This window comes from Desulfosporosinus cupriresistens (assembly GCF_001707885.1).
In the GTDB taxonomy this organism is placed as follows: Bacteria; Bacillota; Desulfitobacteriia; order Desulfitobacteriales; family Desulfitobacteriaceae; genus Desulfosporosinus.
This window is the reverse complement of record NZ_MASS01000001.1, coordinates 1-57671: the sequence shown is the minus strand read 5'-3', so window position 1 is coordinate 57671 and position 57671 is coordinate 1. Positions and strand designations below refer to the sequence as shown.

Below are 57671 nucleotides of genomic sequence, written 5' to 3'. Positions count from 1 at the left end.
TCTTCATAAAAGCCACTTGAAGCGGACAATATAGCGATAAGTACGAACAAGCCGATAATAAATTTTCCGTAACGAAGCAAGATAATTCCTCCTAGACTAAATATTTAACCTATATCCAAATAATTTTTATATTCTGCCTACGGAAAGGATATACCTTCATTCATTTTTGGTTTATAGGTTATAGTTAAAAACTACGATATTAAGAGGCCACTTTATTATTCAAAACACATTGACCTCTTTTTAATTCCTTAACTTTCTCTTATCCGGAAGCTTCGGCCATCTCAGCAATGGCCTTAATCGGTTATAGACCCAACGTGATTCCTTCGTCAAAAGCGGCCCTAGTATGGCGAGAATGAGAACATACAAGGCGGCAAACGGTTGCAATGAAGTCATTAATCCGCCTGCTTTCGCAAGAGTGGCTAAAATAATAGAAAATTCACCCCGCGAAATAATAGTTAGACCAATATTAAGTGAGGCTCTGTAGGAGAGGCTTGCTTTCCTCCCGGCCCAAACACCCGACACAATATTGCCTAAAAGAGTTAAAAGGACAGCAGCTAGGGCAGGCCAAACTGCCCCACCCAAGCCAAAAGGATCAATGCTTAGACCAAAACTAAAGAAGAAAAGGGCACCAAAGAAATCTCTAAAGGAAACAATTAGATGCTCTATGCGTTCGGAATGTTCTGTTTCTGCCAGTACCAGACCAATTAGTAAAGCTCCGATGGCTTCAGCAATGTGCAGAGTTTCGGAAAAACCCGCTACCAAAACTAAAATAGCAAAGATTACAAGCATAAAAGTTTCGTCGGAAGGAATATCCAACCAACGGTCTAGTTTTGGAACTAACTTATGCCCTAAAAATAGAAAACCACCGATAAATGAAAGGGCTATTAGTGCGCTTAATATTATCTCTGAAATGGAAGTGGAACCGGCAAGAACTAGGCCGGAAACCACAGAAAAATAAATAGCCACGAAGACATCTTGAAACATCATCAAACCCAAAATGATCTCCGTTTCATCATTCGCCGCCCTTTTTAAATCAACAATTACTTTCGCCACGATTGCACTGGAAGAAATAGTCATAATACCTGCCACAACAAGTATTTCTTTAATCGGCCAACCCAGCAGTAAAGGGAATAGAATAGCTATCGCCAAGTTAATAACCATATAAATTGTCCCGGTTCTAATTATGGATGGCCCTGCAGTCAGAAGACGTCTAATAGAAAACTCCAACCCTAGGGAAAACAGGAGAAACAGCACACCTAAACGTCCCATGAAGTCAATTAACGGGGCGCTTTGAATAAATCTAAAGTCAAAGACGCCGATGTGAGGTGCCTGTGGGCCAACTATCATGCCGGTCAGAATTAGAATTGGTACAATAGAAATTCTGAGTTTACCTGCCAGAATTCCTGCACCTGCAATTAAAGCTAGTGCAAGTCCTATTTCCAGTATCAAGTGCTCCATTACTAAATACTCCCATGAGATAATAGATGCTTACACGCTTTAACCTGGTTCTTTTCGCCAAGAATTACAACCGTAGCGCCATTTCGAAAAGCCGCCTGGGGACCGGGATTGACTGTTTTACTCTGATCATGGTCTACTATCGCAATAACTGTCCCACCGGTAGCCTTGCGAATACACATATTCCCGATGGTTTTTCCAATAGCATACGCTTCAGGCTCAAGTTTGTACCATTCTATAAGCATATCGCCAAAGGCAACGTCCACGGTCTCTAATGTTTTAGGTCGATATGTCATCCCTCCGATTATAGCAGCTATTACCCGCGATTCTTCGTCATCCAAGGTTACCATTGAGATAGAAGTATCTGGGTCCTCATGGTAATAATGATAAATCTCCCTTCGTCCATCATCATGTACCACGACCACGATCTTATCTCCGCTGCGTGTTAGAAGTTGAAATTTCTTGCCAATACCCGGTAAATCTATTTCTTTAATTAATTTCATGTTATTAACCTCCATTAGTTACTCTAACAAAAAAGGAAGCAGTAATTTATTAAAAGTATGTAGTTTCTAGGTCCGCGCTTGTTGAAGATCAAGGTTATATTATATAGTATTAATTTTATTCATTACTGCTCTCATTAGCCTATACAATTCTGATTTCCCTGTCAACAATTATTGGTATCATAGTTTGCCCAACAAACTTGGGTAAAACCCATATGGATTGCTTAGGTAGAAATGTTACTTTCCTAGAGGGTAGAGGAGGATATTCTGGAGAGTCAAAAGGGGTGTTATGTTCTGTAATCAACCGACTACCATCCATGATGTTCACGAGGGATTGAAGTTAAATTAAAGAAGCGTGCAATTCATTAGAGTGTGATATAATGAAAAATAATTTTAGTCCATATGTAAGCAATCCCTTCGTGTCTTGACAAGCGGGGGCATTTACAATGAGTTTGGAGGTATTTTATGAAATCTAATGAAATTTTAAGTAATATCCTTTTTTTCAATTTAATAGTATTAGTTACTATTATAGGAGATTTCTTTAAGAATTTCTTACCCCTCTCTTTTATAATTATTTTAATAGCATATTTTTTTCTAAGTTTAGGTCTTTTGACTTATGAGATAATACAAAAACAAATTAAATTACTTTTCCCAAAAATTATTTTATTAAGCACTATCGTAGTTATGGGGTATGCTGATTTCTATTTTAAACTATCAAGAAGTTATTCCTACATATTTAAAGACAATATGATTCTATCAGCGATTGATAGCATATATTTCAGTATTACAACCTTTACAACTACAGGTTTTGGGGATATATATCCAATATCACACAGTGCGAAAATGTTCGTTGCAAGTGAAACGATTTTTGGATATATTTTAAGCACGTTCATTATGGCTATCCTAGTAATAAAGTTTATGGATGAAAAGTGAACCAACCAAGAAGCGGCGTCGACTAAGTTATATATGGATAAATAAAGCGGCGACAGAATTATGTCCGTGTGTTTTTCTTAAAAGCTATGTTGCTAAATCTAAAGACCCTAATATTCACACTGTTTTACAACGGGCACTTTATGTCTTAAGAACGGGTAGAAACCATGGGCATTTTTAAAATGACTTTGACAAAGTCTACCACAGCAAAAAAAAAGCACCCAATCCAACAGCTCTCATTGCTGACAGCAGGTCTGCCCAGTGTATTATTTCAGGGTTTCCCAACTCACCACGAATTCTTGAAGAAGCTGTACGGGCTAAGGTTTCCATAGTGTACATTAATAGACAAGAGATAAACTCGTACATCTCAAACCTGAGAGATGAATTGAGTCGTCTTTCTTCCCTAAAACCTAAAATTGTAGATAACTTTGATGAGCTTCAAGTTGAGCTTGATGAAACAGAGAAGCAAATCGATTTAATATCTAACAAAGTTAATGAAGCTAGAAGAAAGCTAAACATGGAAGATGCAAGTATAAAAAGCCTTAGAGAGAGTTTAGATACTATCAAGATTGACATAGCTAATAATAAAGACGCCGCAAGGCTAAAGAACCTTGGAGCAGACATCGGGTCTGAAATAATAAAGGGTATTTGCCCTGTTTGCAATCAGGCAATTGCTGATACACTTTTACCTTTGGCCAATGAATTTCATATAATGAGCATTGATGAAAATATAAAGCATCTAGTTGCTCAGAAAGAAATGTTTGAATTTGCACTGAACGGCCATTCCAAAGCTAAAGAGGAATTAAAGAATTCAATTTCTTATTTTGAGGGGAGTTTGTTTACCCTCAGAAGATTAGCTCTTTCTTTAAGAAGCGATCTTTATGCGGTAGACGAGGAATTATCCGAATCTATTGTCTATAAAACTTGAGTTAGCTAACGAGATACAATAATTAGAGAAATTCCAAAATACTGTTAATGATTCTCTTGAAAAACTTACGGAGCTTTCAGAACGTTGGAGAAAATACTTAGACGAGAAGGCGCAACTTCCTAAAGAAAAATTTACATTAGAAGACAAGGGAAAGTTAAGTTCATTTGAGAGTAATTTTAAGAATGATCTTAGAATATATGGATATAAAAGTGTCTCGAATATAGATGATATATCTATTTCACGAGATACTTATTTGCCTGTAATCAATAATTTCGATATGAAATTTGATTCATCAGCTAGTGATAATATTCGAGCTATTTGGGCCTTTACGATGGCTTTGCTTCAAACATCAAATACCCATCTTGGAAATCATCCAGGCATCTTGATATTTGATGAGCCTGATCAGCACAGTATCGTGATATCGAATATGAAGGCATTCTTCAAAGGAATAATTGACGTTGAAGGTTGGAAGCAGGTCATTATCGGTATAACAATAAAGGATACGGATACGAGAATTGCGATCGAAAGCTTGGATGTCAAAAGTTACAACATGATAAAAATAATCGAAAAGGCATTTACCCCGATAATCAAAGTTCCCCCTTCAAATGACGCTGATGATCAATCGTAGCTATTGTTTTTATAATTGAGAGTAATGCTTAGGAAACAAAAATGGGAATTATATATTGTTGACCAATAGAAAAACTATTGAAAGAGACAGATTGTGAAATTCTACAGAAGACCGATGTTAGTATACAGTTGCAGATAGAATCAAGAAACTAAACCGCCGATTGAGGTGCTGGGTAGCAACTAAGTCGGCGATTTTTTTTCATCAGTGACGATATTTTGTTCATAGAAATAAAGGTGTTTTAAATTACAATGTAAAGTAGAGCTTATAAAAGATAGAATGTAATGAATTTTGACGACTAATTTGACATCTTTATTACCCATATTATTCGTGTTAAAATTTTAATGACGAAGATGGAGGTGTTTTTATGAATCTGACAGAGCAACAACAAAATGCTATTAAGTTGCACATTCAAGAAAAAGAGGTTATCGAAAAGCTCTTTGATTACTTGTCTCGACATGAAATAGTAGGCGAAGAAATATTTCCTTATTTAGGTGAAAAATTCTCGGATTTGAGTGATCGCTATACCTACCGTCCTGTGTCGAAAGATACGTTCATTAGGAGACTGCCTTTTTATTGTTATAAACCTGATTTAAATGAGGGCTGTATAGGAAACCTTTCACAATATGTGAATGGAATCATAAGCAAGCACATGACAGGTCAATCTGAACATGATTTTGATAATTGGCTCGAAAAAATGTATTGTACGCTTGAAACAATGCTATATGACTTGAATCTTGATGTTAAGACTATTTTTGAATATCCTATTGAACAAACAGGATATTGTTCGAGAACAGATATTTTATTTGAATGGGCGCATTATTTAGAATTGACAAAGAAGTTTGATATTCAAAAAAAAACTCCTGAACATCTGATTGTGGATTATAATTTATTACTTGAACGCGCAAATCTTCTACCGATTATTTATGAGCTAACAGAACAGTTTATTGGAGAATATATAAGTAGATCGGGAAACATTTTTAGAATGGAAGGTACTTTTCCATGTGATAGAAATGGACAGCCTATATTACGATGGATTGGTGTAACTATCAAGAATGCGAAAAAAATTTGGGCAGTTGTTGACAAAAAACTTAAGGGCACTCTTTTTGTTGAGGCAACGCCAAAAACAGCAATTTGGGGATTAAATTGTTGGGGTACAAATGATGATGGAACTGATGCTTGGTATGATCTTTATATTGCTCCACTACTTATGGAGTTTGACTTCATAGCATTGAAAGATATTAGGAAGCGCGAAAAACTTACTCAGCAACAAGTTGCTGATGCAATCGGCGCTGCGGTAAGAACATATCAAAAATGGGAAAGTGGCGATACGACACCAGACTGTCATTATCTACTGAGATTGATGAATGTACTTGATATTCGGGAAATAAATGAACTTACAAAATTGATTGAGCGATAAAAAACCTTCAAAAATCATCATGGGATAATTAATTGAAGGTCATCTGTTTTTTTATGTAAGAGTTGACACAGGCTAATGATAGAGTTACAGAAGACATAAATAGAATAGCTTAAATTTTTAGATGTTTTTATAAAGAAGCCTCTGTATTTGGGATTTATATTTCAGTATAATCTTGAAAAATGAATTTAACATGCTATGATGATTATATAATGATCTAGGAGTATGTTTATGTTTAATCATTCAGGAAATTACGAATTTCAGATATCCAGAAAATACGATTCAAGGAGTTATTATACTTTTACTCCTAAACCACTTTGCAGCTTGACAGATAACGTGCTGCCGATGGACGAGCAAATGATGATGCTGATATCGCAAGCACATAGGCTTCTGGGTATCCTTGAAGGCATTTCAAGGTATATACCAGATATTGACACATATATAAACTTGCTCATGAAAAAAGAGGCCCATTTATCATGCCAAATTGATGGGATAACTACACCTTTTTATGATATCCTTGATTCTAACAGCGAGAAAACTAAAAATGCGATGGCTATAATAAACTGCGTCACGGCTATACAGTACGCTCAGAGGAAAACGGTATCAAATCAACTAATATGTGAAATTCAAGGCATTGCATTGAAGGATAGTGGCTGCAAGAATATTGGAAAGTTTAGAGAAACGCAAATTTTTCTAAAGCCCTATGTTTCCTCAAATATACAAGAGTACAATCCCACTGCTCCGGAAGATCTGGAATCAGCTTTAGATGACTTTGAAAAATTTATGACAGCCGACGACAACATTGATGTACTCATAAAGTCTGCACTTGTTCATTACCAATTTGAAATAATCCACCCGTTTGAAAAAGGAAACGGCAGAGTTGGGAGAATACTTGCCATGTTGATGCTATTGCAAAATAAAGTGTTATCAAAACCGGTTATCTCACTGTCATATGATCTCTTCCATGATAAGGCTGAATATTTTGATAGGCTTTCAAGCACACAGCTCAACGGAAATTATGCACAGTGGGTAAAATTTTTTATCAAAGCTATAATCGTAGCGGCAGACAACTCTATAAAACAGATAGAAAGCTTTATTGCTATAAGAAATAAGAATATAGAAAAAATAATGGTACTCGGTAAGGCATCAAAGAATGCTATGCTTGTGTATAAGAAAATTGAAAAAAATCCCATAATAAAGATACCATCCGTCGCCGATGAATTAAACTCTTCTTTTAATACGGTGGCCAAAGTAGTAGAAGCAATGGTTGGCTGTGGAATATTGAAACAGGCAAACAACCAATCAAGGCACCGGCATTTTATATATGAGGATTACGTAAAGATATTTGATAGGGTATAGAAATGAGTTTAAATGGCGGTGAATGCATGGTAAGAACAATACATATTCTCTGCGCATCACTCACAGGAACCATAACCCTTGGACGAGGAATATGCGATGACAACATGTTAAACAATATAGCAGGGTGAAAATAGTGAGTTTTCTGTCATAAAAAATTGATACTCTTATGAAAGATAATAGAGGGGGTGCAGAAGTATGCCAAACTTAAATGCCAAAGAATATGCAAGTTTTGAGAGTATAAAACATATTTCAGAAGATGGGTCCGAGTTTTGGTATGCTCGAGAACTTGCTGCCGTGCTTGAATATACACAATGGAGGAATTTTGCAAAAGTAATAGACAAAGCAAGAATTGCTTGCAAAAACAGTGGATATGACATTGAAGACCATTTTGCTGAGGTCAGCAAAATGGTCGAAGCTGGTGTAGCTTCAAAACATGTTTTAGATTTTAAACTTACTCGATATGCCTGTTATCTTATTGTACAAAACGGTGATCCTCGAAAAGAAGTAATAGCACTTGGGCAGACTTATTTTGCAATTCAAACTAGGCGGCAAGAGGTTGCGGACTATTTCAATCAGCTTGATGAAGATAATAAACGGCTTGTTGTGCGCGGAGATGTAAAGCAATGGAATCAAATGCTTGCAGAGGCGGCCCATAATGCAGGAGTTATAACCAACGAGGAATATGCGACATTTCAAAATGCAGGATATATGGGGCTTTATGGTGGATTAACTGTTGCGGGAATTCATGCAAAAAAAGATCTTAAAGAGAATGAAAAAATTCTTGATTTTATGAGTAGCACAGAACTGATAGCCAACCTATTCAGAATATCTCAAACAGAAGAAAAACTTAAAAAAGATGGGATTTCCACTGCTGATGCGGCAAATGAAGTTCACTTCATTGTGGGAAGTGAGGTGCGGGGAACAATCAAACGAGTCGGAGGCACATTGCCGGAAGATATGCCCGCACCAACCCGTAGTATCACAGAAGTTGAGAGGGAACAGATAAAGAAACTGAAAAAGTCAAAAAATAAATTGATGCTGGATGAATAGCAATGTTATAAAAACACCATAAAGGAGACATTAAAAATCTGTTAGCATTGCCTCTTGTTCCAACTTCACACGGTGATTTATCATATATTCGATACACGAAACGCAATCGCTGAGTTCAGAATACTGCTTGAGCGAAGCAAGCTTAATACCGTACTCCGGTCGAAATGAGACAGCGAATTCTGCATATTGTACTAATTCCTTTTCCCCCATACGATATGGATATACCTTCGACGTAATTTCCCTTCTCAATCTGGCGAGCATGGAAAATCCTCCATAATCGATATCTCCCCAATGGCAAAACTCACAATTATCGGGAATTGCATTTGCAACTGCCTTTAAAAAAATACGTTTGGCCGGGCTGAATTGTCCTCCGTGGAATAGCACTAATTCGGCAGTGTTTTTATGCTTATAAATGTACTCAATATAATTTGCACGGTTTTCAATTGATAATACCCGGCCTATATGAGGTGCTATGTGCAGCTGACCACACCGTATATCGTCAGTATTTACAGTTCCGCCAAATTGCATTGGGGTAAAATCAACGAAACCGTTTTGAAAAGAGATTGTCACCGGTCCACAGAATTCAAACTGTTCAGGATATCTTGTAATGCCGATTTGTTTGAGCAGATCTTCTTCCGTACACTTGTCATCGAAATCTAAATACTTTTTAAGAATTCGAACCAATCGGGCGCGAATTGTTTTTTCAAACCGCTTTGAATCACCAAAACAACGTAGAGAAAAAACGCGTTCAAGCATTTCATCATCTTTATTTTGCTCAATGAACGCAATGGCACGAACAAGATCTGCGCGTTCATCTTTATCGCTTGGAAGGCTGTTGCCAATCGAGCGCTTTCGTGAAATCGCCGAAATTGTGTCATCAAGATACTTTTTGGCCCATTCATCGTGGGCACAGTCGTGCGTTTCAATTAATTGGAGAAGCACTTCATCTATTATGTCCCCCTTAGGCTGACGACCAAGAAAGCGATAAGCTGACTGAAGATGTTCGTAGTCGAGCCATACCTTCGCGATGATGTGATTGACTTCACCTTTCATCCATCGGCATTGTACCAGTCTTTCTTGTTCAAGGAACAAAACTGATCGATTGATGAGTTGCCTTTTTTCGTAATTCTCAATATCATATTCGGGAAAATCGGTTTGTCCGCCATCATATAATCGCAGTAAAATACGTCTGGTAGGCTGTTGGTCATGGGTGTAGAAGCTGCTGCACTCGTACTTGTCTAAAAGAGCAGTCAGTAATATTTTTTTATAGTCCTTACTCATTTATAAGTTCCTCCAACTGCCTTGGGTCAAAGGAGCGTACACATGCCTTTTTGCCGTCCCTCAAAACGCAAAGATTGCGGTCTACAAGTGTGGCAATGTCACCGATTTTATCCGGTGGTGCCGATAAGACAACTTGAAAATTAAACTGCCGCAGCAATTCTACGCTGCGTACAATGCGTTCCCCATCCATTTTTGAAAAAGCTTCGTCAAACAGAATGATTCGAGAAGTGCTGGCTGTCCTATCCCGACCTATGCGATATAGTTGTGTAAATGAAGCCAATACAGCAATATAAAATGGAGTCTGTGTTTCTCCTCCGGACTTTTTGCCCAGCGTTTTTGATAGCCTTTGGGATTCGCCGTCCTTGTTGATTACTTCTAAATCGAAGGTCAGATATGTGCGGTAATCGGTGAATGCCTGAACGCGCTTTTCGTAATCATCGTGTGCTTGCGCCTTGGCATTTTCACCTTCGTTGGTAATAATAGAAAACAACTCGGCAATTTCTTCTTTATATTTTGCGTTGTATTGCTCTGTCAGAAGGTTATATCCTCCTTCCAGCAGCATAGGGTCAATAATCATATCATAATATCGCTTATATTCAGGCTTTGCTACTATTCTGAAACGATAGGTATCCTCACCAAAAGAGCTACCACTCAAAGCACTATTAAGCCCATCAATTTGCCGTTTGGCGTCATTGATATTGTTCTGTAACCGACTCAGAAAGTCTTCTTGGAATTGCTCAAACGCCTTGCTTCTGGCATCCTCTATTTTGCTTAAATAATCGGGGAGTTTGATGTCGCTGAGTTCCAACCATGCATTATCATAAACTTCGTTATCCACGGCATTTACATCATGTCCCATTTTATATGAATCATTATATTTTCGGCGCGAGTTACGCAGCTCATCCCACATCGCATCTTTTGCGTTTACAGAGCGGCTGAGTTCTCTTGGGAAAGCCCGTTCTATATTGGCAGCGTCCCCTCTGGTGGATAGTTCGCGAATATATCGTGGAGCGCCAGTTTCTTCGACCCATTCCGATGGGAAGGTTTCTCCTAATTGCACACGCATAGCGGTTAGTTCTTTTGTCAGTTTAGGAATGGTTTCCTCGGAGCACACGCGCAATTGTTCTTCTAATGCACCGCTGTCTTTAATTTGTTGTTCAATATTTTTCCCGAGTTCCGACAGTGTTTCACCGAGCTGTGCAATGCGTTTTTGGAGCGCATCAACAGCACTCCGATCAACGGTTTCCATTTCACGATTCAGTCGTTGAATTTCTTGCTCAATTTCCGGAATTTGGCCAAAATTTGTAGCGGATGTGATGATTTGTTCCGCATCAGATTGGCTTAAAAACACAATTCCGCTTCCATGCCCAAAGGCGGATTTAATAGAAGAATACATTAAAATCTTCTCAGTTAAATCCATGATTTCTCGCTTAACAGCTTCTAAACGCTGCCTGATGGCACCCTGCCCGATGGCTGGCTTTTCCCATCGGTTGGGATTCATAGCTCTGACGACGAAATTTTGATAAAGCATACCGTCATCAGTAACTGCAGTCCTATGGCGGCGCAATTCGCCCACATGTTCACATTTTTTTACGCGACCAAGAGTAAAGTCCAAAAACAGGCGAACATTAGGGTCATCGGTGTCAATCTCTTCGGCTAGACTCCCAGGGTCCCGTGTTGGGGTCAAGCGTTTTAGCTTTTCCACATCGACAATACCTGTGTTATAAATACCTTTTTGCCGTTTAATATGATCATATACTTGTATTGCTGTACTAAAATGCTCCGGTGCGACGATCAGATAGTATTTCTGTGTGTTCAGATAGCCTTCAATCACATTGCGCCAACGGTCATTTTTAATCTCAGCCACTTCTGCAACAATAGCAACCTTTACAGCCAAACCGCTTTTTAAGTGCAAATGGCTGTAGATTGCCTCCTTTAAATCAATTACATCTTGCGGAAACTGATAAATTCCACTCTCCAACGACTGTTGTTCTTTCTGCAAAGCTGTGCGGTTGATTGCTACAACTTTCTGCTCTTCATCAAAACGCCTGACCAACCCATCCGATTGGCTTTTGATTGAATCGGCTGCTGCCGCATGGTGCAACAATCCGTCCTTGCCAACGTTTAGAATAGCGGAGACTTCAGGTGAACGCAGCGAAGAAATGTCGCCTAAAAGTTGCTCGCTTTCTCCAATTAAAGCATCAATTCTGCTAACCAATATTGGATTGATAATAGAATAGTCCACGCCCTTGATTTTTTGAAGCAGCGCGTCGGCACTCGCGAACCAAGATGTTACATTCCTAACCAACAGTGCCGTATACCTCTGAAGCTCGTTGTTCAGCAAACGAATTTGCTGTTCTTTTTCCGAAATTTGCGTTTGCATTTGCTCCAATACTTGAGCCTGCTTGTTATTATGGAGATTGACCTGCATGATATCACGTTCATTTTGCAATCTTGATTGCTCTGTCTTTAATTGCTCCAACTCACTTTTTAAAGAGGTCAGCTTATCACGGTAAATGTCAGAACGTTGTCGGGCATCTGACAATTCATTTTCTTTTATGGACAGCCGCGCCCTATCAATAAGATATGAATAGAGTATTTCATTCTGACGGTATGTAGCAAAGGCTTGATGCGTATCAATAATCTGTGAAAGCAATTCAATGCGTTCCTTTAGAACTGAGGTCTCGCGCTCAAGATTTTTATAACTTCGAATATTCTCTTGCATACGGCTTACATCAACGGTCTGTTGGGGGTCGCACACAAATTCTGAAATAAATTGCTGGATATCAACATTTGGATTGAAAGAAACGGCTTTTTTCAGAAGCTGTCCGAAGCGATCACGAAGCCCACCCAACTTCCCGTATAAATCCTGCTTAAAATCTCTGTTAACATCGGTTGTATAGCTATGACCTGCCGTATAGCGTTCTTTGATATACAATCTCAAAGCGGTTATATCCATTGGGACCTTGTCCACTATAAATTCATGATCAGGCATTGCGTTGTCAAAACGAAAAAACAACTTTTGCATATCGTTTTCCGCATAAGTATCGAAACAGCAGCCGACGGTAAAGAATTTATCCTTCTCTTCATCATAAAATTCCAAAGCAATGTAACTGGTAAACCTGCCTTCACGCAAATATCGAAAACCGGATTCTTCATCATCACCAAGCTCTCCGCGCAAATATCCGCTGAGTGTACGATTTCCACGTCCGCTGGCAGCTTTGTTAAAAAAAGTACCGCTTGTATCACAGAGCAGCACAAGCTGTAGTGCGTCAACAATGGTCGACTTGCCGGAAGCGTTTTTTCCAGTCAAGAAGTTGATTTTATCAAAAAATATCGTCTCGTGGGTAAAGTAGTGCCAATGAATGAGCAAAAGTCTTTTCATAACCTTCATCGTGCATCCTCCTCATTCCGCTCACTGCTACTCAGATCTTCGGTACGCATCTCTTCAAGTTCCGCCATCATGTCATTGATTCCTCGGTTGGACACAATAGATAAGATGGAAGGAAGTATCAGAATCTGATTTCCCTCGCTGTTCCAAGCGGAAGATTCCATCTTTTGAATGATATTATAATGGGCAAGTGTTCTTTGCGCGTCAATACGTTCTTTTTGCGTGGTTTTACCTTTTTCAAGAAGCCCGAGCATGCGCATTTTTTCGACAATTGTCTGTGTATCGGTGCGAACAGTATGAAAGCTGTTTGCTTGCTCGCGTTCCTCCTCATATACGAGACGGCAAGTATATAGAAACAGTGTCGTGAATCTATCGATCCGCAGGCGATTATGGTCATATAAATTAAAGAGAAACATGATGCCGTAGTTATCGTCCTTCTCAAGCTGCCATCCCGTTACAGAAAAATATTCTTGTAACAATGGGAAAATACGCGAAGCCATTTGATAATCACTGTTTGGCAGTGTCATCTGCGCAGAAGGCTGGTATTCATATCGAACCATGTAGGTATGAGATAACAGATAATTGCTAATTCTACGAAACTCTCCTTTTTCATAGCTGGTAAGTGTCTCATATCGTTCACTCCACATGATACATCCCGCCTTTTTTGTGCGTAAATTCCATATTCGGGATCTTGTAACCATTGGTAATTTGAGTGCCTTCATCCGTTTGGACTCGATAATTCATACCACGTTCACCTGCTCGTATTACCGCCAACATCAAAAGAATAAAATCATTGTCATTTCCGATTGTAATGTCTTCAGAATGGATGATATCCATATCCTTGAAGAGATTGAGAACATAACTGCGTATTCTGGAAAGGGAGTAGCCATTACTAATTTGGTCAAGCATTTTTGCCATAGCCCCATCCGAAAAACCATCTTCATTGGACACTGCCAATGGAGTGGATGTAACTCGTCGGCTTCTGACATTTTTGTGATACAAAGATTTCCCATCAATAAATTCTTGACGATTGACACGGATCTTTTCCTCCAGCAAACGCCCAACGCGTTCTTTTTCTATGACGGTTGCTGAAGTGGTATAGGCTTTTAGTAGTTCGACCAATTTACCTTTAATGCTTTGGTCTGCTGTCATCAGATATTGAATCTTTTCTATTGAACTCTTTGTATAGGTGCTATGCTTTTTATCGATTTCATTCACAATTCCGCCGATAGACTGGTATATATCCAAAATATAATCAATTGCCGATATGATTTCCCGATCGGCATCTTCCTCATGCTCATATTTCCGAACGGAAACTGCTCGTTTTCTCATACCGAACATTAACTCTTCGTCCCCAAGAATATCCGATAGTATTTCCTGGATGGGAGCCATATAGCGATGGATAGAATCCATTGTCTTGATCGGGTGGTAAATTCGGTCTGCCATTTGCTTGTATTCTTCGAAGTGATTTTGGAGAAGCAAGTTCACATCACTTTGCTCCTGTATCTGACGAAGATGCCCGCGAATGCCATGGTAAAGACTTTTCATTTCAAATATCAATTGCTCCGTGTTCGCTTTTGCAGTCAACACTGCTTCATACATTTGCCCACGGTGTTCGCTTTTTGCTTGCTTAAGACTGGAATAGGTAGAAAAAACAAGGGAGTTATATTCTTGCACCCTATTATCACCCAGTTCACTTAGAAGCTTCATCACTTGTATCGCATAATTTCTGGGGGTAATAATCTCCGTAAAAGAGCCATCCATAAATTCTTTGTCAACCCAACCGGTTTTGATAAAACGATTTAAAATCAAACGGGCTTTAGCGTTGGCAGTAAGACCGCCTACAACAACGTCATCATCTTCTTCGAGGACAAAGGATCGATCCTCGATCAGAGCGATCAGAGACGAAAGATAGTCACTGACCTCAATATTTAATTCATAACGAAACAGTTGATGTAACAGCATAAGCGCATCAACGTAAATTTCCTTATTTCTGGAAGCCAACACTGAGAAGAAATTACTCGGAATCGTGTTAAAAAGGTTCATCACACAACACCCTTCGTGTTAAGCGTATCAAGGTTCAATAACCAAATCCGCCATAATTCCAATTGACCGGTTTCTTCGGTAATCTACAACTGAGTCATTGGTTGCCTATTCATCGGTAATTTCCATAATATCGCCTATATCACAACCCAGTGCCTTACATATCTTAACGAGAACGTCAGTTGTGACATTTTCATTTTTACCCAATTTTGCAATAGATGCATGGCTTATGCCTGCATGTTCACGAAGATCCTTTTTTTTCATATCTTTGTCAATTAATAACTTCCATAGTTTTTTATAACTAACAGCCACTATTGTCACCTCGCCAATATTCCAATATATTATAGTAACCTTATCGGGTATAGGAAGCGATTACAATAGTAAATTCTGCGTTCGCAGAGTTAATTTGATATTTAAGGTTGTCTGAGGGGTTGCCTTTACCAAAGGGATAGCGTTATTAGAATTTATATAGAATTACGCTAGCCACTTGTTAATTGATAAGGCAATATGTTGTAATTACTCTGACGGTTTTGGTCGAAATCATCTTGTATTTATTTGGAATCGCGCATATAATGTGTTTTGCAGAATATTCCAACGTGCTGAGGTGCATACATTGAATATATAGCCGCTAAAGAAGCTGCAATTAAATGGGGTATTTCTGAACGCAGGGTGCAAGTACTTTGCTAGCAAGATCGTATTGAAGGTGTTCAGCGACTTGGCAAGGCATGGGCGATCCCGAAAGATGCACAAAAGCCACTTGACGCTCAAGTAACTAAACATAAGTGACAAATAAAATCGCAAGAGATTTTTTGTCATTATTAATGCGAATTGGCAGCTAACGATGGAGATGTTATCATGCATATTTATAAAATCGAAATTAAAAATTTCAGGAATTTTGAGTGTTTTTCATGGAAACCAAACCCCGAAGTTAACATTCTTTTCGGCCACAATGGTTGTGGAAAAACCAATTTAGCAGAAGCACTTTCTCTTGTGTTTTCAACGAGCAACTTCGAAACTCATTTTGAACTATCTGATTATTATTTGGGCGATGATAAAAAGCAAATCCATATTCAGGTTTGGTTTGATGATGTTTCTTCATTATCAACAGCAATATCTGAGCATTTGCAACACATTAATGAAAACGATCAATTTATAATGGACGATACGCAAGGAAATGGCAAGGCTATAATTATCTATCAATTGGAAAGCGGTCTTGATCACACAATGGAGTGGAGTTTTTATCAACAGATACAACAGTCATTTTGTAAAATTAAGGATAGAAGAGCTATTGATTTCATCCATATTGATGCTAATAGGCAGCCACTTAAAGAAGTTGGACTGCAAACCAGAAGTGCGTTTTATAAAATGGCACAAGATACAATAGGTGCGGAAATCGAGAAAATCTCACAAGAATTAATTGGAATTGCTAATGATAAACTCTCTACTTCTTCCGTCATAAATAACTACCTTGAAACATTGAGATCATTAGGCAGCATAGATATTATTGAAAAATACCAATTGCTTCTCAAAAATCCAGAATCCACATGGAATTCATCTGGTTATGAGTTGGGAACCTCAATTGGTAATGCAAAACTGAGTTTTGAAAGACAGTCAAAAGGTATTCAAAACTTATTTTTGCTCCTTTTGATGAAAAAGCGGCTTGAAGGTTCAGGCATAGTATTTATTGAAGAACTTGAACAGAATTTGGAACCGAAATACCAAAGATATATTACTGATAAGTACAGGCAATTGAAAGTTGGTCAGTTATTTATTACGAGCCATTCACCAGATATTATTAGTCATTTTGATTATGAGAGTATTTGTGTCGTTTCGTCAAGAACTGCCACACAATTGCTATCAAGGCTTGGTACGGCCGAACTAAAAGAAATACACCGAATGAATAAGCACGAGTTTATATCGGCCCTAATGTCTTCCTGTGTGCTTCTTGTTGAAGGGGATTCTGAATATGAATCATTTCCTGTCTATTCGTATAATTTTGAATCTGCATTAAGCAAATATGATATTGATCTTGTTAAAATAGGCGGCAAAGGCAAAATCGAACAATATGTAAAGGCTTTTAAGCATTTTGATAAGAAGGTTTATGTGCTACTCGACAATGATCCCGATGCTACTGCACAGATCAACATGGCGAGTGCGAATGCTGATGCAGTGTTTCTATCATTAAACTCTTATGAAGACTTGATTCTATCTAATATCCACCCTGTTGCAGAAAAATTAAATGAATTGGTTGATTTTTCGATAATTAAAAGCAAACTTATAGATATTGGTTCATATGATCCTGAATTACATAAAAACAAAGATGTAAAAAAGATGGCTGTTAAGGAGCATATTGTAAAAGACGGAATAAATGTTAGCGCAGTAGAGTCATATACGGATTTATGTAAGTTTGGCTCTCTGCTTTCATATGTATTGCATGACAGCTTTGCTTCTGCCTATTTTGCTCGTTCGATTGCATATTTCATTATTGAATCGCCAGACCAGCCTATATTTTTCAAACGGCTGATGGAACATATGTCGCCTATGGGACAAAAACTTGAAAATCTTGATGGATATACTAACGTATACAAGCTGAATGGATGATAAATAATGATTGAAGGAAAGCAAAAAGAATTACTGGACATGCTTGCAAGTGGAGAACCATATGTATTAGTGGAGGCGCCAGCTGGTACAGGAAAAACATTTTGTTGCATTCAAGCTGCTAAATGTTTGTGCGATAACAATATGTTATTGCCTTTTCAAAAAGCGTTAGTGCTTACATTTTCAAGAAATGCACGAGCACAATTAATAAAAGAATTATCCAAAATACCTGCTGAATCCCCTATTCACAAGCAGATTAACATTAACAACTATCATTCTTTTTTCAAAAAGTACTTAGATGCATATAGGGATATTATTGGCATTAAAAAACCTCTTTCTATAATAGACAACGACGATTTCATTGAGTTGCTATATGACTATGCAAATAATGAAAGCATCGCTTTACGCGAGGGGCTTGAAGCAGAAATACTAGATGATTACTTAAATGATGGTGGAACGTTGACCCTATTAAATCAGGAAAGCAAAAATAAAAGGATTGGCAACGATGCCATTGCAAAATTTCTCGATACTGCATCACAATTCACGCAAGTATCGGGCTATATATGTTTTGCACAATTTGGTAATTTGGTATGCCAAATGCTTAATACATCAACTCAAATGGCTAAAGCAATAAGCCATGATTATCCCTTGTTAATCCTCGATGAATATCAAGATACGAATTATTATCAGGAACAATTCGTAAAACAAGTCCTAAAATCGTCAAAAGGGATATTTTTCGCTGATGAATGGCAAATGATTTATGGGTTTCGTGGGTCCACAGCGGACAGACTTAATGAACTTCCTGTAATCTATACTTCGATTAAAAAGCTTGTTTTTACTGATTATTATCGATATAAGGACAAGCCAGATTTGATAGCTATCTTAAAAGCTATTCGTGCTAATTCCAAACTTGATTATTCAGAATTAGCAAATGGCTCTTTGATTCCTTGCCGTGTTGCCTGTGATGATAACTGGCAAAATATTAAAGGGAAATCGCATACGGCACAGTGCACATTGTTTTGTAGCGGTGTGTTTTATTCGACGATAAAAATAGTAATATCATTACTTAAACAAAATAAATCAGTTGCGATCCTATGTAGACGTAATAATGTAGCAAATCGATTAACAGAAGTCTTTTTTGAAAATAATATGCATCCAAGAACTGTTTCCGATACGCCAGAAATGAGCCGCATTAGTAAGCAGATAAAGCGATGCTTGGAACCTGTTGAACTTCAACAAAAAATCCCCGCATTATTATCTATCGCTGCATTATGTACAATGAATCGAAAAATTGACGGTGAAGATGTGTCTATGCTTTCGATGTACGATTCAAGAACTCTTTCTCGAAAGAGAAAACCTATATTAAGTCAAATATGGTTGGTTATTAAGCCATATCTCACTTCAACTAATATTGCTGATTGCTGGGTATTGCTAACACAAATAATTACTATATTGGTTTCTCAGGAAAGCGTGACTATCAATTATGCACGAAAAAGATATGTGGAGCATTGTACCAGGTCCAAAGAGCTTACCCCCAATTTGATAGACAATATAATGATGCAGCGCCAATATATAGACTCATTTACAAATATTAATCCGGGGTTGTACATAACAACAATTCATCAGTCAAAGGGTAAAGAATTTGACTGTGTGTTCGTCGTGGATATAGATGATGTAATAAAAGATGCTAATCTCTTATATGTTTCCCATTCACGAATGAAGGAACGTCTATATCCTATTAAGGCACAGTATAAAGGGGTTTCATATCGTTAAGTTTCAGGACAAACAGTATAATCTACCAATTTTTGTTTAATTATTAGGATAAGTACGTGCTAATGTACATGAAGCTGGCGAAGGAGAATGTAAATGCTCAATTACCACAATCTCAATGATGTTGAATTTGAAGACCTTTGTAAAGACATTATGGAGAAAATCTTAAATACAAAGTTGCGGGTTTTTGCTAAGGGACGGGACGGAGGTATTGATATAACAGATAATACAACAACTCACAACATAGTCGTGCAGGTTAAGCATTATATAAACAGCACATTTTCTGACTTGCGGACGAGTTTGAGAAAAGAAATACCTAAAGTAACCGAGTTGTCGCCGAACGAATTTTATGTATGCTGTGGTAAAACTTTAACCAGTAACAATATTGAAGAAATATATACCATGTTTTCGGATTATATGGAATCAGATAAAAATATTCTAACTTTAAAAGAAATTGATGATTTTTTGAGCTTGCCTCAAAATGCAGATATTTTTCGAAAGCATTATAAACTTTGGTTATATTCTTCAAATATCTTGTCGGATATTTTCAACCAAGATATTTTTATTGATTGTGAGTCGCTGCTATATGGCATTGAAAACGAATCCAAATTTTTTGTACAAACTTCTTCTTATGATATTTGTTTAAAATGTTTAGAATCGAATCGAATAGTAATGTTATTAGGCAATCCGGGGGTTGGTAAAACAATGACCTCAAAAATGTTAGCTTTATTCTGGGCTAGTCAGGGATATCGCGTCAGATACAACACAAACGGGGATATTTCGGATATTAAACGCTCTTTATCAGGCAATCGTGAGTGCAAAGAAATCATTTTTCTTGATGATTGCTTAGGACAGCATTATTTTAACATGAAGAGCACTCAAGAAAATGAATTAATATCGTTAATAAAATACATTAAGACAACTCCAAACAAAATGTTAATTCTTAACTCACGGATTACAATTTATAATGAAGCACAAGAGCGCTCTGAAGAATTCAAGATTTTTATTTTAGGCGATACCACGAAAATTCACACAATCAATATGGATAGAATATCAAGCCTCGAAAAGGCAAGGATATTCTACAACCATCTTGTGTTTAGGGACATTCCTCAAGAATATTATAAAGATATTAGAAAAAACCGTCGGTACTTAGAAATTGTAAACCACCCTAATTACACACCCAGAATCATTGATTATATAACTCAAAAAAGATTATATTTATCTGTTGCAACCGATGCATATACGAAATTCATTCTTGCAACTTTATCGCAACCGAATGACATATGGAAAAACGAATTTGATTATCGATTAAAAGATGTGGATAGAGCATTTATGAGTACGCTTTATTCTCTTACGGATACTACAGTAGATTGTAATATCTTAAAGGAATGTTATCACAAAAGACTTTCCAACTTAAGCAGAATTGATCCAACTGTTGATACTTTCGATCTGGTTCTTAAGCGTCTTAGCAATTCACTTGTGAAAATAGTTGATAACCGAGGGACAATGCAGATTGGTGTAATAAACCCATCAGTTAATGATTACTTAAAGTTGGTATTTTCAAATAACATTTTGGAATTAACCGAAGTAAGAAAATCTATTCAACATTTCGCACAATATGAGCGATGCTACGCAAAGGAACAACAAGAAAATGCGTTTCGCCAAATGCTTATAGAAGGAAATCTAAAGACGACAACTTTTAGAAGCAACGAGGAAAAGCTTCATGTCATCTCTTCGAAAATATGTCAATACGAGATAGCTAACAAAGCGTATACAGATATTGTTTTGGATTTTTTAATGACCCCTTATGAAGGTGTGCCAACGCTCACGGACATATTATTGGCTAAGAAAAATGGGAAACAAATAATACTAGGCTTATGCACGAAATTCACAATCTTGAGATTTTTACTTGAGGAGCCTTTTTATTCTTGCTATGAATTGTTTGGCTTTTTACAAAATAAAGCAAACGTCATAAATATTTTGGAAAGTGTTGAACTGAAAGAATTGGTAGAAATCACTTCTCTCATATATTGCACTTTGCAAAATACCCGTGTTCAGCACAATATGCTCGAATGGATGGTCAAAGAATCAAGCAAAATAATTCAAAATGCGATAGATAAGTATGCCAATTATGTTGACACCTCCGCGTATGTTGAAGACTATGATATTAGCGATCTAGTCAAAAACCACCATCATCAATATTATATAGGCGACGGAGACTATGATATGGACTTTGATATGAGTGGTGCTACGGAAGAACTTGAAACATGGGTGGTTAAGGATGTAAAAGATGATTTGCGTGATATTATTTCTATTTTACCCGATTGCCTAAAAAGCAAATTCGATATAGAAGAAATTTACATTAACACAGATTCTTCGGAGATTAAAGGCATTATAGAATCTTATTTGGAACCATCGATTGATGACGATAATGACTTTGGTCATAGTAGCAGTCCTACGGATAGTAGCGATGTTATTGATTTTATTTTTGATAGAGATATTTAAAATTAGCTGGACTTATATATTGAATAACGACAGTATATTGTTTGCCCAATTGTTTACCCCAGCTCGAAAATGCATCCAATAAAATCTTATACGGTGGAAAAATCAAAATATAAGAAAAAAACTGATTTACAGGGCTTTCGGCAGTGACAATATAAAAACCCATAATGGACGTATTTCCACGATGAATTCCCCTCGGAGACGGTTTACCCCACCCTTGGCAGGGGGAGCGTTGAGTTGGATGCCTTATAGTGTCCGACTCCTATTATTTTTTATGTAAGACTTGACACAGGCTAACGAAGGTGTTACGGGAGGCATAAATCAAATAAAGTGATTGAAGCTGACTATATGTAAATGATAATGTAAAAGTGTACCACCCCAAGGCATTTTGACAATGAATTAGTTTACCACCTAACATAAGAATCCCGTAAAATATTAGATGATATTTTACAGGGAGGAATGAAAGGTGTGATCATTGAAATGGACTTATACTCTGCTATCCGTACTCGATATACAGATGGTGAATCCATTCGTTCAATTGCCAAAGGCTTGGGTATTTCCAGGCAATCCGTTAAAAAGTATTGTGAGGGTTCAACCCATCCTGAAGTACGGAAAGCCTACCAACGAGAACCAGACGTAGTAAATGATGATATCAAGTCTTTCATTCTTGGTTGCTTCAAAGAAGATGAAGCTGAACATCTCAAAAAGCAAAAGCACACCGCCAAAAGAATTTATGACCGATTGGTTGCTGAGAAGGACTTTAGGGGGTCTTACTCCTCCATACGAACAGCTGTTAGACTTCTAAAGTCCGAAAGAACTGTTCCCCCGCAAAGTAGCGTCCCCCTTTCTTATGCGCCTGGTGAAGCAGTACAAATCGACTGGGGAGAAGCGACTATATATCTAGATGGGCAGAAAACGAAAGCATATACCTTTTGTGGCCGATTATGCTACAGTTGTGACATATTTGTTCAGGTCTATAAATCGAGCAATGAAGAAACCTTCTTAGAGGCTCAACAGCTTATGTTTGATTTCTTTGGCGGAGTTCCGAGACGATCAATATTTGATAATGCTAAGGTGGCAGTCAAAGAAGGTTTTGGGATTTACGCGAAGCCACAGGATAAATATCTTTCCTTTGGCGCCCACTATGCCTTTTCTTTGGATTTTTGTAATCCCGCAAGTGGAAATGAAAAAAGTCTAGTTGAGAATCTGGTGGGATATTCTAGAAGAAACTTCCTCGTCCCTGTTCCAAGAGTGGCCGATATTGAGGAACTGAATCATCTGCTTCGGAATGCTTGTCTCAACTACAGGGAGAGCCATAAGGTAGAACACCGTAGTCACCCAGTAAAAATAATGTACCAGGAAGAAGCAAGGTTCTTAAATCCGATACCCCAATTTAGATTTGATACTAGCAAAACCGCGATAGCTAAAGTCGATGATTTCTCCACGGTACGCTATGAGAAAAACAATTACTCTGTTCCCACAAAGTATCTTAGAAAGAATGTTACGGTTAAGGGATATGCCAATACCGTCCATATCCTTTATGAAGGAACAGAGATAGCTAACTTCCCTCGTCAGTATGGCTCAGGCCACACAAAATATTGCTTAGAGCATTACATCGATCTTCTGGAAAGGAAACCCCGTTCTGTGAAAAATGCGAAGCCGGTTAAGGAGACGCTGACTCAAGAACTTCTGGCTTGGGGAAGTCAATTGCCAGGTGGGAATAAAGAGATGGTCAAGCTATTGAGGCTATGTATAGATTATGGAGAAGATCGAATACTGGCCATTAAAAAACGTATCCCTGGCCAAATCATTCCTACCGTAGATATTGTAAGAACCTATTTAAGCAAACCCGCTGAATCTTCCGTCGTATATCTTAAAAATGAGATCAGTATTACCGAGACTGACTTGAGAAAATATGATGAGAAATACGGGGTAGCTAACCAATGAACAATATCCAAGCCCAGACCATTGAACTTTATGCTAAGCAATTAAGACTACCAACCTTCAATCATTATGAGAACGTCATTCGCCAACTGGGAAGTGACAAAACCTATGAAGAATTTCTTCTCATCCTTATGAAAATGGAACTGGATTCCCGCACGGAAAGCAGCCAACGTCGAAAAATTAAAACAGCCAATTTCCCGTACATAAAAACCATTGATGAGCTGGACTGCAGCTACTTTGAGCATCTTACTGAAGCCTTTATTCATGAACTGGGAAGCTGTGATTTTATTAGTAAACGGCAGAACATCGTGATGATTGGGAACCCAGGGACCGGGAAGTCGCATCTGAGTATAGCTCTCGGTGTCAAAGCCTGTATGCAAGGGATGAATGTGAAGTTTTACACTGCAGCTAACCTTTCTAACGAACTGATAGAAGCTCAGGAATACAAGAAACTCCTTAAGATTGAGAAACAGCTTGCGAAAACTGACCTGTTAATTATTGATGAATTGAGTTATCTGACCTTTAATCGGCATCAATCGGAATTATTGTTCAAAGTTATTGCTGACAGAGCTGAACGTCGGAGCGTAATTGTTTCAACAAACCTAAAATTCTCAGATTGGGTCACAATGTTTGAAAACACCACGATGGTTACCGCTCTTATTGACCGGTTGACGTTCAGATCCCATGTATTGAACATGAATTCTGATCAGCCCTATAGGGCTGAGTATTCCAACAAGAGTAACTAGCATCAAGGGAAATACTTGCCAGGTGTTTCCCTATCTTTAGGGGCTATGTGGTAAACTTTTTCACTGTCAAAAGGTTAGAAATGGCAAACAATTTCGTTGTCATTGCTGGTAAACTAATTCGTTGTCACGTGGTAAAAAAATTCGTTGACATTCACACTATATATAAATAAGTCACATTTTTGAAATATATAGTTCAATAAACGCTTTCAAAATGAAATACATATGTTATTATTAAAATAGCATATTTTCAAAGGAGAGCGTTTATGTTTAGCAATTCTGGAAGCTATGAACCTCAAATATCTAAAGAGCATAGAGTTTATTATACGTTTACTCCAAAACTGTTTAGTAATTTGACTGACAATGCTATAAGCATTGACGATGAACTTACATCACTTTTATCAAAAGCACATAGATTTTTGGGAATTTTAGAGGGTATGTCACAATATATACCAGATATTGACACATCTATTAACATGATAATGAAAAGAGAGGTGCATTTATCCTGCCAAATTGATGGGATTAATGCATCTTTTTATAGTATATTTGACTTTAAAAATGAGAAAAACGAAGATGTCAAGAAGGTGTTAAACTGTACAACTGCTATGAACTATGCTATTGAAAAAGCCGTTTCAAATAAGCTATTATGTGAAATTCATGGTTTTTTGATGAAAGACAGCAATAACGAAAACATTGGGAAATTCAGAACAACGCAGACCTTTTTAAATCCCCATGTTCATTCGAATATGATGGAATATAATCCCACCGCACCGGAAGATATGGAACTGGTTTTAAATGACCTTGAAAAGTTTATAAAAGCTAAAAATCATGTTGATATACTCATAAAATCCGCACTCATTCATTATCAGTTCGAGACAATACACCCCTTTGAAAGCGGTAACGGCAGGGTTGGACGAATACTTGCGATGCTGGTTTTATTGCAAAACAAAATATTATCGAAACCAGTAATATCTTTATCGTATTACCTTTTTCACAATAAGGTAGAATATTTTGACAGGCTTTCAAGCGTACAAAGGATTGGCAATTATACACAGTGGGTAAAGTTTTTTATTCGAGCAATCATTGTAGCGGCAGACAATTCAATAAGACAGATTGAAAGCCTTATTGCTTTAAGGAAGAAGAATAGAGAAAAAACTAAGACACTCGGCAAGGCGTCAAGAAACACAATGCTTATGTATGAATATATCGAAAGAAATCCTGTAATAGGGATAAGACTTATTGCCGATGAATTGGGTCTTTCTTTTAATACAGCGGCAAAAGCTGTTGAAGCAATGGTTGACTTTGGGATATTAAAACAGGTGAACAACCAATCAAGGCATCGGTGTTTTATATATGAGGATTATGTAAAGATATTTGATATGGTATAGAAATTAGTTTAAATGGCAGTGAAAGCAGGTATTCTTGGTGCAGCAGGCTCGGATACGAGGACCATAAATGGTGTTCATGTGACTGTCTGGAAGTCGCTCGATGAAATTATGGTCATAAAAAATTTGATTTCGGCAATACTTAACATTTGTTCCAATTTAGAACTATTATTCATATTATATAATTGACAGAAACAAAAAAGTTCTATATAGTAGATATAGATAGGAGTGATGGACATTGTTTAATGCCATAGGTGATAAAATTTCATCAATCAGAAAAGACTTGGGAATGACACAGCAAGAGATGGCAGAGAGAATTGGTATGAGTAGGCCTTCATTGGTTAAAATAGAAAATTCTCAAAGAGCCATTTCTCTGGATGAAGGGAATGCCATAAGCAAAGTGCTTGGAATCAGCTTGGAAACTTTATTGGCAGAAGAAAAAGAAGATGCTGTTACTCAAAGTTTTGTGAAAGCTTTTAAATCTAAAGGAATGACACCAAATAACATTAACGAAATTGCTAAATACGAATTGCTATTTGATGCCTTTATTACTCAAGAGCAAATCTACAGAGGTGAGTAATATGAATGGTATAGAAAAAATCATACAAGATAAGGCAAATATGCTGCGACTGCAATATAATTTAGGAAATTATTGTGGCCGCAGCATATTTGATATCATTGAAAAATTAGAGATAGAAAACAACAATCCTTTGCTTTTTAGGCTCCCTTTTAAAAATGATGAATTAGCAGGATTTGTAGGATACAAGAATAACATATTCACCATTTATACTAATACAAATAAGACATTGGGATACGAAATCTTTACGGCAGCTCATGAAATCTATCACATTATTGAAAATGGGCTGGTTGTAAAAGAACAGGTTATTATACAGGAAAGTTTTTCTAAAGAACAGGAAGAAAAAACTGAGAGCAGTGAAATATTAGCCGACATTTTTGCTGCTGAATTATTGATGCCGGAAAAGGATATTAAAAAAGAATATCATCGGCTGATAAATAAGTATGGATTATCCTCTGCTGATGAATCTATCATTGTTATGCTGCAGCAAATATATTTCGTTGAATACAAAGCAGTGACCAAAAGACTCCGAGAGATTGGTGCAGAAAATTATGATGAAGGAACTGAATACAAGCTCAATCAGATATTACTGCAAAAGAACGGCTTAGTTCAACATACTAAAAGATTGGGATATTCAAACGATTTAAACGAGCCGAGCAAAACGAAGGTATATTTACCTAGAGTGATTTTGACGATGATAGAGGAAAATTATAAGAGCTCACTTACTAGCTATGATGACTTAACAGTGTTATTTAATTATGCAGGTTCAGATCCTGAAGATTTTGGATATGAGGAAAATGAAGAATTAACAGACGTAGCGAAGGAATTAGAAGCGAAGTTAGGAAGTGATCGCTTTGGCAAGAAATAAGGCGATCTTTGATGCAGATATCCTCATCAATGTAGTGAAAACAAAAAGTGTTGAGTACTTAATATCGGTTTTTGAACAGATTTATGTGAGTGATTATGTTTGGAATTGCGAAATCAAAGAGGACACTCAGGAATATCCTGTTCTAAAAAGTATGCTAAATAGGGGCTTCATAAAAATATTGGAATTTAGCAAACTTACAGTTGTTCAACAAGGAATTTACAAAAACGCATATCAAATACTTAAAACACAAACATTGCCTGAATTCGTAAATGAGGGAGAAAAAATAACGGCGGCCTATGCAAAAGCACATAATGTAGCCTATTATATGTCGGATGACAATAAGGCGGCACCACATATTAGAAGTGTTGCAAATATAGAAGTCATAAATTACTGTGATCTTCTATACATAGCTTACATGGGAAATGAAGATGATTATAAAAAGTTGGAAGACTTTTATTCTACTTATTTAGGGACTTTTACAAATGGACAAGTCCCTAAGAGTGTGAAATCAAGAAATGGAACAGTACTGTCTTTTGATGAGATTCTTGTAAAAGTCTGTAACAAATTTGAAAAGAGCAAGCAGTTAAGTGCTCTTGTGGATTTATTCAAATCGAAACCTTAAAAAATGATAGTGAATTTTTTAAGTACATCTGGATTGTAGCCCCAAGGCAGTGCGACTGCAGTAGGGAGGAAATGAGTAAAGCTCTTGCTGTACTGGAAAAACGGCATTATATGGCAAGTAATATGTCAAATGCCCTTGAAATTAATCTCGAAGCCGCCCAGAAAGTTAAGCGGGAGGTTGAAAAGAAAGAATATTATTGCAGGGTGTCATGAGAGTTTGAAAAAACTAATCCGAAAATAATTATTAATTGTAAACAGATGGGATTAACACATCAGGGTATTTTGCTTATTAATAACATGCTAAAATTTATTAAAGCACAAGTAGAAAAATTATAACCGTGTATTGACACTAATTTGAACGTAGGATATACTAGTCTCGTGCACGTGTATTGACACTACTTTCAGAAAGGGGTAGAAAAAACTGAATGAAACAATAACTACATTAGCATTTATGCAGGAAGTATTAAAATCTTATAAAAAAACCGCTTCTTTGCAGAAGACAGCTGATGAACTGAAAATTTCATATGCAAAGGTTAGAAAGATTCTTATTACATTAGGGGAATATAAAACGGATTTTAGCTTGGAGGTTCGAAAAAGAAGAAGCATGGGTAAGAGTATTCCAGAAATTGCTACTGAATTGAATACTTCAACAAACAGAGTTACTGCATTCTTGCCATATGAAAAAAATCTTTATTCTGGTCCGGAACTAACAACAGATGCTAAAAAGAGTAAAGTATATAGAAAAAGAATTAAAATTGCCCGTGAAAAATTTGTAAACAGGGCAATAAATAAAGATGAGAAAAGAAATTTGTCAGCAAGAAAGGAAAAGTTCATGACAAACGATAGTTATAACAATACAAATGCGTTTAAAGCAGTATATCTTCATTTGGAATTAAAAGATGACCATTTGGATGATGCAGAGAAAACGATTCTGCGCAAATATGGAGAATCATCAACAGGAGACTCAATCAGCAGAGATATTTTAATTCCATCAGATATGCCCCTTCATAATTTGCACTATGCCATACAGAGATTATTTGGATGGCAGAATTCTCATTTACGCAGATTTGTTCTGCCTGAGGAAATCTATAACAGGTTAACAGATAGAACTGTAAAAGGCTGGACTGATTTAGTGGGTATACTTTTTCAGCCTCCTGGTGAGAGCGAGCATGATGTTTTTTGGGATGAGGACTACCAAAGTGGGAGCATAAAAACATGGCTTAAGAAAAAGTATACAGGACCATACTTCTTCCATGGAATTATGGAAGATTTTGAATGGGCTCAAAATGACATTAAACAATTAATTGAGCGTTTTCCAATTCTTGAGGTTCAGGAATCTTTTAGTGATTATATGAATAGGAGCAAGGGAAAGGATAAAGCAAAACCGCGAATTATAAAAAAAGCACCACTTATTGAATTAACTTTGGAAGAAATGGACAATTCCATTTCTATGGAGGGTGGAACAGAGAGCTTGCTTGAACGACTTGAAGTAGCAACGGTTCTAGCTTTCAAAGATGATGATGATGTTTGTAGTGATAATGATATCTTTCCAGTAACACATAAACTAATCTACAATTATGATTTTGGAGATGATTGGACAATAACCATTACTAAGGAAAAGGATTGCAAGGAATTACTTCAAAAGGGCTATATTTCAAAGGATGAACTATTAGATGCAGAAGCGACGGTATTGACAAAGCATAAGCCTGTATGCATTCATAAGGACGGAGTATTTGTTCTTGATGATGTAGGAGGGTTGCATGGCTTTGTAAGTTTCCTGAAGGAGATCTATGAAGGTGAAGACAAAGAAGAACGAAGTAATTATAAGGCATGGGCACAAAGCCTTGGATGGAGCGAGAGAAAAATATCAAATAAACTGACTTTGTAGAGGGAATGTAAGATAGAATTTTTTATGTAAGACTTGACACAGGCTAACGAAAAATACAGTGGGGATGCCCGACTTCAAAAAACTATTACAACAGCCCTATATAATAGGAAGAAAAATTCCGGGGAAGCTCCAATGTACTATGTGAAGGATAGTCATCCTGCCATAATTAGCCGTGAGGATTTTGAGAAAGTACAGGGATTGATGGCGCACGGGCCAAATCAAAAGGGAACCGAGAATGAGACAGAAGAAAATATAATACCGATATGCGATGCAAGGACTGATATAAAAGCTATCGCGGCGGTCCCCTGTCCCAACAAATCAATAATCAGAATATATCAGCATTATTACAGAGGCAGGAATGGTTAAAATCCATTCCTGTTTTTTTATTCTTAAAACAGGAGATAAATGATAGATGATAGATGATACAAGCTACTCTATCTAATTCCAAACGTCCAGACCTGCCGTCCATTCAGGTCTGTTTTCCGATTTCAGGATATAAATTCAGTTTAAATCTGGAATCGTCATGAGACAGAGATTGCCTTATTATGATTAACTTAACCGACCTGTCAAGCCAATTCTGTCTCTGGCATGAGCATAATTGAATGCTGGGTGTAAGTGATTTATAGATTTCTCAGTAAAGGTCGAAGCAACTTTTCTGTCTTTGCAAGTACGATTAGGTAATAAGTTACCCGACTTTCGGGATCGGAAAAGGGTATATTAATCCTGTTGTTACGCCGGGAAGGTATCATGCGGAGCGTTATATCGCTCGAAAAAGAAGGAAGATCAGAAGAATTTGCAAGCTCTTCTTGTTTAAAAAATTTGCCATGAGGCATCTTTTCACGAACGACATCTTCCCAGAAACCAACATGTGCATACATGATGAAATTTTGCCCATCCATGTCTGCAAAAGTAATTTCTTTATAAGATGCGGCAGGATGAAAAGGTGGCACTGACAACATCAACTGCTCACTCCGATACTCTTTACATATGAAGTCCTCATTAGGTAGTGGTTTCGCCAGTACAATCATGCCGTAGTCTGAATTCCAAAGTCCTTTGAGCAGCTTTTCCTCTGTATCGACAGCAGCGGATAATGTCATGCCAGATAGACTTGCTGTGGCAGTGGGCAGGAGTTCCATGAGTGGCCCAGGGGCACAACTTCCAATGGTTAAGGTATGAAGGCTCCTATCATAAGCCTTGATATGAGCTTTCATTTCTTCCTCTTCATCGAGAATCCGCTTTGCATATTCAGCAGCAAGTTTTCCGGTCTCATTCAGTATAATTCGGTTTTTCTGGCGCTCAAACAGTGTAACTTCCAATATGTCCTCCAGCTTTTGCATGGAGCGGGACACAGATGGTTGTGCGATGTGGAGTTGTTCCGCAGCTGCTGATAAGGTGCCACATTCATAAAACGCTCTTAGGTGTTCCAGTAAATAAATTTCAATCATATGATCAGATTACTCCTTTTTCAGTATACGTCTTAAGTATAGCGCAATGTATAAGAAATATTATACTCTTTTAAAGAAATCCGGTAAAATTTTATTGTACAAACAAAAATTGTATACTTGGCAGGAAAATGAGGAGGATAAATATGGATTATTTAAAACTGAATAATGGAACAGAGATGCCTTTGGCCGGAATCGGAACTTTTTTGATGGAACCAAAGGATGCAGAGGCAGCTGTGATTTCCGCATTGAATAATGGATATGTCCTAATCGACACAGCAAATGCATACATGAATGAGAAAGCTGTGGTACGAGGGATAAAGGCATCCGGTTTAAAGAGAGAAAATATCTATTTGTCCACGAAACTGTGGCCGAGTGTCTATGTAACAGCAGATCAAGCAATCGAAGATACCTTAAAAAGACTAAATACGGACTATATCGATCTCCTTTTTCTGCATCAGCCAGTCGGTGATTATATCGGTGCTTATAAGGCAATGGAACGTGCAGTTAAGGCGGGGAAGGTTAAGAGCCTTGGGCTTTCCAATTTTACAATCGAACAGATTCAGGAAGTAGTTGATGCCACGGAAATCAAGCCCGCAGTTGTTCAGGTGGAAGCGCATCCTTATTATCCTCAGACAGGTCTCAAAGCGTTTCTGAAAGATATGGGAACTGTCGTCATGGCATGGTATCCACTGGGACATGGTGACAGGAATCTGATAAACGAGCCAGTGTTCACAGAGCTTGCAACAAAGTATGGGAAAAGCAATGCGCAAATCATCCTTCGCTGGCATACTCAGGCGGGCAATGTCGTCATTCCCGGCTCGAAGAACAAGGCACACATCAGGGATAACTTCAATATCTTCGATTTCACTCTGACGGATGAAGATATGCAGAAAGTCGCATCTGTAGACAAGAACGTGAGATATTATACGGCTACAAAGGAAGTACTGGAAGGATATCTTAAGTTCGCACCGGATTTTGACAGACAGGAATAAGACAAAGAGGATGACAGATGTGGAAATAAGAACACTGGGAAATGAATTCAAAGTTTCAGCAGTTGGACTTGGCTGCATGGGATTCAGCCATGCATACGGTGTACCGACAGAAAAAGACGAAGCGATCCGCTCGATTCAGGCCGCTTATGAAATGGGATATACGCTGTTTGACACAGCTGAGGTATACGGTACGCAGGATGATCCGCACGATAATGAACGGCTGGTTGGAGAAGCACTGAAACCATACAGAGAACAAGTGCAGATTATCAGCAAGTTCGGTATCCATTTTGATCTGGATGATGGAAAGGTGAATCATGGACTTGTCCCAGATGCTCGCCCCGAGATGATCCGGAGGTCCGTGGAAGGGTCGCTGCAGCGCTTGCAGACCGACAGAATCGATTTGTACTTTCAGCATCGTATCGATCTAGATATTGCTCCAGAAGAGGTTGCCGGTGTGATGTCAGAACTGATGCAGGAAGGAAAGATCCTTCACTGGGGAATTTCTGAAGCGAATGAAGATTATCTGCGCCGTGCCAATGCGGTTTGCCCGGTGACAGCTGTGGAGAACCGATATTCCATAATGGCACGACAGTATGAAGCACTCTTCCCGGCGCTGGAAGAGCTCGGTATCGGACTGGTAGCTTTCTCACCGATGGCAAATGGACTGCTCACTGGTGCGTATGGCAAGGATGCGAAGTTTGATTCTAAGCTGGACTATCGTAGCGCAATGCCGCAATTCAAAGCGGAGGCCATGGATCGGAACAAAGAGCTTTTCGATCTGATCAAAGGGCTGGCAGAAGAAAAGCAGGCGACGATGGGACAGATTTCTCTGGCATGGATGCTTTGCAAGAAGCCGTACATCGTACCAATCCCCGGAAGCAGAAAGATTGAAAGAATCCGGGAAAACGGTGGTGCAGTAAATGTGAAGCTGATAAAGCGGCAGAAATCGCCATCCATACGGTACTGGAGTACTTGTCAAATAGCAAAAGCGAGATAAAGGTGATATTCAATGTTTTTAAGGAATCAGACGAAACCTCCTATCGGCGTATCCTCGGTGCAAATTGACAGGCTGAAAGAAGGCATTAAAAATGCGGATGCCGTTGTCATCGGTGCAGGGGCGGGGCTTTCCACATCAGCGGGATTTACCTATTCCGGCGAACGCTTCGACGCGCATTTCCGTGACTTTGGAAAAAAATATGGCTTTAGGGATATGTATACCGGCGGCTTCTATCCTTATAATACCCCAGAAGAACACTGGGCCTATTGGAGCCGATTTATCTATTACAACAGGAATGAAATAACGCCCAAAACGGTATACCAAGATTTATTGCAGTTGGTAAAGGATAAAGACTACTTTGTTCTCACTACGAATGTCGATCATCAATTCCAAATGTCAGGCTTTGATAAGCACCGCCTTTTTTATACACAAGGTGACTATGGCCTTTTTCAATGCTCCGTACCATGCCACCAGAAGACCTATGAGAATGAAGAAGTCATTCGACGTATGGTAATGAAACAAAAGGATATGCGCATTCCTACAGATATGATTCCAATGTGTCCAATCTGCGGCAAGCCTATTACTATGAATTTGTGCTCTGACGACCATTTTGTTGAGGATGAAGGCTGGCATAAGGGGGCTTACCGATACAACGAATTTATCCGCCGCCATCAGAATATGTGTATTCTTTTTTGGGAAATGGGTGTTGGCTATAATACTCCCATTATCATAAAATACCCATTTTGGCAGATGACAGCGCGTAACCATAAAGCCATATATGCCTGCCTAAACTTTGGGGAGTCAATCTGCCCACAGGAAATCGCACAACAATCCATTTGCATCAATGCCGATATTGGCGCTGTGTTAAGCATCGTCATAAAAGGGACCTCTCCTTGAAAGATAATTTCGCGGAGGGGCCCTCTGCGAACATCAAGAAAAACACCTGCCACACGAGGCTTGGCATATAGTGCAGCCATCACAAGATAATACTTCCCGGGATGGTTCAAAAGGAACAAGAGGAAGAGTTTTTTATCAAAGCCTTATGATACAGCCATCCCCCACGCTACCAGCAGCATGTTAGGTGTTTTTCTGCCAAATAACCGTACACAGCCACGTACTCCAGAACATGAAGAATATTTTGCCGGTACACGGCCAGGGAATGAACGTGATGAATTGTTTCGTGATATAGGTATGGGATGTGGAGCACATTACACTGAAAAACCTGTACCAGCCGCTAATATTACAGATACCTTGCTTGAAAATCTTTCAGAAGATAGGCAGACTCCAATTTTTGATGCAATAAGAACTCATATGCGGCATCCTTTGTCTGACGCTGAGTTGAGGCAGCTTCACACGGTTTTAAGAAATCAACGCAGACTATCAGTTCAACGTGAAGGAACTGCTAAAAAGACCAATTGGATATGGACAATGATTGTGGTCAAGGTACGGTTTAGAGAATGTCAAGGGGACGGGGTTGTTGACATCACTCATGCAAGAGTGTAACAACAACCCCGTCCCCTATGCTTTCGCAGCCGTAAAGCAACCTTAGTACATTGAAGAGAATCCGGATGACAAGTGAACGGATTGCTATAGAATAATTTGCCAAGTAGGCTGACCTTTTTCAGAGCCCAAAAATCCCTGCCCACCCCTGTAATTAAAACGAAATCCCAGAAAGAAGTAGTGGCGGAATGGCTGGAAAAAGCCATTGCCAAAGCCAGCGGCAACGGGGAATACCGCTTCAGCCTGCGCCAGCTCTCGCCATGGGGCTGGAGGGGAAACTCCAATTGCACGATAAAAATAAAGTGATACCCCCTGAAAGGATCATGCAGGAGAGCCTGGATCAAAGCCTGCATGATAAACTGGGCCAAAGGATTGCGGCGGAAATATTGGAACAACATCACCATGAGGATCAGATAGCGGAAGCGGTCCGACAGGTCAAAGAGCGCTGTGGTGACATTCAAACCCGGTTAGCGGAGACGGTGCCGGCGGAACTGGGGAAGGAACCGGTCCAGCAATGGAGGGATGTTGTAGAGGATGTGTCCGAGGAGATGATTAAAAATTGCCCGTTTTGAGGTCTAGCTAAGCTAGATTAGTCAAGCTTAAAACAGGCGAATTTTTAAACTGGAGACTAAGTTCGGTTACATACGAGCGAGTTTCTCATACGTTTTTGTCGTTCTGGCTATTATTTTCTGATAATAGTAATATTCGGCAGGAATATTTAAGAAAGCAGTAGAATTCTAGTTGAGAGAAATTTATATATCAAAGCCATTTTACAATATGAAAAAGCCACGCCATGCAAGGATGATAGGAGACGTCTTGAAGCCATTTTGTCTATAATTGGAAGTTTGATTAATTTAGAGTAGAATTCTTTCAAAAATTGACTCAGTTAAAGAGTAGTGTGGTTTTTCTAGACTTAACGACTTCCATAAGGGGTTCCAAGTATCAGATAAGCCTTTATTAAGAGTCAAAGACACTCAAACACCTTGATATTACAGGAATTCATTAACTGCTAAAATATTAACACTCTGAAGTTTAACACAGCCCAAAATTAAATATACGGGATTTCTAATTCTAAGTAGAAGGAAAGGAATGATGAAAAATGTCAAATAGAATTTCAGATCTAATCTTTGGAGAAGTACGAAGTGTAGATGGGAGCAAAATTACTGTAAAGGCAAACGTGTTGAACTGTGTAAATAATCAACAAAACTTCCATGTTGATGTTGGGGCATTTGTTAATTGCGGTGGAGGACATGGTGATACAATTTGTACTATTACGAGAGTATTAATCGAAGAGATAGAAAGAAAAGAGACAGTTGTCGAGAACCAAATTGTTGAACTTGCAATTGTTGGAAGTATAAATGCTCAAGGAAAATTCACTAGAGGTATAGACAAATTACCACCGATAAAATGCTCTGTTTATTTACTTAATGGTGATCAAATTAATAATTTGATGGGTGTTACTATTAACCGACATGAAGGGCAAGAGCAAATGCCATTTAAGCATTTTAAGGTCGGAAAACGGCCAATAGTAGGAGCAGGTGAGGTTTATCTAGATCTTGATAAACTACTTGGGCGACATGTGGCAATACTTGGTACCACCGGCAGTGGAAAAAGTTGTACTGTAGCTACTATTGTACAATCAATATTAAGAGACTACTCATATCCTAGAATGATATTTTTTGATATTCATAATGAATATGCAAATGCTTTTTCTGAAGAATGGGAGGCTAAGTCACATTGCGTTACGTGGGAAACCTTTTCATTACCATACTGGTTTTTAGATTTAGAGGAATTCTTGGCAATTTATCATCCTGATGCGGGGTCGAACCAAAAAGCTGAAATTAAAAAAATCATCGAGGAATTAAAACGCGAAACTTGTGATGAGCAAAATGTGAAAGATAGAATTTCTGTTGATAGCCCCGTTTATTTCGATATTGATATTTTGATTGAGAAAATAGTAATAAAGAAAACGCCATTAAGCCCTTCTAATCAAGAACCATGGAACAAGATGTTATTAAAAATAGAAAATATAAATAACGATACTAGATACAATTTTCTAAGGAAGGACATGGAGCAAAAATTGTCATTGGAAAACTATTTCATTTCCTTATTTGGTCTAAATCCAGAGCATCCATCATATATAACTGTTTTGGATTTGAGTGGCCTTCCATCAGAGGTAACAACAGTATGCATAGGAGTATTATCAAGACTATGTTTTGATTATTGTTATTGGGACATAGATCCTGAAAATTTACCTTTAGCGCTTATCATGGAAGAAGCACATAATTACATACCAGAAGATGATAAGTCCAAATATTCATTATGTCGAGATAGAGTTGAGAAAATTGCTAAGGAAGGAAGAAAATACGGCTTAAGTTTAATCGTTGTTAGCCAAAGGCCTTCTAATGTTTCGACAACAGTACTTTCCCAATGCGGAACTTTTATAACATTACGTTTGACAAGTGACTTAGATCAGAATAAAATACGGCGTTTATTGCCGGATACTTTAGGTGATCAAGCTAATATACTTCCGAGTTTAAGAGATGGAGAAGCTTTGGTAACTGGTGATGCTGTTACACTCCCTGGGAAAGTATTTTTCAATGAACCAAATCCATGGCCCAAGAGTAACGATGTTCGTTTTCATAAGTCTTGGACGGCCGGACTACCTGTTGGGTATAACGTGGCAACCATTATTAATTCTTGGAAATTAAGCGAAAAAAATCGAAATGTTGGAGACGTAGAATAATGAAAATCTCCAAAGTTGTTCTCAAAGGATGGAAATCATTTTCCAACGAGGAAGGAATTTCATTAGATAATTTTAAGCATATAAATATTATCATTGGGCCTAATAATGCTGGAAAATCTAATTTGTTTAAATATTTCTTCTACCTAAGAAATATGTTAAGGGAATTTCCAGATAATGAACAAATTGATGAAATTTATACCCAAAAAAATTACGGAATATTAAATTACATAAACAAAGCATTTCAACCTGAAAATACTTGGGCTTGGCTTAAAGGGGATATTCAATGTGATATAAATACAGAGGAAATATCCTTTGAGTGGAAGTGTGTACCGCCTAAGCTACATGCTGAATCTGGTAATTGTCAGTTACACTCTTTTCACAACTGCAATGACAACAAAACTTGTTTATCAGTAGCTTTTAATGAAACACATTACTTATTAGACCCAACTAACGATGTAAAACCTAAAGCTTTTAGCCAAGCTACCGGGGATTATCGGGATATGAGGCTTGAAAATGATTACCCTTGTGACACGCTGAAGTATTGGATAGCCTTAAGAGATAGTTTGGTCTTTATTGATCCTATTCGGCATTATGATAGGAACACGGCTTCAGTCTTTGAAAGCGATTTTGACGGCAGTAAAATATTAGAACAATTAGAGTATCTTAGTAAAAATAATTTACCTCTTTGGGTAGAATACGTTAAAAGTATAGAAACATGGTTAATGGATATTTTAGGAGAAGATTTCCTTCGACTTGAATTGAAAGACAGTATTCGATTCTTTATGAGCCGCGGAGGGGAAACTATTTTAACAAATTTAACACAACTCGGAACAGGCGTAGCGCAATTATTTATGATGTTATCATATCTTTTTATCAATAAGGATCGCTCCTTGAATGTATTTATGGAAGAACCTGAATGCAATCTTCACCCTGAGGCAGTTTTGAAACTAATTTTAATCTTAGAACAGAGTTTCGTTACGCATCGTTTTTATATTTCTACCCATTCTTCCACCTTAATTGACCAACTCAATAATACTTGGAGTATCCATAGAATTGTTAGAAAGAGTAACGGTTCATCAATAGCACAACAATGTAACGGTATTGTGCGGAAGTATGAACTTTTGGATGAACTAGGTATAAGAGCTTCCCAGTTATTACAAAGTAACCTAGTAATTTGGGTGGAAGGGCCAAGCGATAGAATATATTTGAATAAATGGATAAAAGATCTGGCAGATATTCCTTTAGTTGAAGGTAAACACTACAGCTTTTTAATGTATGGAGGCACAAATTTAACAAGTTATGATTTATTATCAGATAATAGTTACATTGATATTTTGAGTACCAGTCGAAATGCAGTAGTTGTTTGCGACTCTGATAAGGGAAGAGAGGACCAACCCCTAAAAACACGCGTACAAAATCTTATTGATAAATTAGAGACAGTAAAAACACAAGAAAATGGTTACGAAAAGGATATTTCAGAGTATGTTTATATTTGGGTTACAATCGGAAGAGAAATAGAAAATTATGTCCCAAAGGATATATTCATTGAGGTGTTGTCATCTGAGAGCATAAAGAAACATCACTTTAGAAACGAAGGAAATGCTAATAGGGATTTAACAATTGATTTGGCGCTTATTCAAGATTTAAATTTCGGCCTTTATGAATCTTTTGATAAATTCTTTTCTAAAATGTATGTGTGGAGTGACGATAGATCTATCTTAGATAACGAAAAGTACGATAAAATATCGTTACATTATTCTCAGAAGAAAGTTGAAATATCAAAGGCTACTGTTGAAGCTTGGAATAACAGTTACTATGAACCCTTAGATCTGAGAGATAAGGTACTTGAAATTATTCGACGTATTAAGATATCTAATGGGTTAAGGTGACTTTTGCCTCATATTAGTTTACATTGAAGATATCTTTTACATAGTAAAGTTTCTTAGTCAAGAACTCACATTGTCCATATGCCCGTTAGGCTAATAATGGGTGTGCGACAAGAAGCGGCTTCTTCTTGAAAGATTAGTGCAGACTACAGTCTGATGTCCCAGTAGTAGGGACATTCCCGTCCAAAACTGCGTCGGGGGTAACTCCGGGGTGGGTTGCATGAGGAAAAGTCCAACTGGTTGCCTAGTATCCATGGCAACTAGGGGCGAGGGAAAGAATGGTATGGTTTACGATTAAGCATCGTCATTAGCAGCATTGGTTGGGATATGTTAGCCATTGTATTGCAGATTTGAAAACGCAGCTTCCGATATGCGTATGTTACTACCTACATATCTGCCGGTGTATTGAATAAACCTAACCCATTCGTATCTAATAGAAGCTGAACTTGATAAGTCCTATGAAGTCCGATTTTTCGGTAGGTCAACCGCAAGGAAGATACAATCTCCAGAGGATAAGGGAGCGTTGGAAAAAGCAAAAGTCGCTATGGTGCAAACCAACAGGAATAAGAAATAACTGGGCGAATAATGTAAAATTACATGCCTGAAAGGGTGCTGACTTCCAACTGGTAATCAACACGGAATAAAACGAAAAGCAAGATTTCAAAAGTGAGGTAACAGATGCGAAAAACTTCAAGTTATAGGAAGTCCACATTACCTCCCGATACCCAATGGAAACAAATCGACTGGTTCCATGTTGACGAGTATGTAGAAAAATTGCAACAGCGGATATACCGTGCCGAATGTCTTAGTGATAAACGCAAAGTAAGAAATCCGCAAAGACTCTTAGTAAGAAGCAAGGCAATGCTACTGGTATCCATAAAAAGAGTTACTCAAACAAACAAGGGCAAAAAGACGGCAGGTGTTGACGGAGAAACAGCTTTATCCAATAAAGATAGAATAAAATTGTTTTATGACCTATCCAAATTGGATATAGAAAAACATAAGCCCAAACCGTCACGTAGAACCTACATCAAAAAGAAAAACGGAAAATTAAGACCACTAAGTATACCTACATTGCGAGACAGAATATACCAAAATATCTGTAAAGGAGCATTGGAGCCACAGTGGGAGGCAAGGTTTGAACCAATATCATACGGTTTCAGACCCAAAAGAGGGTGTCACGACGCTATTTCGAGGATCTTTCTGTCCTGTTGCAGAGGCAATAAAAGGTGGATCTTTGAAGGAGATTTTAAAGGCTGCTTTGACAATTTGAATCACGATTACATTAAGGAGCAGATAAAAGAATTTCCCTATGCTGACTTGATATGCAAATGGCTGAAAGCAGGATATGTTGACAACGGTATATTTGACGAAACAGAATCCGGTTCCGGGCAAGGGAATATCATATCACCGCTACTTGCAAACATTGCGCTAATGGGTATGGAGGATTTACTTGGAATTAAATACAAACCCGTGAAGAGCAATGGCAGAATTGCAAGTTATGCAAATAAGACCAAATATACACTGGCGTTTTATGCAGATGATTTTGTAATAATGTGTAATACACAAAAGGATGCAGAAGATGTCTATGGACTATTGGAACCATATTTGGATAAAAGGGGCCTGGAATTATCAAAAGAAAAAACAAGAGTAGTACCAATAGAGGAAGGCTTTACCTTTCTGGGATTTAATGTTAGATTATACCAAACGTATCAGGGCGAAAAACTGCTGATAAAGCCATCTAAGGAATCTATCAAGAAAAGCAAGGAAACCATCTCAAAGGAAATACAGAAACTGAAAGGCAATAACGTTAGTGCAATAATAGACAAACTCAATCCCATTATTAGAGGCATAGGGAACTATTGGTCGCCTTCGGTCGCAAAACAGACGTATTCATATATGGACCACCATGTCTGGGGATGTACGTTTATATTTTTAAAATATCTACATCCAAAGAAAAGCAAAACTTGGATAATAGATAGATACTACAAACCGGATATAACGGGACAAAGCAAAAACCGATGGATACTGACCGACCCGAAAGAGCACAAGCAACTCACAAAAATGTCGTGGATACCGATAGTCAGGCATACACTTATTAAATTCAGAGCAACGCCATATGACGCTTGCCTTAACGAATACTTCGAGAATAGGGACGAAAAGGAGTTTGACAGAAACTGTATTAAAAGCAAACAGAAACTGGCCCAAATACAGAATTACAAATGTCCTATATGCAGAATGAGTATTACGAATTTCAGTGGGAAACTGGTAGTAAAAGAAAAAGTACCGGTGATACACGGCGGGACAAGGAAATATAATAATTTACAATTGGTACATGGATATTGTAATAGACGATATGGAAAAATGTTCCCGTTAAAAGGTGAGCCTCAAAATGAACAACAAAAACATGAAGGCTGTAAAACCATAAGACAACTGAGATTGGCGGAAATATCATAAAGACAGACGGATAAATGAGAGCTTGAGCTGTATGTCTTGAAAGGGACACGTACAGTTCTTAGGCGAGAAAGAGGGAGCAATCCCTCCGACTTAGCCGACATATGAACGATTAAAGTGAATTTCTTATAATTATATAACGCACAGATAAACAGAAATTTGTCGAGCAGATAATTTGTATTTAAGTAGGCAACCGGAGAATAAGCATGAAGAACAGAACCTATATCGCAATTGATTTGAAATCCTTCTACGCTTCGGTCGAATGTGTGGAACGAGGGCTTGATCCACTGACCACCAACCTTGTTGTCGCTGACGCAAGCCGCACAAAAAAAACCATCTGCCTCGCCGTCTCTCCCTCCCTCAAAGGATACGGCATTCCCGGTAGGGCGAGGCTGTTTGAAGTCGTACAGAAGGTCAAGGAAGCAAATGCAGCACGGCTGTGCAAAGTACCAGGACGAGCCTTTTCCGGCGTTTCCTGCAACGATACTGAATTGAAATCCTCACCGGGTCTCTCGTTGGACTACATTGTTGCTCCACCGAGGATGGCGTATTATATAGAGTACAGCACGCAGATTTACAATATTTATTTGAAGTACATTGCGCCCGAAGATATACATGTCTACTCCATTGATGAGGTATTCCTTGACGCCACCGATTATCTGAACACCTACAATCTTTCAGCCCGTGAGCTTGCCGCGAAAATGATTCTAGATGTACTCAAAACAACTGGCATTACAGCAACGGCGGGAATTGGCACAAACCTGTATCTTAGCAAGATCGCTATGGATATTCAGGCAAAGCACATACCTGCTGATAACAACGGTATGCGGATTGCCGAGCTGGACGAAATGAGCTACCGTCGCTCCCTGTGGTCGCATCGGCCTCTAACAGACTTTTGGCGCGTTGGAAAAGGATATGCCAACAAGTTGGAGGAAAAAGGCCTCTTTACAATGGGGGATATTGCAAGATGCTCTCTCGGTAAACCTACCGATTACTACAACGAGGATTTACTGTATAAGCTGTTCGGCATCAACGCTGAGCTTCTGATCGACCATGCGTGGGGGTGGGAGCCATGCACAATTGCCGATATTAAAGCGTATAAGCCAAGTACAAACAGTATTGGATCGGGGCAGGTACTGCACTATGCCTATACTTTTGACAAAGCGAAGCTGATCGTACGGGAAATGACTGATCTGCTGGTACTTGATCTGGTAGATAAAAGGCTTGTGAGTGACCAGCTTGTTTTGACGGTCGGATATGATATCGATAATCTAACAAATCCAGAGATAAAAAAATCATATCACGGGGCAATCACCATTGACCACTACGTACGCGCCGTTCCGAAATCCGCACATGGTTCAGTAAATCTTGGCAGACAGACCTCCTCTACAAGGCTAATCATGGATGCCGTCACAGATCTGTTTGAACGCATCGTTGACAAAAATCTTCTGATTAGAAGAGTCAACATCACAGCGAATCATGTCGTTGGTGAGGCAACTGTTCAAAAGACGGGCAACTTTGAACAACTTGATCTCTTTACGGATTACGCGGCTGCTCAGGCAAAAAAAGAAGATGAAGAAGCTGAGCTTGCACGAGAAAAAAAGATGCAGCAAGCATTGCTTGAAATAAAAAAGAAATACGGCAAGAACGCCATTCTAAAGGGTTTGAATCTGGAGGAAGGCGCTACCACTGTAGACCGGAACAGGCAGATTGGAGGGCACAAGGCATGACGAGGACATATGACGACATCATTAATCTACCTCACCATGTCTCTACGACACGCCCTCATATGACTGCTATTGACCGGGCAGCTCAGTTTTCCCCTTTCGCCGCACTGACCGGCTATGATGCCGCCATCAAAGAAACCGCAAGACTGACTGACGAGAGACTAAAATTGGACGAATATATGAAAGACGCTTTGAGTGATAGGCTGCAAATCATAGCAGATCGGATTAAAGAGTATCCCGAAATCGCAATTACCTACTTTCAGCCGGATGCGAAGAAGAATGGTGGCGCCTATGTTACTGCTATCAGTACGGCTAAAAAGATAGACGAATATGAACGGGTTGTCGTTATGACCGATGGCACAGCGATTCCCATTGATGAAATAATCAGTATAGATGGGCAAATATTCGAATTTATGGAAATACGTTGAACCGATAGTAAAGGTTAGAACAGATAGTGAATAGTTAATTATAAAAATGGGGGACAGTGATAGATAACTGAGCAATGAATATTAAGAGGTATAGTATTATAGGGCAGATAAATATTGAAAAGTAATTATGGGAAATCCACACCAGCTGAAGATTGATAGTAATAACCGAAAGATAGAAAGAAAAGTATTCACAACAACTCTTCACTAAATAGACATTTAACGCATAGTTGATAGTGCAAGTGGTTAGGAGTATTATAATAAATTAATTCATGGCTCTAATATACCATCGATAATACAATTCATTTAGTCACGCATCACAATTTAATCCTATAAATAAAGGTGAACGTATTATCGTATTATATGTACATATTCAACGCTTTATATTAGCTCCAGTAGATACAGTTTCTCGGACCGGATTTATCTCTAGGTATCTATTTCTAAAGCCTTACAGAGGTTCCTAGAGGCTTGTTTTTTAGTCGATATATCTAGGACTCTGAGAAAAGGTCAAATGTATTATAATGATAGTCCCAAACCCGATGTTTAATTTACTTTAGTCAGTTATCATTTGAGTTTATCTAAATGCCCAATATGAGTAACAAATTTAGAAAATCACAGATAGCCGAAAATCACTGATACGGATGAATTGCGTTATAAATCCGTATCAGTGATTTTCGGGCTGTTATTAGTATTACCCCCCTACGGTAAAATACACTCTACTTTACATAATATCTATTATCGGACCCAATTAAGAAATTATATTCTGCAGGATAACGAGCAATTGCCCCCCCCCAATATCTGGACCTCTTTTATTTGTATGTATGTATGAGGGGTCTTTAGCGTAGTTAGGTTTAGTAATTTTATATTATGTATATATAAAAGTTACTAGTAACAAACTATCTTCATTGAACGAACTACGTCAAAAAAAGTGAGGTCGTGTTTTTATGCTGTCTACATTATTTTATCCATCGTATATCCTAATAGCTTTTATCGTTGTATTACTAACTACCCCCCAAAGATTTAAAAAAATACTTTATTTATGGCATACTTTTTGGAGGATTTGGTGATGTAGTAGTAGTTGGTTTATTTCAGAATGTACTACATATTATCTGGTTCAAAAATGCTGGCATTTTTAATGTTTTAGGAGAAAATTTACTTTCCCCTCCCAGTTGGATCTTAACCGTTATGATCTTTCTTCGTTTTTTACCATTAAGAAAGTTATTTCAATACGCTTATGTTTTAGGATTTGGGGCTTTTAGTGTTGGATATGGTTATTTAGTTCATAATGTGGGCCTATTTGATTTTAAACCCTGGTATTATCCCTTCTTTGCTTATTTCACTTTTTTGTTCTGGTGGTCAACTATTACTTGGGTATTCGTTAAAACAAGCTCTTTTATAAGGAATCCCATTTAAAAAATATAAAAACTCCCACTGTTTGTGACTATATCCCAACCACAATCATGAATCATGATAAACATCCAATTGTTCCAGTGAAAATAGACTTTACCACGGCATCATTTAATGTGACTATGGTTATGATGGAGGACTATATATTTTCTATGGCAATGGCACGCACTGGTGAACCATCAGCATTTTTATTCTTCAGAGGCATTATACATAAAATAAAATACTCCTGGCTAATGGATTCTAAATTTGCTAAATTCTCAATAATTATCATGTCCTTGGGCATCAATATTTTATGAATTGCAAATGTAGTTGATTTTATATCGTCAATTGAAATTGCGTCAATACCAATGCCTTTCAAATTATATTCTGCCAGCCACTTGGCTGATTCTTCACTCAAAGAGGGAAAATCTTTATAATACTTTTCACCTCCCCAGTATTTGCTCCATCCTGTTTTTATTATAAGAAACTCAACATTTTTAATTTTTTCCTCATACGGCTTCAAACTGTCCATATCTATTAATTCTATTTTCTCATTTGAAAAATCCAAAATTGTAGCTTGTCCAATAAACTGCTCAATTTCGAAATTATCTAAATAACGCCCATTACTCAACATATGCCCCGGCGCATCAATATGTGTACCTGTATGTGAGTACATTGTGATTTTCGACTCTCGAAAACCATCCTTTTCCAAGGTATTCGCTTTTTCAAAAATTGGCTGTTCTGTTCCTGGGAAAACTGGCATGTCCGATTCAATAACATGCGTTAAATCAGTAACTTTCATAATGCCCCCCATAAGTCCTTGATCAGGATACAAAGAAGCAAAAACTTTAAAAATCATCCATCAGCATCCGATAATGACATCTAGATAAACAAGTTTTGCTTGAGGAACTGCACTCAAAGCCGACGATTTCCCCTTCATACTTAGAGCCACCCTCTACACGATTACGAAAAATCTTGATCTTTACAATCTTACTGACGATCGAACACGATTCTTCTCTGTTCTCAACTATCTGATTTTCCTTCATTGATTCTTTACTTGTCCCTATTAAAGTTGGTACGCGTCTTGCTCTTAGCAGACATATTCCTACTTTGCATAACTGCAACTTCAATAATCGTTGCAAGATTCCGCCCTGGGCGCACTGGAACCGTGATCTCTGGAATAGAAATCCCAAGTATTTCTCGTGTTTTAGGCGGATCAATCCCTAAACGATCATAAATTTTTTCTTGCTGCCATCCCTCTAAATGAACTATAAACTGAATTACTTTTTCACTTCTCACTGAACTAGCTCCAAACAACGTTGTCACATCCAGAACTCCTAAGCCGCGTAACTCAAGCAAATGCCGAATTTTTGCCGGAGCGTTGCCCAACAATCGCTCTTCATCAACCCGACGAACTTTTACGACATCATCGGCAACCAGCAAATGCCCGTTTTTAATGAGTTCTAGAGCTACCTCGCTTTTACCAATTCCGCTTTCACCGGTGATCAAAACCCCTACTCCATATACATCGACTAAAACACCGTGTACAACCGTGACAGGAGCTAACTGATTTATAAGGTAACGAATCAACAAATAAAAGAGTTGAGTTGCAGTACGATGGGTCGTCAAGAGAGGAATCTTGCGTTCACTAGCTAATTCAATAAACTCCAGGGGAAGCGTTAGACCTCGGGTAATAATCACACAAGGTACTTCTGGAACCATTACTTGAGCAATTTTTACCCGACGCATAGAATCTTCAAATTGCTGAATTAGGCCTAATTCTGTCCGGCCGTACACTTGAATCCGCTTGGGAGTTAAGTGCTTTAAAAAACCAGCCAATTCGGCACTAGGACGTTTTAAGCTATACTCAGTGATTTCCCGGTCTAACCCCATATGCCCAGCTAGAACCTCAAAATCAAATTCCTCAACCAACTGGTTTACTGTAAGCAAATTACACCCCTTCTTTCTTATATGAGTAATGGTAAACGGGGCGTAAGTCCCCTAAGGATTCAAACCAATGGCCCGTCAAAATTAAATTTTATAATCCAACTCTGGTTTGATTTGTTTCGTATCCCTCATTACTTCTAGTTTATCCACCGTATATCCTTCTTGAACAATTTCATTACAGGTTAAAAAGATTGATCCTAGCTATTTTTGTATCATAACCCATTTATCTATAAGCTACTTATATTAAAGAGTCTCGTTTCCGCACAGGCATTGGTAATTCCTCAAAGCCGATATTCTAGATATTGATCCACTTCTGAGAAACATCATAATTCATAGTGCTCCCAGTGTCCACTTCTTTATTTAAAATATTAATCTATAATCTCGATATTTTTGCCCTCTTGTTTATGCTATTTAAAGCTGCTTATTTATTTGAAATACATTTTTAGGATTAGTCCCCAGTCTGCCGCTTTAACTTCATCCTCAACGCCTTTTCCTCCAGTAGTATATGAACCTTTGTATGAGGTTAATCCCCACACACTTAGCTCTTTACTATCCGTTACGTTGAGTTCTCCGGCTATTTCAGCAGGACCATATCCATAGTTTTGATTAAATCTCTCTATGTATTTTGTTGAACCAACGTAACCATTAGTGTTACTAATTACGGTTTTCATTATCATAGAATCCGATTTTTGCAGATCAGTACCAATAATATCTTTTAATGAAATGCTAACTTCTCCATTAAATTCATTGTTACTAATAATTGTCGATACAATATCCTGAGAGTCTTTAAGCTTGCCACTCTCCCATATTTCATATTTAAGACATAGATTTTTCTTGTCACCTTGGTATTTAACCTCAACACAACCAGTTATCATGTCCAAATGTGGTTCTAGCTTTTCAGCATCCCCTTTAAAGAGTTTACTTGGTGTCACTTTAACATAATTCTCAGACACATGATTCTCCTTGGTACATCCGACAATTAAAAATATGAAAATTAGAGTAAAAGCAAATAATTTCTTAAATATATTCAATTCCTCCCTCTCCAAATTGCTTAACTAGAAATGACCTTACAACATTTTGCAATGTTTACGGACAATTTTAGTTAACATGTATTCATTATCAATTGTTATTTCTACAAAATAACAAATATTCCTTCATCAGGACAAAGAAAAGGGATCCGACTATTCGGATCCCTAATAAACAGTAGGGCGACTTCTTAGCACTCATGTAATGCCGATTTATGCCCATATTTAGTGCTCAATACCCATATAGAAACAGATTATTCGCTGTTGCCAGGATTTCAGGATTTATCGATCTATAAATTATGACTGCCTTTGTAAGACTGGGAGGATATCTTTATTAGGACTTTATCTTATATTTATTACTATTCCTGTTATTACGGTTAACAGCCTTTGGGTCTTCAGTATTCAACAGCATGTCGTCAATCTCAATTTCAGCATAGTCTCCCTCTGGAGCATTAATGCATTGGCAGCAGTTATCACATTGTTTCGTAGGATCTAAATCGCAAAGATCACATTCGCCGCATTCTGTACATGCACGATTTGCTAATATGCATGGTTCACCCAGGTTTTTCAAGGTCTAAACCTCCTATTAATCGATTAAATTAAAACATTCCAGGAGTCATAATCAGGGATCTGGGATCTTTAGCAAGGCCGCGAAGTGCAGCATTTGTTCGCTGTTCCGCCCAGCCCTCATCTAGTAACTTGATTGTATCTCTGTAGCGTTGTTGGCTACCTAATAAGATGAGTAACAAATCTCCGTCTGGTCTTGTGACATAGGATACAAGGCATTGCCCGGCTGCTGTAGTCGTACCAGTTTTGAGACCCTGGTCTCCAGGATAGATCCCCAGAAGACTGTTAGTATTCTGCACTTCAGCATAGCGATTCATACCTCGCGCATCTTTCCATTGAATGCTAGCACTGGTTTCTTTAACAAATTTCATAAGCTCTTCATTCTTAAGAAAAAGACTGGCAATTTTACCTAAGTCATTTGCGGTCGTATAGTGGTCAGGGTCAGGCAGGCCATGTGGGTTCGTAAAATGACTATGTTGACACCCAAGAGTGGCCGCATATTGGTTCATTTCATCTGCAAAAGCTGGAATTGACCCACTGATTTTTACCGCAAGTGCTGCAGCCGCATCATTAGCACTGTGGACATAAAGCGCAGTTAAGAGGTCATGGACCGATATTTCATCTCCCGGACTAAGCCCAAGTCGAGAACCGTCAATATTCACCTCGGAGCCCACACGGACAATATCCGTTTCGTTCAATTTCTGCAATGCGATGAGCCCGGTAAGAAGTTTTGTCGTACTGGCTGGTGCACGCTGTACGTCGGCATTGCTTGACTTTAGAGTCATAGTGGTTTGAGGATCAATAAGTACGTAGCTTTCATCAGGCGTTGAAAGATCCGTTTTAGACGTAGCTGCAGTTGCTATAGTCGATATATTGGAACTGAGCAAGTTAGGTTTAGTCTCTGATATAGCTGATAACGCAGAAGCGAAAAAGTCTTTGACTAAAGCTGGGTGAAAATTGTGGTATCCTACAAGCGACAACAGGCCAATTATGATGACGGATATAAACAAGATTGGCCTTTTGTAACGACGCTTAGTACGTTTCAAATATTAAACCCTCTTTTCGAGATTTTAAGCACTTAAAATGCAATTTAGCACATGTATCCAAAGTCACGCTTACAAACAACGTTATTATAACGAATTTATAGACTTGGAGCAAGTTTTAATACTCGCTCCAATGTTGCCATACTGCTAAAAATGGATAGGGATTGATCCATTGCCCGTTCAATAGTTCAATACCAAAATGAAGATGATCTGGTGTTGTTAAAGCATCTCCTGTGTGCCCCATAGTTCCCACAGACTCGCCTGCTTCGATCCGTTGGCCTTTCACAAGCGATGAAGAAATGTATTGCAGATGAGCATAGTAGTAGTAATTACCGTCATCACCTCGTACCCCAACACGTTCTCCCCCCAGCCGGTTCCATCCTAATTGTTCGACTGTACCTCCACAGGTGCTGACAATGGGGGTTCCTTCTTTTCCAAAGAGATCCGTCCCTTCATGGCTCCGTTTGCCACCTTCCCGATCCGCCCCGAAACTATCTTCGAACCAGGTTTCTCCAACCACTGGAAAAGTATATTTGTGGGGTTGATAGTAGGGATATTGTTTTAGAATCTCCCGATGTCTTTGAACTGTTCCAAGCGTATCTGCTGAAACTGCTGCCCAGTTTAAATCAACGAATGGTACCTGGAGATTAAGCTGATTAACCAGCGGTTGAGCTTCTTTCTCTGGCAGTGTCGAGCGTATAGCTAAAAGATCCTCCCAAGAAATTGTTGGAGATAGACGGTTTTCTTGGGTACACTGCTTGACTAAAGCTGGTGATATTGAACTTAGATACGGATAGACATCCGAAGGAATTGAGGGCGAGCGATGAAGGACCTGCCAGGCAACCATAGCAAGAAGAATAAGAAAACTTAACTGAACCAACGCTCGCTGGAATGTCGATAGGATTTTCATAGTCCCTCCCCCACTTTCCTCTGTTTTTGTGGTTTGACGAACATTTGTTTGCACTTTGTTTCAATGAATGGTACAATATTGCTGAAAAGATGGGGGTGTGCGACTATGTACCCGGATTTATCGCAACGTCAAATGAAAATTTTAGAATTCATAAAAGAGGAAATACGTAAAAAAGGATATCCACCTGCCGTGCGGGAAATTGGAGAAGCTGTCGGATTACTATCCAGCTCTACCGTGCATGGCCATCTCCAGACATTGGAGGACAAAGGATATATCCGACGTGATCCCACAAAGCCTCGCGCGATCGAGATACTGGATAGCTCCAGTGAGACACTCGAATCAAAGAAAGTCATACATATACCGATTATAGGCCACGTCACTGCTGGGCAACCTATTTTGGCTGTTGAGAACATTGAAGGCACCTTTCCCGTTCCGGATGATCTTGTTCGCCAAGATAACGTGTTTATGCTGCGAGTGCAAGGCGAAAGTATGATTGGGGCAGGAATATTAGATGGGGACTTTATTATAGTCCGGCAACAAAATGAGGCGCGAAATGGAGAAATTGTGGTTGCTTTAATCGGAGAGGAAGCTACCGTAAAACGGTTTTTTAAGGAAAGAACGCTCATTCGACTCCAACCTGAAAACCCTTCCATGGAACCAATTTATTCCCAGGATGTCTCGATTTTAGGGAAGGTCGTCGGTGTCTATCGTACCCTTCAGTAAATGTACCCTCTAAACAAAGATATGCACATAACAGATAGGTTAACCTTAAATTCATAAATTTCAACACAAAAAGGGAGCAAATGGTTCGAAACCATTATGCTCCCTTTTTATAGTTTACTTAATCTTTAGCCCTAAAATTAATCACGGGAAATTTTTGAGTTTTGTTTATCCCTAAAACGTTCTAACCCTAACGAGATTAAACGGTCGATCAATTCCGAATATGAAATCCCTGTAGCTTCCCAAAGCTTAGGGTACATTGAGATTTCTGTAAATCCTGGCAAGGTATTAATCTCGTTGAGAAATAGTTCATTTTGAGGAGTTACAAAGAAATCGACTCGACTGAGACCACAAGCTTCTACTGCGCGGAAGGCTTCTATGGCCATTTCTTGTAAGCGCACAATAATGGATTCATCGAGAGGAGCTGGAATTAACAAGCTTGAGCCAATATCAGAATACTTAGCTTCATAAGAATAATATTCATGCGCAGGTTTTATTTCCCCGGGAAGTGAGGCTTCCGGAGCATCATTTCCTAAAACGCTGACTTCAATCTCTCGACCATTGATGGTTTCTTCTATAACAACTTTGCGATCAAATATCGCGGCAATATTCAAGGCCTCCAGCAACTCTTCACGGTGGTGTGCTTTGGAAATGCCTACACTGGAACCTAAATTAGCAGGTTTGACAAAACAGGGATAGCCTATCTTGGCTTCAATCTCATTAAGGCAGGTTTCCGGGCTATTAATAAAGTTGGAACGCAGGAGGGTCACATAGCGTGCCAAAGGCAGATCTTTTTCCTGGAAGACTGCTTTCATCCGATCTTTGTCCATACCAAGAGAGGACCCCAATACCCCAGATCCTACATAAGGGACATTGGCCATTTCGAGTAATCCTTGCAGAGTTCCATCCTCCCCATAGGGTCCATGAAGTACCGGGAAAATCAGGTCAAACTCCCCTTGATTGGGAAGTGCACGACCGTCTAAAGCTATGAAATGCGGATGTGTAGGATCGGTAACCAAAGTAACCTGACAAGCTTGTTCAGCTGAAGGAAACCCTTCTTTGATCATGTTTTCTGGAAGAACACCCCAGAGCCATTGGCCTTGTTTATTAATTCCGATTGTTTCGACACTGTAGCGCTTGCGATCGATGGCTTTGAAAATGGATTGAGCTGAATTTAAAGAAACCTCATGTTCGCCTGAGCGACCGCCAAACAAAAGAACCACACTAATTTTGTGTTCGTTCACAATCCCCCATCCTCTCAAATAAGTAGTTGGAAAAGCAACCTATCTATGTTTCCTAATATCCCTTAAAGGAGATGTTATTGTAACTTATAACAGTATATGCCTTAAAAAGAAAAAAGCTCCCGCCTAACGGGCAAGAGCACCAAAATGATCAATTGGCCAATAACGGAAAAGGGATCGTCCGGTTATGTTTTCAATGGGTAAAAATCCCCACACTCTTGAGTCATCGCTATTATTACGATTATCTCCCATAACAAATACGGAATCCTTCGGCACAACAATCGGCCCAAAATCATTTTTGGACTTTTCTAAAACATAAGGTTCATAAAGTGGTTGGTCATTGACGTAGGTTGTGTGATTACGTATTTCGAGTTTATCTCCGGGTAAGCCGACAACCCGTTTAATGAAGTCTTCTGTTGCATGAGCACTCGGTGGTGGATGGAAGACAATTATATCTCCTGCGGTAAGATGATCAAAATGTTTGAAGAAAAACTTATCCACAATAACTCGGTCATCGAGTTGAATAGTCGGTAGCATTGAACCAGTAGGGATTTTGCGGGCTTCAACCACATAAGTACGCAATACCCAAGAAAGCGCAAAGGCAATCAGAACAATTTCTATCAATTCGAAGAGAAATCGGGCTGTACTTTTCGGCGACTCTGAGTTTTCCATAATTCACCTCTTTCTGCCTATTTATTTTAACACAGTGTAGCGATGATTCAAAGTGTATCAGCTGAGAAGCCCCAGTTGCCATAATTTTAGAGCTGCTAAAATGTTCCCCAGCTGGACGTAAGTATGTGAAATACCGCCTTGCTGATAGGCAATATAGGGTTCTCGAAGAGGCCCATCTGCTGAGAATTCGCTGGTTGCACCTTGAATAAAGGTACCTCCCGCCATGATGATTTCGTCTTCATATCCCGGCATTCCAGACGGTATGGGCAAAACGTGCGAATCAACCGGAGATCCTTTCTGGAGACCTTGACAAAAGGCAATCATCTTTTCCCGTGATCCAAGTTTTACCGCTTGAATGAGGTCAGTTCTGGGCATCTCAGGCTCAGGGTGTACTTCAAATCCTAAGGCGCGCCAAAATGCTGCGGAAAAAACTGCACCTTTTAGGGATTCAGAAACGGTTAAAGGGCTAAAGAATAATCCCTGATAAAAGAGGCGCTGCCATTCCAAGGTTGAGCCTACGTGCTCACCTATGCCTGGCGCTGTTAAGCGCTGGGCAGCTAGTTTAACTAAATCGGAGCGACCCGCTACGTATCCACCAGTTGGAGCAATACTTCCTCCCAGATTTTTAATAAGCGAACCGGCCATCAAATCAACGCCGATATCACCAGGTTCCAGTGCTTCAACCAATTCTCCATAGCAGTTATCCACGAAGATAATCAAATGAGGATGGTTTTTCCTGATATAATCAACAAGTTCCTTGAGCTGAGATATCATCAGGGAGTTCCGCCAGGCATACCCGCGAGAGCGCTGTACGATTAACATTCGGGTTTTATCCGTTATGCTCTCGCTTATCAGAGGATACTGTAGTTTAGCTTGGGTATCGAGAGGAATGGAATCATAGGTTACGCCGAAATCCATGAGGCTCCCTTGCCCCTCTCCTCTCAAGCCTATGACTTCCTCTAGCGTATCGTAAGGAGTCCCACTGACCGAAATCACATGATCTCCAGGACGTAAAACGCCAAATAAGGCGGCAGCAATGGCGTGTGTTCCCGAAACAAACTGACCACGCACTATTGCTGACTCCGTACCTAAAATTCGGGCAACTACACGGTCAAGGACCTCACGACCTGAATCACCCAAGCCATAACCCGTTGTTCCGTGCAAATGATAAGTTGCAACACATTCTTCTTGAAAGGCCTTTAAAACCTTCTCGTGGTTTCGTGTTGCTTGTTCTTGTAAAACAGGTAGTTGACCAAGGAGTACTGCTTCCGCTTCGGTGACTGCTTTGCGAATTAACTCCGGCCAATCAGAATTCGAATGCAAACAAATTTCCTCCTTAAATAAGAAAACCTCTCAAAGTATTATCAGGCAAGTAAAGAGCTGAGGAGTTTCCAAACCTGCTTTAATGAATCCCCACGTTTGAGGGATAACTTAATTGGATAAGGAAGGGATTGAGATAGCTCGGTTAGATCGTCTTCACCCAAGACTTTATCAACCTTATTCAACAAGGTAATTATGGGTTTATCTTGACATCCCAGTTGCTTTAGCACCTCATGCACCGTCTCTGCGTGTTGGAGCGCTTGTGGATGGCTCGCATCAACAACATGGAGGAGAACATCGGCTTGTTGAACTTCTTCTAGCGTTGCTAAAAATGCCCGCAACAGTTGAGTAGGTAATTTTCGAATAAACCCGACGGTGTCGCTCAGAAGAATTTCCAAGGAAGAGTCAACTCTGATCGAGCGGACAATCGGGTCTAATGTAGCAAATAATTTATTTTCACCAGTTGGGATGTCGGACCGGCTGCCTGCTTGTTCCATGGCTTTCTTCATAAACGTCGTTTTGCCGGCGTTCGTGTACCCGACTAAAGCAATAATCGGAAGCCCACTTTTCGTTCTTTGCTTGCGTTGAACATCTCGATGCTGAAGAACGAGTTTCAATTCTTTTTCTAATAAAGTAATGCGATCCCGCATTCTCCGTCGGTCAAGCTCTAATTTCGTTTCACCTGGACCGCGTGAGCCAACTCCTCCCCCTAAACGGGAGAGTGCTTGTCCCTGACCGGATAAATAAGGTAAGAGATGTTTAAGTTGGGCCAACTCGACTTGAAGTTTACCCTCGCGGGACTGGGCCCGCTGGGCAAAGATATCTAATATTAATCCCGTACGGTCTAATACTTTGAGCCCGGTTTCCGTCTCTAAGGTTCGTAACTGGGTCGGGGATAGTTCATCATCACAGATCACGACATTTGCTTCGGTTTCCTGTAAACGATGAACTAATTCTTCAAGTTTCCCGCTCCCTAAATAACTACGTGATTGGCCGTAACGGCGAAGTTGGACAAGCTGCCCAACGACATCGACACCAGCTGAACGGGCCAACTCCCGCAATTCCGTCAAATCTTCATTGGTTTCTTGTTCACTGTCCTCTAAAGCAATAAGAAAAGCGCGCTCTTTACCCGATGACGACTGCTTTTTTGTCGTACCACGTGAAAAGTTAGCAAGCGACTCATTATAGTCAAAGCTGTGCCAGGTTTCCGGACTAAGATTAACGATATAAGGATCGCTCTCCCCCGTTCGATAAGCAATCTGGATACCGGTAAGCTTCCCATCACGGACTCCAACAGCTGACATACTTTCCAGTTGAAGAGAGTCTAAGGCACTATAATCTAAGGGACTTAGCCTATAATCCCCATTAGGATGGGTATGGATACAGCGCAGATGTTTGCTAACCGATCGACCCTTAATCGGGGGTAGCGTCACTGTGGCATGTCGCCCTACGGCAGCAGCCAACAAGGTACCCTGACGGGAAAGGTATAAAGCAATTTCTCGATTCCAAAGTTGGGTAAGGTAGATTAGCCTATCTAGAATTTCAGGATGGATCAGTTCTGAACGTTCAGTCCCAAATTCAGAAAGATTTTTGAGTTCTTGTATCTGGCTTGCCCGAATCCCTGCCAAGTCTCCCGAAATATCCATGTCCATACGAAACCTCTTATTCTAAGTTTTTTCAATATCATTAAAATAGAACTCGTTGGTGTAAATAACCTACAACCTCATAGTTTCAGAGTGGTAAAGAAGATCAGAGATCCTCCAGGTTTATATCCACCGGCAATATTTGGATTAGTTCTTCACGGCTTGAACTAGACTTTTGGAACAGACGAACTGCTTGTTTACGCACTGTCTTTTCTACGAGGTTGCGGACAAGCCTAGCATTCCCGGCATAAGGATGAGTATTTAATAAATTATTGAGTTGAAAGCGAAGTGCCGCTCTAGCCTCTGGAGTTAGCTCATATTGACGTGTCTTAAACATTAAATTCCCGATAGACAACAATTCGTCGAGTGAATAATCCGGAAAATCGATATGTATAGGAAAACGTGAGCGCAGTCCGGGATTGGTCTGCAAAAACCATTCCATTTCTTGGCGATATCCGGCAAGGATTAACACAAGATTATCTTTATTATCTTCCATGGCCTTAACTAAAGCATCAATGGCTTCCTTACCGAAATCCTTCTCTCCCCCACGGGCTAAGGAATAGGCTTCATCGATAAAAAGGACGCCACCTAACGCTTTTTTAAGTTGTTCCCTTGTCTTTTGCGCAGTGTGTCCAATATATTCACCGACGAGATCGGCCCGCTCACATTCAATTACATGGCCTTTTTGAAGGACTCCCATCTCTTTTAACAGTCGCCCGACCAAGCGTGCCACTGTTGTTTTGCCTGTTCCTGGGTTTCCTCGGAAAATCATATGCAGAACAAGGGGTTCAGCAATAAGTTTTTCTTGTGTTCTTCGCTTTTGGATCTCCACAAAGGCTTGCAAATCACGAATGAGACGTTTTACGGTAACTAAACCAGTAAATGATTCTAATTCGTCCAGGATTTCTTTGATTTTATCCTTGTCTTTTTCAAGGGAAGAAACATTATTATTCTTACGAATTCTGCCTAGTCCCACCAACTCCGGCACAGGAGTAACAATACGTTCCGGTTCGCGGGGCAAGGGAGTCTGAATGACCGGAGGCAGTTGATTGTCCGGTCGAAACGTTACACGAATTGTCATATGTACAGGCACACCTCCCATCCTTACTACTATACGCAAGTAAGAACAAAAGGTGTCCTGAAAAATGAG

49 protein-coding genes (1 of these 49 running past the window's edge) are annotated in these 57671 nt (G+C 39.0%); 30 read left to right on the top strand and 19 right to left on the bottom strand.

Annotation, left to right across the window (positions count from 1 at the left end; all coding sequences use genetic code 11):
• The 3 genes from DSBG_RS00250 to DSBG_RS00240 all read right to left on the bottom strand — a co-directional run.
• A protein-coding gene (locus DSBG_RS00250) for a UPF0182 family membrane protein (protein WP_068962224.1) crosses the window boundary here: on the bottom strand, positions 1–80 show its 5' portion. Its footprint begins 2659 nt before the window's first position; 80 of the gene's 2739 nt are visible here — the first part of the coding sequence; the start codon lies at positions 78–80; the stop codon falls past the left edge of the window.
• 160 nt (positions 81–240) lie between these two features.
• On the bottom strand, positions 241–1458 hold the full coding sequence (locus DSBG_RS00245; RefSeq protein WP_068962223.1) for a cation:proton antiporter: 1218 nt from the start codon (positions 1456–1458) through the stop codon (positions 241–243).
• 2 nt (positions 1459–1460) lie between these two features.
• Positions 1461–1958, bottom strand: coding sequence for a cation:proton antiporter regulatory subunit (locus tag DSBG_RS00240; RefSeq protein WP_068962222.1), 498 nt, complete (start codon positions 1956–1958; stop codon positions 1461–1463).
• Between the two features lie 212 nt (positions 1959–2170).
• Here DSBG_RS00240 and DSBG_RS24260 point away from each other — a divergent pair, with 212 nt between their 5' ends.
• From DSBG_RS24260 to dinD, 7 genes are all read left to right on the top strand, one after another.
• Positions 2171–2293: a DUF2179 domain-containing protein gene (locus tag DSBG_RS24260; protein WP_083236645.1), complete on the top strand. Its 123-nt coding sequence runs from the start codon at positions 2171–2173 to the stop codon at positions 2291–2293.
• 127 nt (positions 2294–2420) lie between these two features.
• Entirely contained in the window at positions 2421–2888 is a 468-nt protein-coding gene (locus DSBG_RS00235; protein WP_068962221.1) for an ion channel, read from the top strand.
• Positions 2889–3216: 328 nt separating this feature from the next.
• Positions 3217–3813 (top strand): hypothetical protein, encoded by a 597-nt coding sequence (locus tag DSBG_RS00230; RefSeq protein ID WP_141694205.1) that lies wholly within the window; start codon positions 3217–3219, stop codon positions 3811–3813.
• Positions 3814–4066: 253 nt separating this feature from the next.
• Entirely contained in the window at positions 4067–4441 is a 375-nt protein-coding gene (locus tag DSBG_RS00225; protein WP_068962219.1) for a hypothetical protein, read from the top strand.
• Between the two features lie 364 nt (positions 4442–4805).
• Positions 4806–5858 carry a helix-turn-helix domain-containing protein gene (locus DSBG_RS00220; protein ID WP_068962218.1) on the top strand — a complete coding sequence of 351 codons (1053 nt, stop codon included), beginning with the start codon at positions 4806–4808 and terminating at the stop codon, positions 5856–5858.
• 228 nt (positions 5859–6086) lie between these two features.
• The gene (locus DSBG_RS00215; RefSeq protein WP_068962217.1) at positions 6087–7214 is read left to right on the top strand and encodes a Fic family protein; all 1128 of its coding nucleotides are present in this window, start codon (positions 6087–6089) and stop codon (positions 7212–7214) included.
• 195 nt (positions 7215–7409) lie between these two features.
• On the top strand, positions 7410–8264 hold the full coding sequence (dinD, locus tag DSBG_RS00210) for a DNA damage-inducible protein D (RefSeq protein WP_068962216.1): 855 nt from the start codon (positions 7410–7412) through the stop codon (positions 8262–8264).
• A 30-nt stretch (positions 8265–8294) separates the two neighbouring features.
• On the opposite strand, the gene DSBG_RS00205 is transcribed toward dinD, so the two are convergent.
• The 5 genes from DSBG_RS00205 to DSBG_RS00185 all read right to left on the bottom strand — a co-directional run bounded on the left by DSBG_RS00205 (position 8295) and on the right by DSBG_RS00185 (position 15291).
• Positions 8295–9545: a Wadjet anti-phage system protein JetD domain-containing protein gene (locus DSBG_RS00205; protein WP_068962215.1), complete on the bottom strand. Its 1251-nt coding sequence runs from the start codon at positions 9543–9545 to the stop codon at positions 8295–8297.
• Positions 9538–12939: an ATP-binding protein gene (locus DSBG_RS00200; RefSeq protein WP_068962214.1), complete on the bottom strand. Its 3402-nt coding sequence runs from the start codon at positions 12937–12939 to the stop codon at positions 9538–9540. Before DSBG_RS00200 ends, DSBG_RS00205 begins: the two co-directional genes overlap by 8 nt.
• The gene (locus tag DSBG_RS00195; RefSeq protein WP_068962213.1) at positions 12936–13583 is read right to left on the bottom strand and encodes a DUF4194 domain-containing protein; all 648 of its coding nucleotides are present in this window, start codon (positions 13581–13583) and stop codon (positions 12936–12938) included. The genes DSBG_RS00200 and DSBG_RS00195 overlap by 4 nt, the downstream gene beginning before the upstream one ends.
• Positions 13573–14982, bottom strand: coding sequence for a Wadjet anti-phage system protein JetA family protein (locus DSBG_RS00190; protein WP_068962212.1), 1410 nt, complete (start codon positions 14980–14982; stop codon positions 13573–13575). Before DSBG_RS00190 ends, DSBG_RS00195 begins: the two co-directional genes overlap by 11 nt.
• 105 nt (positions 14983–15087) lie before the next feature.
• Positions 15088–15291 (bottom strand): helix-turn-helix domain-containing protein, encoded by a 204-nt coding sequence (locus tag DSBG_RS00185; RefSeq protein WP_068962211.1) that lies wholly within the window; start codon positions 15289–15291, stop codon positions 15088–15090.
• Positions 15292–15807: 516 nt separating this feature from the next.
• On the opposite strand from DSBG_RS00185, the gene DSBG_RS00180 reads away from it, so the two are divergent.
• The 12 genes from DSBG_RS00180 (at position 15808) to DSBG_RS00125 (ending at position 30241) form a co-directional block, all read left to right on the top strand.
• The gene (locus DSBG_RS00180; protein ID WP_141694203.1) at positions 15808–17580 is read left to right on the top strand and encodes an ATP-dependent nuclease; all 1773 of its coding nucleotides are present in this window, start codon (positions 15808–15810) and stop codon (positions 17578–17580) included.
• Between the two features lie 6 nt (positions 17581–17586).
• Positions 17587–19350, top strand: coding sequence for a UvrD-helicase domain-containing protein (locus DSBG_RS00175; protein ID WP_068962209.1), 1764 nt, complete (start codon positions 17587–17589; stop codon positions 19348–19350).
• A gap of 93 nt (positions 19351–19443) precedes the next feature.
• Entirely contained in the window at positions 19444–21852 is a 2409-nt protein-coding gene (locus tag DSBG_RS00170; protein ID WP_068962208.1) for an nSTAND3 domain-containing NTPase, read from the top strand.
• Between the two features lie 465 nt (positions 21853–22317).
• On the top strand, positions 22318–23796 hold the full coding sequence (gene istA / locus DSBG_RS00160) for an IS21 family transposase (protein ID WP_068962206.1): 1479 nt from the start codon (positions 22318–22320) through the stop codon (positions 23794–23796).
• The gene (gene istB, locus DSBG_RS00155; RefSeq protein WP_068962205.1) at positions 23793–24539 is read left to right on the top strand and encodes an IS21-like element helper ATPase IstB; all 747 of its coding nucleotides are present in this window, start codon (positions 23793–23795) and stop codon (positions 24537–24539) included. Before istA ends, istB begins: the two co-directional genes overlap by 4 nt.
• Before the next feature lie 263 nt (positions 24540–24802).
• Positions 24803–25924: a Fic family protein gene (locus DSBG_RS00150; RefSeq protein WP_068962204.1), complete on the top strand. Its 1122-nt coding sequence runs from the start codon at positions 24803–24805 to the stop codon at positions 25922–25924.
• A gap of 235 nt (positions 25925–26159) precedes the next feature.
• Entirely contained in the window at positions 26160–26501 is a 342-nt protein-coding gene (locus DSBG_RS00145; RefSeq protein WP_083236642.1) for a helix-turn-helix domain-containing protein, read from the top strand.
• 1 nt (position 26502) lies between these two features.
• The gene (locus DSBG_RS00140; protein WP_068962203.1) at positions 26503–27366 is read left to right on the top strand and encodes an ImmA/IrrE family metallo-endopeptidase; all 864 of its coding nucleotides are present in this window, start codon (positions 26503–26505) and stop codon (positions 27364–27366) included.
• Positions 27353–27988 (top strand): hypothetical protein, encoded by a 636-nt coding sequence (locus DSBG_RS00135; RefSeq protein WP_068962202.1) that lies wholly within the window; start codon positions 27353–27355, stop codon positions 27986–27988. The genes DSBG_RS00140 and DSBG_RS00135 overlap by 14 nt, the downstream gene beginning before the upstream one ends.
• 71 nt (positions 27989–28059) lie before the next feature.
• On the top strand, positions 28060–28200 hold the full coding sequence (locus DSBG_RS22725) for a hypothetical protein (RefSeq protein ID WP_176716119.1): 141 nt from the start codon (positions 28060–28062) through the stop codon (positions 28198–28200).
• 238 nt (positions 28201–28438) lie between these two features.
• Positions 28439–29875: a plasmid pRiA4b ORF-3 family protein gene (locus DSBG_RS00130; RefSeq protein ID WP_242877347.1), complete on the top strand. Its 1437-nt coding sequence runs from the start codon at positions 28439–28441 to the stop codon at positions 29873–29875.
• 33 nt (positions 29876–29908) lie between these two features.
• Positions 29909–30241, top strand: coding sequence for a recombinase family protein (locus DSBG_RS00125; RefSeq protein ID WP_068962200.1), 333 nt, complete (start codon positions 29909–29911; stop codon positions 30239–30241).
• Positions 30242–30495: 254 nt separating this feature from the next.
• Here DSBG_RS00125 and DSBG_RS00120 read toward each other — a convergent pair whose 3' ends face one another.
• Positions 30496–31320 carry a LysR family transcriptional regulator gene (locus DSBG_RS00120; protein WP_068962199.1) on the bottom strand — a complete coding sequence of 275 codons (825 nt, stop codon included), beginning with the start codon at positions 31318–31320 and terminating at the stop codon, positions 30496–30498.
• A gap of 143 nt (positions 31321–31463) precedes the next feature.
• Here DSBG_RS00120 and DSBG_RS00115 point away from each other — a divergent pair, with 143 nt between their 5' ends.
• From DSBG_RS00115 to DSBG_RS00070, 10 genes are all read left to right on the top strand, one after another.
• Entirely contained in the window at positions 31464–32312 is an 849-nt protein-coding gene (locus DSBG_RS00115; RefSeq protein WP_068962198.1) for an aldo/keto reductase, read from the top strand.
• A gap of 19 nt (positions 32313–32331) precedes the next feature.
• Entirely contained in the window at positions 32332–33309 is a 978-nt protein-coding gene (locus tag DSBG_RS00110; protein WP_491005687.1) for an aldo/keto reductase, read from the top strand.
• Positions 33310–33321: 12 nt separating this feature from the next.
• A complete protein-coding gene (locus DSBG_RS00105) occupies positions 33322–34206 on the top strand; it encodes an SIR2 family NAD-dependent protein deacylase (RefSeq protein WP_068962197.1) in 885 nt (294 codons plus the stop codon).
• 177 nt (positions 34207–34383) lie between these two features.
• Positions 34384–34812 carry a hypothetical protein gene (locus DSBG_RS00100; RefSeq protein ID WP_068962196.1) on the top strand — a complete coding sequence of 143 codons (429 nt, stop codon included), beginning with the start codon at positions 34384–34386 and terminating at the stop codon, positions 34810–34812.
• Between the two features lie 185 nt (positions 34813–34997).
• A complete protein-coding gene (locus DSBG_RS23460) occupies positions 34998–35381 on the top strand; it encodes a hypothetical protein (RefSeq protein ID WP_242877346.1) in 384 nt (127 codons plus the stop codon).
• A 527-nt stretch (positions 35382–35908) separates the two neighbouring features.
• Positions 35909–37555: an ATP-binding protein gene (locus DSBG_RS00090; RefSeq protein WP_068962195.1), complete on the top strand. Its 1647-nt coding sequence runs from the start codon at positions 35909–35911 to the stop codon at positions 37553–37555.
• A complete protein-coding gene (locus DSBG_RS00085) occupies positions 37555–39444 on the top strand; it encodes an ATP-dependent nuclease (protein WP_068962194.1) in 1890 nt (629 codons plus the stop codon). Before DSBG_RS00090 ends, DSBG_RS00085 begins: the two co-directional genes overlap by 1 nt.
• Before the next feature lie 675 nt (positions 39445–40119).
• Positions 40120–41898: a group II intron reverse transcriptase/maturase gene (ltrA, locus tag DSBG_RS00080; protein ID WP_068962193.1), complete on the top strand. Its 1779-nt coding sequence runs from the start codon at positions 40120–40122 to the stop codon at positions 41896–41898.
• A 203-nt stretch (positions 41899–42101) separates the two neighbouring features.
• On the top strand, positions 42102–43625 hold the full coding sequence (locus tag DSBG_RS00075) for a Y-family DNA polymerase (RefSeq protein ID WP_068962192.1): 1524 nt from the start codon (positions 42102–42104) through the stop codon (positions 43623–43625).
• Entirely contained in the window at positions 43622–44050 is a 429-nt protein-coding gene (locus tag DSBG_RS00070; RefSeq protein WP_068962191.1) for a hypothetical protein, read from the top strand. The genes DSBG_RS00075 and DSBG_RS00070 overlap by 4 nt, the downstream gene beginning before the upstream one ends.
• A 1543-nt stretch (positions 44051–45593) precedes the next feature.
• Here the strand turns inward: DSBG_RS00070 and DSBG_RS00065 are convergent.
• From DSBG_RS00065 to DSBG_RS00035, 5 genes are all read right to left on the bottom strand, one after another.
• Complete coding sequence (locus tag DSBG_RS00065) at positions 45594–46292, bottom strand: cyclase family protein (protein WP_242877345.1); 699 nt, start codon at positions 46290–46292, stop codon at positions 45594–45596.
• Positions 46293–46486: 194 nt separating this feature from the next.
• The gene (hprK, locus tag DSBG_RS00055) at positions 46487–47383 is read right to left on the bottom strand and encodes an HPr(Ser) kinase/phosphatase (RefSeq protein ID WP_068962189.1); all 897 of its coding nucleotides are present in this window, start codon (positions 47381–47383) and stop codon (positions 46487–46489) included.
• 422 nt (positions 47384–47805) lie between these two features.
• The gene (locus DSBG_RS00050; RefSeq protein WP_242877344.1) at positions 47806–48411 is read right to left on the bottom strand and encodes a hypothetical protein; all 606 of its coding nucleotides are present in this window, start codon (positions 48409–48411) and stop codon (positions 47806–47808) included.
• A 593-nt stretch (positions 48412–49004) separates the two neighbouring features.
• Positions 49005–50018, bottom strand: a complete 1014-nt coding sequence (locus DSBG_RS00040; protein WP_068962187.1) for a D-alanyl-D-alanine carboxypeptidase family protein — start codon at positions 50016–50018, stop codon at positions 49005–49007.
• A 115-nt stretch (positions 50019–50133) separates the two neighbouring features.
• Positions 50134–50925, bottom strand: a complete 792-nt coding sequence (locus tag DSBG_RS00035) for a M23 family metallopeptidase (RefSeq protein ID WP_068962186.1) — start codon at positions 50923–50925, stop codon at positions 50134–50136.
• A gap of 105 nt (positions 50926–51030) precedes the next feature.
• Between DSBG_RS00035 and lexA the strand changes: the two genes are divergently transcribed.
• Positions 51031–51648 carry a transcriptional repressor LexA gene (gene lexA / locus DSBG_RS00030; RefSeq protein ID WP_068962185.1) on the top strand — a complete coding sequence of 206 codons (618 nt, stop codon included), beginning with the start codon at positions 51031–51033 and terminating at the stop codon, positions 51646–51648.
• A gap of 137 nt (positions 51649–51785) precedes the next feature.
• On the opposite strand, the gene DSBG_RS00025 is transcribed toward lexA, so the two are convergent.
• From DSBG_RS00025 to DSBG_RS00005, 5 genes are all read right to left on the bottom strand, one after another.
• A complete protein-coding gene (locus DSBG_RS00025; protein ID WP_068962184.1) occupies positions 51786–52889 on the bottom strand; it encodes a D-alanine--D-alanine ligase family protein in 1104 nt (367 codons plus the stop codon).
• A 123-nt stretch (positions 52890–53012) separates the two neighbouring features.
• The gene (lepB, locus tag DSBG_RS00020; RefSeq protein ID WP_068962183.1) at positions 53013–53558 is read right to left on the bottom strand and encodes a signal peptidase I; all 546 of its coding nucleotides are present in this window, start codon (positions 53556–53558) and stop codon (positions 53013–53015) included.
• A 57-nt stretch (positions 53559–53615) separates the two neighbouring features.
• Positions 53616–54881, bottom strand: coding sequence for a methionine gamma-lyase family protein (locus DSBG_RS00015; RefSeq protein ID WP_068962182.1), 1266 nt, complete (start codon positions 54879–54881; stop codon positions 53616–53618).
• A gap of 41 nt (positions 54882–54922) precedes the next feature.
• Positions 54923–56524 carry a GTPase HflX gene (hflX, locus tag DSBG_RS00010; protein WP_068962347.1) on the bottom strand — a complete coding sequence of 534 codons (1602 nt, stop codon included), beginning with the start codon at positions 56522–56524 and terminating at the stop codon, positions 54923–54925.
• Between the two features lie 103 nt (positions 56525–56627).
• Positions 56628–57602 carry an AAA family ATPase gene (locus tag DSBG_RS00005; RefSeq protein WP_068962181.1) on the bottom strand — a complete coding sequence of 325 codons (975 nt, stop codon included), beginning with the start codon at positions 57600–57602 and terminating at the stop codon, positions 56628–56630.
• Between the last annotated feature and the right edge of the window lie 69 nt (positions 57603–57671).

Excerpts from the sequence above, each read along its gene's own strand:
- DSBG_RS00245 (WP_068962223.1), bottom strand. The coding sequence starts at position 1,458 with ATGGAGCACTTGATACTGGAAATAGGACTTGCACTAGCTTTAATTGCA.
- DSBG_RS00240 (WP_068962222.1), bottom strand. The coding sequence starts at position 1,958 with ATGAAATTAATTAAAGAAATAGATTTACCGGGTATTGGCAAGAAATTT.
- DSBG_RS24260 (WP_083236645.1), top strand. The coding sequence starts at position 2,171 with ATGGATTGCTTAGGTAGAAATGTTACTTTCCTAGAGGGTAGAGGAGGA.
- DSBG_RS00235 (WP_068962221.1), top strand. The coding sequence starts at position 2,421 with ATGAAATCTAATGAAATTTTAAGTAATATCCTTTTTTTCAATTTAATA.
- DSBG_RS00220 (WP_068962218.1), top strand. The coding sequence starts at position 4,806 with ATGAATCTGACAGAGCAACAACAAAATGCTATTAAGTTGCACATTCAA.
- DSBG_RS00215 (WP_068962217.1), top strand. The coding sequence starts at position 6,087 with ATGTTTAATCATTCAGGAAATTACGAATTTCAGATATCCAGAAAATAC.
- dinD (WP_068962216.1), top strand. The coding sequence starts at position 7,410 with ATGCCAAACTTAAATGCCAAAGAATATGCAAGTTTTGAGAGTATAAAA.
- DSBG_RS00205 (WP_068962215.1), bottom strand. The coding sequence starts at position 9,545 with ATGAGTAAGGACTATAAAAAAATATTACTGACTGCTCTTTTAGACAAG.
- DSBG_RS00200 (WP_068962214.1), bottom strand. The coding sequence starts at position 12,939 with ATGAAGGTTATGAAAAGACTTTTGCTCATTCATTGGCACTACTTTACC.
- DSBG_RS00195 (WP_068962213.1), bottom strand. The coding sequence starts at position 13,583 with ATGTGGAGTGAACGATATGAGACACTTACCAGCTATGAAAAAGGAGAG.
- DSBG_RS00190 (WP_068962212.1), bottom strand. The coding sequence starts at position 14,982 with ATGAACCTTTTTAACACGATTCCGAGTAATTTCTTCTCAGTGTTGGCT.
- DSBG_RS00175 (WP_068962209.1), top strand. The coding sequence starts at position 17,587 with ATGATTGAAGGAAAGCAAAAAGAATTACTGGACATGCTTGCAAGTGGA.
- DSBG_RS00170 (WP_068962208.1), top strand. The coding sequence starts at position 19,444 with ATGCTCAATTACCACAATCTCAATGATGTTGAATTTGAAGACCTTTGT.
- istB (WP_068962205.1), top strand. The coding sequence starts at position 23,793 with ATGAACAATATCCAAGCCCAGACCATTGAACTTTATGCTAAGCAATTA.
- DSBG_RS00150 (WP_068962204.1), top strand. The coding sequence starts at position 24,803 with ATGTTTAGCAATTCTGGAAGCTATGAACCTCAAATATCTAAAGAGCAT.
- DSBG_RS00140 (WP_068962203.1), top strand. The coding sequence starts at position 26,503 with ATGAATGGTATAGAAAAAATCATACAAGATAAGGCAAATATGCTGCGA.
- DSBG_RS22725 (WP_176716119.1), top strand. The coding sequence starts at position 28,060 with ATGAGTAAAGCTCTTGCTGTACTGGAAAAACGGCATTATATGGCAAGT.
- DSBG_RS00130 (WP_242877347.1), top strand. The coding sequence starts at position 28,439 with ATGCAGGAAGTATTAAAATCTTATAAAAAAACCGCTTCTTTGCAGAAG.
- DSBG_RS00120 (WP_068962199.1), bottom strand. The coding sequence starts at position 31,320 with ATGATTGAAATTTATTTACTGGAACACCTAAGAGCGTTTTATGAATGT.
- DSBG_RS00115 (WP_068962198.1), top strand. The coding sequence starts at position 31,464 with ATGGATTATTTAAAACTGAATAATGGAACAGAGATGCCTTTGGCCGGA.
- DSBG_RS00105 (WP_068962197.1), top strand. The coding sequence starts at position 33,322 with ATGTTTTTAAGGAATCAGACGAAACCTCCTATCGGCGTATCCTCGGTG.
- DSBG_RS00100 (WP_068962196.1), top strand. The coding sequence starts at position 34,384 with ATGTTAGGTGTTTTTCTGCCAAATAACCGTACACAGCCACGTACTCCA.
- DSBG_RS23460 (WP_242877346.1), top strand. The coding sequence starts at position 34,998 with ATGGCTGGAAAAAGCCATTGCCAAAGCCAGCGGCAACGGGGAATACCG.
- DSBG_RS00090 (WP_068962195.1), top strand. The coding sequence starts at position 35,909 with ATGTCAAATAGAATTTCAGATCTAATCTTTGGAGAAGTACGAAGTGTA.
- DSBG_RS00085 (WP_068962194.1), top strand. The coding sequence starts at position 37,555 with ATGAAAATCTCCAAAGTTGTTCTCAAAGGATGGAAATCATTTTCCAAC.
- ltrA (WP_068962193.1), top strand. The coding sequence starts at position 40,120 with ATGCGAAAAACTTCAAGTTATAGGAAGTCCACATTACCTCCCGATACC.
- DSBG_RS00075 (WP_068962192.1), top strand. The coding sequence starts at position 42,102 with ATGAAGAACAGAACCTATATCGCAATTGATTTGAAATCCTTCTACGCT.
- DSBG_RS00070 (WP_068962191.1), top strand. The coding sequence starts at position 43,622 with ATGACGAGGACATATGACGACATCATTAATCTACCTCACCATGTCTCT.
- DSBG_RS00065 (WP_242877345.1), bottom strand. The coding sequence starts at position 46,292 with ATGATTTTTAAAGTTTTTGCTTCTTTGTATCCTGATCAAGGACTTATG.
- DSBG_RS00035 (WP_068962186.1), bottom strand. The coding sequence starts at position 50,925 with ATGAAAATCCTATCGACATTCCAGCGAGCGTTGGTTCAGTTAAGTTTT.
- lexA (WP_068962185.1), top strand. The coding sequence starts at position 51,031 with ATGTACCCGGATTTATCGCAACGTCAAATGAAAATTTTAGAATTCATA.
- lepB (WP_068962183.1), bottom strand. The coding sequence starts at position 53,558 with ATGGAAAACTCAGAGTCGCCGAAAAGTACAGCCCGATTTCTCTTCGAA.
- hflX (WP_068962347.1), bottom strand. The coding sequence starts at position 56,524 with ATGGATATTTCGGGAGACTTGGCAGGGATTCGGGCAAGCCAGATACAA.
- DSBG_RS00005 (WP_068962181.1), bottom strand. The coding sequence starts at position 57,602 with ATGACAATTCGTGTAACGTTTCGACCGGACAATCAACTGCCTCCGGTC.